The sequence below is a fragment of the Corallococcus sp. 4LFB genome (assembly GCF_046520365.1).
Taxonomy (GTDB): domain Bacteria; phylum Myxococcota; class Myxococcia; order Myxococcales; family Myxococcaceae; genus Corallococcus; species Corallococcus caeni.
This window is the reverse complement of record NZ_JBKGHJ010000016.1, coordinates 1-40,874: the sequence shown is the minus strand read 5'-3', so window position 1 is coordinate 40,874 and position 40,874 is coordinate 1. Positions and strand designations below refer to the sequence as shown.

Here is a 40,874-nt window from a genome sequence, read left to right as displayed (position 1 = left end):
CGCCGAGGGCTTCTGGCTCCGCGATTTGTTAGAGAACTTCTGGCGACCTACTTAGACCCGTGCGGCCCCGGAACGAATCCACGTCGGGCCGCATGGAGAACCCCATGTCTTCCCCCAAGAACGTGGCCCTGGTCGTCGGGGCCCAAGGAATCGCCGGCCTCAACCTCATCGAGCATCTGGAGGCGCTCGGAGGTTGGGAGATCATCGGGCTGTCGCGTCGCGGAGGCGCGCCCCGGGAGGGCGTTCGCTACATCCCGGTGGACCTGCTCGACGCGAACGACAGCCGCAAGAAGCTGGGCGAACTGACGCAGGTGACGCACATCTTCTACGCCGCCTTCCAGGACCGGCCGACGGCCGCGGAGCTGGTGGCGCCCAACGTGGCCATGCTCGTCAACGTGGTGGACGCGGTGGAACCCGTCGCCAGGAACCTCCAGCACATCAACCTGATGCAGGGCTACAAGGTCTACGGCGCTCACCTGGGCCCGTTCAAGACGCCCGCCCGGGAGACGGACGCGCCGCACATGCCTCCCGAATTCAACGTGGAGCAGCAGGACTTCCTGGAGCGGCGCCAGCAGGGCAAGGCGTGGACGTGGTCCGCGCTCCGCCCCTCCATCGTGGTCGGCTACGCGATGGGCACGCCGATGAACCTGGGGCTCGCCATCTCGGTGTACGCGTCCATGTCGAAGGAGCTGGGCATCCCGCTGCGCTTCCCCGGGCCGCCGTCCGCGTACGACATCCTCATGGATGTCACGGACGCGCGACTCCTGGCGCACGCCATGCTCTGGGCGGCGACGAGCCCGAAGGCCGCCAACCAGGCCTTCAACATCAACAACGGCGACCAGTTCCGCTGGAGCGACCTGTGGCCGAGGATCGCTCGCATGTTCGACCTGGAGGTCGCCCCTCCCCTGCCCATGTCACTGGTCGACGTCATGGCGGACAAGGCGCCGCTCTGGGACGCGATGGTCGCGAAACACGGGCTCGCTCCCACTCCGTACCAGGACATCAATCCCTGGCGTCATGCCCACGCGGTGTTCTCGACGAACTTCGATTTCCTCGCGGATCCGTCAAAGGCTCGCCGGCACGGGTTCCCGGGGCACATCGAGACGGAAGCGAATTTCCGCGAGGTCTTCGCGGACTACCGCCTCCGCAAGGTCATTCCCTGAGCGCTTCGACGACGAGCGAGCGGAAGTAGCGTGCCCCCGGGTCCGCATCCGTCCGGGTGTGCCAGATGAGCGACTTGGTCATGCGCGGTGAGGGAAACGGCATCTCCACCGTGCGCAGGGGCAGCATGTCGCAGAAGGCTCGGGCGACGCGGCGGGGCACGCCGGCCACCAGGTCGGAGCGGGCCGCCGCCAGCGCCGCCGCGAAGAAGTGCGGGACGGCGAGCCCCACCTCTCGCGTGAGCCCGTGCTCCTTGAGGATGCGGGCATGCTGCTGGGCACCAATGCCCGGGCGCCCCTCCGCGAGGTGCAGGTCGATGTGCTTCGACGTGTTGTAGAGCGCCTTCGTCAGCGTCTTGCCCCGGATGCGCGGATGGTCGCGGCGCACGAGCAGCACGGCGTCATCCGTGTACAGCGGTTCAGCGTGGCACCCCGGTCCCGTGGCCTCCGGTGGGCCCAGCGCCACGTCCACCGAGCCCGTGGTGAGGCCATCCCGCTCGACGAGGTAGTCGATGCTCACGACGCGCAGGAGCGCGGCGGGAAGACGCTTCGCGAACAGCGCCGCGAGCACCGGCACGTCGGAGACACCGTGGTGGTCCGCGCCCGCCAGGGTGAAGGTCCGCGTGCACGTCTCCGGCTTGAAGCCCTGGCCCCCCTCCAGCGCCAACTGGAGCTGGCCCACGGCGGACGCGATGAAGGGCCGCAGCTCTTCACACCGCGGCGTCGGCACCAGCCCTCGTCCGCTGCGCACCACCAGCGGGTCTCCCAGCACGTCGCGCAACCGGGCCAGCGCGTTGCTCACCGCCGACTGCGTGACGTGAAGCTCGCGCGCCGCACCGGTCGCGCTGCCGGACTCCAGCACTGCGTGCAGCACGAGGAACAGGTTGAGGTCGAGGGCGGAGAGATTCACGGCCGTGATTCTAACCATCATGGACCATCACTGGTGGAGATGGCCTTCAGGGCCGTAATCAGGGGACAGAAAGCGAGGTCCCCATGTCTTCAGCTACCGAAGCCGCCGCCATCCGGGAGCGCATGCAGCACCTATACGAATGTTGGAACCAGGGTGACGCCCAGGCCTACGCAGCCTGCTTCACGGAGGACGTGGACTACGTCGCCTTCGACGGCAGCCACCTCCAGGGACGGCAGGCCAACGCGGAGGCCCACCAGGCCCTCTTCGACGGTGTCCTGCGCGGCTCCACGCTCGACGGTGAGGTGAAGTCCCTGCGCTTCCTCGCGCCGGACGTGGCGCTCATCCACACCGAAGGCGTCGTCAAGCTGCGCTGGCAGCGCAAGGCCCCCAAGGGACGGCGCTCCATCCAGACCACCGTCGCCGTGAAGCGTGACGGCGTCTGGTCCTTCGCCGCATTCCAGAACACTCGCATCCAGCCGCCCAACGCCTTCGCGCGCCTGATGCTGCGGCTGATGACGCCGAAGCGCTCAGCCGCGCGGTGACACGAGCAGCAGGGACAGGATCTCCCCCGCCACCGCGCGCTTGCTGCCCTGCAGCACGCGGTCGGGACCCGTGCGCGAAATCACCGTCACGCGGTTCGTGTCCGTGCCGAACCCCGCGCCCTCGGCGGTGACGTCGTTGGCGACGATGGCGTCCAGCCCCTTGCGCTCCAGCTTCTCGCGCGCGTGCTCCACCACCCGCTCCGTCTCCGCCGCGAAGCCCACCAGCACCGGCCGCTTCACCCTACCCGCCACCTTGCGCGACGCCTCCAGCAGCACGTCCGGCGTGCGCACCAGCTTGAGGCTCTCCGGGCCCTCACCCTTCTTCACCTTCTGCGGGGCTCGCGTCTCCGGGCGCCAGTCGCTCACCGCCGCCGTGGCGATGAACGCGTCCGCGGACTCCACGCGCGACAGCACCTCGCGCGCCATGTCCTCCGCGCTCACCACGTCCACTACCTCCAGGCCCGTGCGGTCCACCGCGCCCACCGGGCCCAGCACCACCGTCACCTTCGCGCCCAGCGCTCGCGCCTCGTGCGCCAGCGCCAGGCCCATCTTCCCCGTGGACGGATTGGAGATGAACCGCACCGGATCCAGGTACTCGCGCGTGGGGCCCGCCGTGACCAGCACCGTCCTGCCCGTGAGCGGACCTCCGCCCACCCTGGCCGCCACCGCGGACACGATGGCGCCCACGTCCGCCAGCCGGCCCGAGCCCACGTCGCCGCACGCCAGCATCCCCGCGCCCGGCCCCACCGTGCTGAAGCGCGCCTCCGCCAGCAGCGACGCCACGTTCTCCTGCGTCCGGGCGTTCTCCCACATGGCCACGTTCATCGCGGGCGCCAGCACCACCGGCCCCTTGAAGGCGAGCAGCGACGTCGTCACCGCGTCACCGCCGAAGCCCGCGCGGATCTTCGCGATGAGGTCCGCCGTCGCGGGCGCCACCACGTAGGCTTCACCCCAGCGCGCCAGGTCCAGGTGGCCGAAGTTCCCCTCCTGCGCCGGGTCGAAGTAGTCCGTGAGCGGCGGGTGCCCCACGAGCGCCTGGAAGGTCAGCGGGGTGACGAACTGGCGCGCGGCCTCCGTCATGGCCACCCGCACGTCCGCGCCCGCGCGGCCCAGCTCACGCACCAGCTCGCAGGCCTTGTACGCCGCGATGCCGCCACCCACGCCGACGATGATGCGGCGACCCTTCAATGCCGATGCGTCCATGCGGCTTCCTTACGCGCCAGCCCGCCCGGTCGCAACACGACTACCGCAGGGACACCTCACCCTGGGAGGGAACGTCCACCGCGCGCACCACCGGGCCCGTCCCCGGCATCTCCGCGTGGAAGTAGCCCCACACCAGCGTGTAGCGGCCCGGCCGCAGGCCCTGCACCACCACCCGCTCCGACATGGGCTGGTACACGAGCTGCGCATAGCGCGAGCGCAACAGTTCCGTGGGCGGATTGCCCACCGCGCCCAGCTCTCCCGGCACCACCCACAGCGCCTTGCCCCGCTCCGGCTGGAGCAGCACCGTGACGGACCCCGTCCCCGGCACCGGCCCCAGGTCCAACGTCATGTCCGCGCCCGCCACCTGCACCACCACCGCCGGCTCGCCCACGCCGCCGCGAGGCCCCACCACGAAGCGGTAGCTGCCCGGCGCCAGGTCCGCGCTGTAGCGCCATCCGCGCCGGTGATGAGGGACACCGTCTCGCTGCGGTCCGCGTTGAGCCCCTCCACCTGCGCGCCCGCCGCGGGCTGGCCGTTCGCCAGGTACACCCGGCCCGTCAGGTGCGTCGCGGGCTTGAGGGTCAGCTCCACCTGCGCCGTGCTCCCGCGCGGCACCTCCTGCGTGCCGCTCACCTTGCCCTTGCGCGCGGACACCGTGAAGCGCGGCACGAAGGGAGGACTCGCCAGCGAGAAGGTGCCGTCCGGCCCCGACAGCACCGACCCGTCGCACACGTCGCACGTCACCACCGCGTCCGGCACCGGGCCGCCGGACGCGTCCCGCACGCGGCCGGACACCGACGGCGCCTTCACCAGCACGATGTCGCCCATGTCCGGCGGCGACGACGGGCGGTCCACCACCTGGGGCTCGTACCCCGACGCGTCCACCGCGACGATGAGCCGGTCTCCCGCCGTGGACAGCGGCAATTCGAAGCGTCCATCCGGGCTGTTCACGTCGTGCTCGTCCACGCGGAAGCGGCGCACCGGCTGGCCGGAGTCGTCCACCACGCGGCCCCGGAACGTGGAGCGCTTGCGCATCTTCACCCGCACCGGCGGCCCGCCCGGCTTGGCCATCGGACGTTCCATCACCTCGTAGCTCGCGTGGCGCGCCTCCACCGCGTAGGAGCGGTCCGGCCGCAGCGCGCGGAACTCGAAGTGGCCGCTGGAGTCCGACTGCGTCGGCTCCGTCACGCGCGGCGACACGCTCATCGCCGCGCCCACCACCGGCTGGCCGTCCTCGTCCACCACGTCGCCCGTGAGCTGCGCGCCGGGCTCCAGCTCCACCGTCACCTGCTGCCTCGTCCCGTCCTGCACCGTCACCGACCTGGGCCCGGACTGCAGGTACTCCGGATGCGACGCCATCAACTGGTACGTGCCCGGCGGCAACCCGCGCATGGGCACCACGCCGTCCGGCCCGGAGGGACGGTCGCTGCGGAAGATGTTCTCCGGATCCGCCCACATCACCACGTCCGCGCCCTCCACCCGCCGGCCGCCGCTGGACACCGTCACGTCCGCGCCCGCCTTCGCCTCCAGCGACAGCGTCACGTCCGTCGCGGGCGCCGTCGCCTGCACGCTGCCGCCGCCCCACTCGGAGTGGTGCGCGTGCAGCGTGTAGAGCCCGGGCATGGGCACCTGCGCCATGAAGCGCCCGTCCTCGCCCGCGTTCACCACCTCGCCGGTGGGCTGCACCAGGACGGACACGCCCGCCGCGGGCCGGCCGTACTCGTCGATGACCTGCCCGCGGATGACCGTGGCCTTCGCCAGCTCCAGCTCCAGCGGCGTCTCGCCCTGGGCCACGCGCGCGGGAAGCTGCGCCGCGGTGAAGCCCTCCGCCTGCCCCTCCAGCACGTACTCGCCCGGCGCCAGCGGCCCCAGCTCCGCCAGCGCCCCGGTGGGCACCGCGTCGCGGCGGATGAGGTCGCCCGCCACCGTGCGCAAGAGCAGCTGCGGGTTGGGCACCGGCTGGCCCTCCTCGTCCACCACCGTGACGAGCAGCCGGCCCGCCGCCTCCAGCACCAGCGTCACCTGCGTCACCCGCTGCGACAGCGTGAGCGTCCGGGGCGCGGAGCCGAAGCCCGGCGCCTCCGCCGTCACCACCACCTCGTCCGGGTACAGGCCGTTGAAGCGCACCGGCCCGCCCTGCGCCTCCGTGTGCACCTCGGCGCGTCAGGTGGTCGCCCCGCAGGCGCACCGTCGCCGCCGCGGGCGCCCCGTCGCGCGTCACGCGCACCTCCAGCGTGCGCGACGGCGTCAGCTTCAGGCGCAAGGGCCGCGAGTCCGCCTCCACCTGCTGCGCCACCGCGGGCTGGAAGCCCTCCGCGTCCGCGAGCACGTAGAAGGGCCCCTCTCCCAGGCCCGACAGCATGAAGGCCCCGCCCGCGCCCGCCACGGCCTCGAAGGGCAGCGGCACCTTGCGCGACACCGCCCGCACGCGCGCCCCGGGCCTTGGCTGGCCGGAGTCATCCACCACCGTGCCGGTGATGCTCCGCAGGGGCGGCAGGTACAGCTCCACCGGCTCTCCCGGCGCGGCCCGGGCCCTGAGCGCCACGCCCAGCCCCGCGGAGCGCGCCCAGACGGTGAAGGACACGCCCGACAGGTGCTCGAAGCGGAACCTGCCTTCCGCGTCCGTGCGCACCGTGGCGCGCGCCGTGAGGAAGCCCTGCTGCTGTTCGAAGAAGGCCCGCGTGTGCAGCGCCGTCTCATGCGCCGTGCAGGCCAGCAGCGCCAGGCCGCACTCGTCGCACCGCACGTCCGTCAGCGTCCGCTCCGCCGACGCCGCGAGCGACACCTCCGCGTCCGCCACCGGCCGGCCGTTGCCGTCCAGCACGCGCCCGGTGAGCGTCAGCCCCTGCTGCTCGCCGGACGACACCCCCACGGGGTTGAAGGCGGGCATCCCCTGGCGGATGGAGCTGGCGGAGACGGGCGACACGGGACGCGCGGCCGGAGCGCCCCACCGGGGCCCCAGGACGAGGGCGGTGATGGCCAGCACGGCGGCCACCGCGATGAAGACCCATTTGCGCATGTGTACGCGGCCGGGACCTTACTCGCCGGCCGGCCCCCCAACGACGGTTTCCCCCGGGAAATTCCAGAGCGTCCTGTTGAGGACGCCCCGGGGGCCGGTGGGGGCCCCCACTCAGTCTTCCGCGAACGGCTGGATGGCCTGCGCCACCGCCAGCTCCTGGCGGGCCTCGCTCAACTCCGAGTTGGTGGCGCGAAGCCGGTCGCTCAGCACCTGCACGAAGCTCCAGAGCATCTTCACCGCGAGGATGGCCTCGCGCTTCATCAGCCCCATCAAATCCGAGCGGGCGATGACCATGGTCCGGGTGGGCTCCGTGGCGCGCACGGTGGCCGAGCGGGGCGCGTTGTCGATGAGGCCCATCTCGCCGAAGTGCCCGCCCGAGCGCAGCTCCGCGATCTCCACGCCGTTCTTCTCGATGGCCACCCGGCCCCGGATGACGACGAAGAGCTCCTCGCCCGGCTGCCCCTCCACGACGATCTCCCGGCCCGCCGGGTAGGTGCGCGTGGTGGCGATGGACAGCACCGCCGTCTGCTCCTTGTAGGTGAGGTGGCGGAAGAGCGGGATCTTCCGCAGCGCCTCCATGCGCGACTGCGCCTCGCTCGTCTCCTCGCTGGCGAGCGCCGCGCTGTCACCGGCCACCTTCACCACCACGGCGGTGATGTTGTCCTTGCCGCCGCGCTCGTTGGCCATCTCCACGAGCTTGCGCGGCAGGTCCCCGGGCTGCAGCCCCGCGACCAGGGGCAAAATCTCCTCGTCCTCGATGTAGCCGTGCAGGCCGTCCGAACAGAGGAGGAACACGTCGCCGGGCATCAGGTCCACGATGAGCGTGTCGACCTGGACGGACTCCTGGATGCCCACCGCGCGGGTGATGACGTTGCGGTACTGCGAGGTGGCGGCCTGCTCCTTGGTGATGGTGCCGGCCTTGAGCTGGGCGGCGACGAGCGTGTGGTCCTCGGTGAGCCGGTGGCACTGCCCGTGCCGCACCAGGTACACGCGGCTGTCGCCCACGTGGCCGATGACGCCCTTGTTGCCGCCCACGGCCAGGCACACGAACGTCGTGCCCATGCCGCGCTTGGACGCGTCCGTCATCGCCGTGCGGTAGATGTCCGCGCACGCGCGCTGCACCGCCACCTCCACCAGCGCGGCGGCGGCGGAGCGGCTGTCCGCCGTGGGGTTCTGCGCCAGGTCCTTGAGCAGGTGCCGGTTGGCCGCGATGTGCTGCTTGACGACCTCCGTGGCCCGCGCGCTGGCGACTTCACCCGCGGCGTGTCCGCCCATGCCATCGGCGACCATGAACAGGCCGAGCGACGCGTCCACCATCATCGCGTCTTCGTTGTGTTGCCGTTTCCGGCCGACATCGGTCAGCCCGAAGGCTTCTGTGGTCAAGGCCACCGCGAACGCTCCATCCGTGCCTAGAGGGTGACTCCGCACGTTACGCAGGCCGCCGAAGACGTGGCAAGGCTTCAGGGATGCAGGCGCACCGCCAGCAGGCGTGCGAAGCCGCCCGCCGTGTAGAAGCTGACCTCCACCTGACCGAAGCGCAGCCGCACCCCGTCCTCCACCGGCGTGGGTTTGCGAGCCAACAACCGGCCCCCGGCCACGTACGAGCCGTTCTTCGAGCCCGCATCCGTCAGCAGAAACCCCGCATCCCCCGCGTCCCGCGAAAACCACGCGTGAAACCGGGACACACTGCCGTCATCCAGGACGACGTCGTTGTTGCTGGTGCGCCCCACGGTGATGCCCCGGCCGAAGGCGTTGCCCTGGGACTTGAGCAGCGGGAAGACGACGGGTTCGTCCTGGCCGAGCGTCGGCGGGCCGGCGTTGGTCACCGTGCGCAGCGGGTAGTCCTCCAGGTCGGCAGGGGGCACCCCGCCCAGGGGAGGCGTGAAGAGGAGGACCGCGGCGGGGAGTCCCCGTTCGAAGTCCTCGCGGTTGCGCAGGAAGCGCGCGACGTGGGCACTGAGCAGCTCGGCCATGGAACGTGAACGGGGACGCGGCGCCCGGCCCGCACCGGCAGGCGGGGCCGCCCTCGCTCACGGAGTGTACCGCGCCTCTACCGCCAATCCGCGAAAAATCCGAGGTTCACGCCACCCACGAAATCACGCGCGAAGCTGCGGTTCTTGAGGCCGAAGGGCTCCGAGTAGCCCAGGGCGAGCCCCACGCCCACGTCCCGCTCCAGCTGGTAGCCAAGCTGGAAGCGGCCCTGGACGGTGCCCGCGGTGCGGCGGTCCGGGGGCTGGGTGGTGAAGTGGGCGCCATAGAAGGTGGGGCCCGCCGTCACCTGGAAGCCCCAGTGGACCTTGCCCGGCAGGTGGTTGCGGTAGCCGAAGCCCGCCTGCACGGTGTGCTCGTAGTAGGAGGACACCGGGAGGAGGAAGCCCTCCAGCGCCGTGTCGGGCAGCGACGCCGCCCACCCCACTCCCCCCTCCAGGACGACGATCCACGCGTCCTTGCGGTCCTGGAAGAGGGTGAGCTCCCACAGCACGCGCACGTTGGGGATGACCGCGCCGTTGTTGAGCTGCGTGCCCAGGAACACGCCCCGGGGCAGCCATGCGGGCGTGGGCGACACGTGGCCCCGCAGGTCATTCTGCACGCGCGACTGCGCGCTGGCGGAGGTGGAGACCAGGGCAAGTGAAATAACCAGCAATGCGCGAGCGAGGTGGAGCATGGGACCCTATCCACCGTGGCAGCGCGCACTTGTCAACGAAGTGTTCCGTTGGCTATGACACGCGGGCCCTCCTGTCCGTCGCGGGGGGTCACCAGGAGCGGAACACCGAATGCCAGTCGTCACGGTCCGGGCCAGCAGCAAGCAGGGTCCGGCGCAGCTCGACACGCTGGTCCGCAAGGTCACGCAGAAGACGTCGGGGCTCCTGGAGGAGAACGACCGGGTGCTGGTCGTCTACGGCGAGGGGCAGGCCAGCCTCTACTACGAGGGCGCGCCCCGTCCCCGCGCAGTGACGCGCCCGGCCTGACGTTCCCGTTGCGCCTCAGTCGTCAGGCCCCAGCCTGCGCGCGCGCTGGAAGAGCGCCGGCGGGTCGCGGTCCACGGCGGCGATGAGGCGGCGTCCCAGCAGCTCGTAGGTCTCCGTCTCGATGGGGCCACGGCCCGGGGCCTCCAGCCCGTCGAAGTTGCCCACGCGGTAGCGCGCCGCGAAGACGAAGTGGAAGTCCGGCGGCGCGAAGAGGTGCTCGGGGTCCCCCGCCGGGTGGACGTCCATGGCCCAGCGCGGCTCGAACGACCGAGGGTGGATGCCGCGCTCCACCTGCTCCATGTGCTCGCGCGTGTAGAGCCCGGTCATCTCCTGGAGCGTCGCGCCGGCCTCGAAGCGGACGTGCGGGTAGAGGCGGTAGCAGGGGTGCCGCGGGTCCAGCGCGTAGAGCCAGCCGCCGGGCGGGGTGAGCACGCGGAACACGGCGAGCATCCGCTCCGCCAGGTCGCGGTAGAGCTCCAGACGGGCGTCGTGCTCCAGGCGGAAGAAGGCGTCGTCGACGACGAAGCGCACACAGTCCCGCTCGGATGACGGCCACGGATGGTCCAGCGCGTGGCGCTCCGCATCGCCCGACAGCGGCATCCAGGCTTCGGGTTCCGGCTTGAGTTGGAGCAAGACCGCGTCCCCCCTTTCCGCGAAACCCCGGGTATGCGCGCAACACGGGAATCGCGCAATCACCTGCCAGGAGGGGTCCGGGGCGCTGCATGGCATCCGACGCCGACCGCGACGGGGGACGGAGGGGGACGTTGGCGGAGGCCACACCGGGTGTCGCGCGGCGGACGGCGAGATTGCGCGGGAGCTCCGCGCGAGGCAGAGACGGTGGGCTGTTTCCGACCCGCCGCTGGAGCGCCGCGATGACCTGGTGGATGTATGCCCTGCTGTCCGCGGTGTTCGCGGCGTTGACCGCGGTGCTGGCGAAGGTGGGTGTGGAGGGAGTGCCCTCCACGCTCGCCACGGCGCTGCGCACCGTCGTGGTGCTCGTCTTCGCGTGGAGCATCGCGCTGGCACGGGGAGAGCAGCACGCCCTGCCCTCGCTCAGCCGCAGGACGCTGCTGTTCCTCACGCTGTCGGGGGTGGCGACGGGCCTGTCGTGGCTGGCCTACTTCCGGGCCCTGCAGCTGGGCCCGGCGTCACGCGTGGCGCCCATCGACAAGCTCAGCCTGGCGCTCACGGTGACGTTCGCGGTGCTCATCCTCAAGGAGCCGATGTCCTGGCGGCTGGGGTTGGGCGTGGCCCTCATCGTCGCGGGCACGCTCTTGACCCTCAAGTAGGACGAGGCCGCTCAAGGCTCACGGCACCTCGACCTCGTCGCCCAGGAACGAGTAGCCGAAGGAGCCCACGCGGGTGCCCTGGCCGGCGTTGACCTCTTCGTACGTGCCCCGCACCACCGTGCCCGAGTAGTCGATGGTGAGCTGGCTGTTCTGGACGCGGCCCTTGCCCAGGCGGAAGTCCAGCCAGAGGTTCTCTCCGAGCTCCGCGGGCACCGGGCATGCGTGGATTTGATCCGGGCGCACGTCGCGCAGGTCCTCGTACTCCACCTCGCCGCCTTCCGCGCCGGGCTCGGTGATGTTCGCGTAGGTGGCGGCGAGGGAGCACTGCAGCTTGTTCATCGTGATGAAGGCGTCATCGTCGTTGTAGACGTTGAAGCCCACATCCAGGTCGCCCTCCGACTGCTTCGCGCCGGTGTCGAGCTGGAGCTCCAGGGTGTACGTCCCCTGGTACTTGCGTTTGATGTCGTCCGCTCCGCAGCCGGTCAGCGCCGTCGCGGCGAGCAGCAGGCCCGCGATGATGGACTTCGGACGGTGGTTCTTGCGTGCGTGTGTCATGGGGTTCCTCTCCAAGGTGGGGTTCTGTTCACGAAGGGCCTTCCCGCCCTCCCCTGTTCCCTGGGTCTCCGAGGCCCATTGGATTGATCAAACAATCCACCCGGTCTGCCTTTCAGAACGGCGTGGGCGACGTGAATGACAGACGCTCACCCGTGCGAGGATGCACGAAGGCCAGCGCCTCGGCATGGAGCATCAGCCGCGCGTCCTCTCGTCCCAGGCGCGCATCCCCGACGATGGGAAGTCCCAGCCCCAGCGGATGCGCCGCATGGATACGCAACGCGTGGGGGAGCTGGGTCGTCGGCACGAACTCCACCCGGGTCCGGGAGGCCTCGCGACGGAGCACCTTCCAGGTGCTCAGGGTCCGCTTGCCGTGGCGTGCGTCCACGCAGCCCTCCAGTGATGCGTGGGCCGTTCCGCGTAGGGGCAGGTCGATGGTGCCGGCGTCTGCTTCCACCTGGCCGTCCAGCCAGGCGATGTGGCGGTGCTCCGCCTCGCGACGGGAGAACTGGCGCTGGAGCGAGGCCCGCGTCGCCGCGTCCCGCGCGATGACCCCGAGGCCGGAGGACTCGGGCTCCAGCTCGTGGAGGAAGCTGGCGGGGGTCAGCTCCGGGAACCGGGCCTGGAGCCGGACGAGCACCGAGTCGCGCGCGGGCCCATGCCGTCCGGGGAGCGTGGGCAGTCCCACGGGCTTGTCGACCACGAGGAGCCACGGATCCTCATGGAGCACGCGCGGCCCGGCGCTGACCGTCGCGGCGGGGGCCGGCAACTCCACCGCCAGGCCTTGCAACATGAACGGCAGCACCGTGCCGCATTTGTTGTCACACGCGGGGTAGTACGCGCCGGACTCCCGGCTGCCCCCCAGCGGCGGTGCGCCCCACCAGAACTCGGCGAGCTCCAGCGGCGTGAGCCCGTGGCGAAAGGCATACGCCAGCAGCTTGGGCGCCGCGCAGTCACCGGCGCCTCCGGGGGGAGGCTTGGGCGCGAACAGCGCGGCCAGGGTCTGGGTTTCGCCGCGGGCATTGGGAATGACATAGCCCTGCGTCACCTGCCGCCACAGGTCACGCGAAAGCTCGGCGCGCACGTGCTCCACTTCCGCCCGGCGCGCTTCCACCTCCCGGAGCGAATGGACGGGGCCCTGCGCTCGCAGGGCCTCGGCTTCCCGGGACAGCGCCGCATGCCGTTGCTCCAGCGCGGCCAGCTCCGCCTCGCCCGCGGGCCAGAACGCGTCGCGGGCCAGGGGCTCGAACAGCGGCGGCACGAAGCCCTCCACGGTCCACGCGCCGCCCAGCATCCCGGAGAACGCGCTCAGGAACCCGACCCGGCCGCCCGGCGCGGCGACCACCAGCACGCCGAACATCTTCCCGCTGTGGGGCCGCCACAAGGCTTCGCGGTACGCGGGGGCCTCCCGCAGCCGCTGCTGAAGGGCCTCCGCCGCCTGGAGTCCCCAGGGGCCGGGAGGCGCCGCGTGGAAGGGGTTCGCCAGCCGCGCGGGCAGGGCTTCAGGCCGTGGCCCCTCGAGGTACGTCAGGGTCCGGATGAGCTCCGCCGCGTCTGTTCGGGTCTTCATCCGGGCCCCATCATCCCCTGAATCCTCTGGCGAAGGGCGGCCTTCCGGGTGAAGCGGCCCCGGACAGAGGGCAAGCTGGAGGCACGGAGCCGGGGCACGGATGACGGGCGAGCAGCCCGGCGTTCACGCTCCGGAGCCAGGGAGGCGTTCATGACGGTCGACGTGGAGCGGGCGCTGGCGGAGGTGTTGCCGGCGGAGGCGGTCATCACGGATCCGGACGTGCTCGCGGCGCACCGGAACGACCAGGCGGAGTGGGCGCCCTCGGGCATGCCGCGTGTGTTGGTGCGGCCCGCGTCCACCGCCGAGGTCCAGGCCGCGCTCCGCGTGGCCACGGCGCTGCGCGTGCCGGTGGTGCCCCGGGGCGCGGGCTCCGGCCTGTCGGGCGGCGCGAACGCGAGCGACGGCTGCATCGTCCTGTCGCTCATGCGGATGAACCGCATCCTGGAGGTGGACCGGCGCGGCATGCTGGCCGTCGTGCAGCCCGGCGCGCTCAACGGCGCGGTGAAGGCCGCCGCAGCGGAACAGGGCCTCTGGTACGCGCCGGATCCCGCGAGCTGGGAGTTCTCCTCCATCGGCGGCAACCTGGCGACCAACGCGGGAGGCCTGTGCTGCGTGAAGTACGGCGTGACGGGTGATGCGGTGCTGGGCCTGGAGGCGGTGCTCGCGGACGGCACCGTGGTGCGCACCGGCGGACGCACGGTGAAGAACGTGGCGGGCTATGACCTGACGCGCCTCTTCGTCGGCTCCGAGGGCACGCTGGGCGTCCTCACCGAGGCGACACTGCGGCTGCGGCCCCGGCCGCCGAAGGCGACGACGCTGGTGGCCGCGTTCCCGACGCTCGTGAGCGCGGGCACCGCCGTCTGCGACCTCATGGAGCGCACGCGCCCTTCCCTGTTGGAGCTGATGGACCGCACCACCGTGCGCGCCGTGGAGGCCTGGAAGCCCATGGGCCTGGACGTCGCAGCCGCGGCCCTGCTCCTGGCGCGCTCCGACGCGGGAGGTCCGCAGGGAGAAGAGGAGCTGGCCCTGATGGTCGCGTCCTGTGAGCGGGCCGGCGCGACCTCCGTGATGAGCACCGCCGACGAAGTCGAGGGCGAGCTCCTCATGGGTGCCCGGCGCTTCGCCTTCCCCGCGCTGGAGCAGCGGGGCGCGACGCTGCTGGACGACGTGGGCGTGCCCGTCGTGCGCATCCCGGAGCTGCTTGCCGAAGTGGAGCGCATCGCGGAGCGGCATGGGGTGCTCATCGGGACGTTCGGGCACGCGGGCGACGGGAACATGCACCCCACCGTGGTCTTCGACCGGAAGGACGCGGCGGCCCTGGCGCGGGCGAAGGAAGCGTTCGACGACATCCTGCGCGCGGCGCTGGCCCTGGGAGGCACCATCACGGGCGAGCACGGGGTGGGTTCCCTCAAGCGCGGCTTCCTGGGCGCGCAGTTGGGGCCGGAGACGCTGCGCCTGCACCAGGCGATCAAGGGCGCGCTCGATCCACTGGGCCTCCTCAACCCCGGCAAGGTGCTGTGATTCCGGCGGGTTGGCGGAGGCGCGCGGGAAAATAAATCCGGTGTCGATCCCGCGGAGGCGCGTTCGTCGCGGTGATGAAGGCGACGTTCACCTCATCCTCTTTCCTCCCTCAGGAGACGCACCATGGGCAGCAAGATCTTCGTCAACCTCCCCGTCGAGTCGCTGGACCGCGCGGTCGGGTTCTTCACGAAGCTGGGCTACACGTTCAACCCCCAGTTCACCGACGCCAACGCCACGTGCATGGTCATCAGCGAGGACATCTACGTGATGTTGTTGGTGAAGCCCTTCTTCAAGACGTTCACCCAGAAGGAGGTCGCGGACGCCACGAAGACGACGGAGGTGCTCATTGCGCTGTCCCAGGAGAACCGCGCCGCCGTGGACGCGCTGATGGAGAAGGCGCTGGCGGCGGGCGCGAAGGAGACCAAGGAGAAGACGGACATGGGCTTCATGTACCAGCGCAGCTTCGCGGACCTGGATGGTCACCAGTGGGAGCCGTTCTGGATGGACTCCGCCGCCGTTCAGCCGCAGCAGTGATTCAGAGAGGGCGCTTCATGCCCTCGTGGCTCGCCACGAACCCCAGCCGCGCGTAGAAGCGCTGGGCTTCGAGGCGACGCTTGTCCGTGGTGAGCTGCATCAAGCCGCAGCCCCGGGCCCTGGCGCGCTCCATGGCGTCCACCATCAGCGCCTCACCGAGGCGCTGTCCCCGCAGGTCCGCGCGCACGCGCACCGCCTCCACCAGCGCCCGCCGCATCCCGCCCCGGCTCAGGCCCGGGATGTACGTGAGCTGGAGCGTGGCCACGACCTGGCCGTCCTGCTCGCCCACGATGAGCTCGTTGTTCGCGTCGGCGGTGATCTCCTGGAACGCAGCATGAACCGCGGGGCCGACCTCCTCGGCGTAGCCGCTGCGCGACTGCGCGATGGCATCGTCCGCGAGCAGCGTGAGGATGGTGGGCAGGTCCTTGGCAGTGGCGTGACGGAAGGTGATGGGGGGCATGCAAGGAGTCTAGCCGCCTTCACAACCGGTGGCCGTCCCGCGTCCTGGAGCATGCGCGCATCCCAGGCCCTCGCGCCGGGGCCCACCTCGCACATGCCGTCCCCGGGGGTTCAGTCACGCTGCCTGCGGTACTTCGTCGGCGTGGTGGCGTAGCGCAGCCGGAACAGCCGCGTGAAGTGGCTCGCATCCCGGAAGCCCCAGCGGGCCGCGACCTCGGCCGTCAGTGCGTCAGGGCAGGTTCGCAAATCGTAGGCGGCCCGCTCCAGGCGGCGCAGGCGGGTGTAGTCCGCCAGCGTCCGCCCGGTGGTTCGCCGCAGGAGGCTGTCGAGATAGCGCCGGCTGACGCCTTGCTCCCGGGAGATGTCGGCGGGCTGTAGCCCCGGGTCCCCGAGTCGCAGCTCGATGCTCGCGAGAGCCCGCTCGACTCTCGCCTGGGTGGCGTCGAGGGCCACGGAGCGGGGGCACAGGCCCACCACCTCCAGAAGGGTGTTGACCGCGGCGGCACACTCCGGGGCGGACAACGCGTGCCCCTCGTGTGCGACCCCCTGGAGTAGCTGCGCGACGATGCGCTCTCCGGCATGGTCCCGCCCGCGCGACACCGCCGTCCGGAGGTCCACCTGGGGGTGGCGCCCTCGCACATGCTCGGCGGGCATCCTGAGGAGAAGCCGGCGGCCGCGCGTCATCGTCAGCTCGAACGGGGCGTCTGAATGAAGCCACGTGAAGGTCCCTGGCTCCAGAACGCATTGACGGCCGACCTGCCGAACCGTCCCGCTGCCTTCCAGCGCCACGAGGAGCTTGAGCGCGCCTTGCTTGCGCTCCGGCTCGCAGCGCACCGCGAAGGGTTCGGGCCGTAGCCAGAGGAGCTCGCTTTCCGCGAGCCTGACGGAACGCTCGATGAGCGCCTCGGGCGGCGCCGCGACCGTGACGTGTTCCATCACAGGCCAGCCGCCGCGTCGGAATGGAACAGGTGCCCGCGCCTCGGCGCGTCAGCTTGGGAGCACTCATTTCGCCGCCCCAGGGAGAAGAAAGAGACATGCAGGCTCCGCGAATCATTCGAGTTCCCATCCTACCGCTCGGCATCATCAACGCCCATCTGGTCGAGGGCGCCGCGGGCTGCGTGCTCGTCGATGCCGGACTTCCGGGTTCGGAGGGCAAGGTTGCACGAGCGCTGGCGAGGATCGGCCGCAGTTGGAAGGACCTCAAGTTGATTGTCGTCACGCACGCCCACGTGGACCACGCAGGGGGTGCCGCCGCGCTGCGCGAGCGCTCCGGTGCTCCCATCGTTGCCCACGCGGCCGAGCGGGCGCATCTGATCGGGCAGGCTCCGATGACCTTCTGCCCGACCGGATGGTTCGGCCGCTTGTTCGTGAAGACGCCGCTCATCCACGAACCCTATACGCCCGCCGACCCGGACATCCTACTCTCGGGTGACGAGACGCTAGACCTGACGCCGTTCGGCGTGGAGGGAATCGTGAAGCACACCGCGGGACACACGGCGGGCTCGCTCTCGGTACAGCTCACCTCGCGCGAGGCGCTGGTGGGAGATCTCCTCGCGTCGGGAGTCCTCCTGGGCGGCATCCTCCGGACACGTCACGCCATCCGGCCCCCTTTCGAGGAGTCACCCGAGGCCGTGGGGGCCGAGCTCGAGCGCCTGGTGGAAGCGGGCATGCAGACCTTCCACATCGGCCACGGCGGCCCGCTTGATGCTCGCGAAGTCCTGCGCCACGCTCACATCTTGCGCCATCTCCAACCCGGCCCAGCGCATCCACAGCGAGCCGCGTAAAGGCGGAGGCGCGCGGAAAAATAGATCCGGTGGCGATCGTGCAGCCGCGGCAGTCATTCAAAGAGAGCGCTTCATGCCCTCATGGCTCGCCATGAATCCCAGACGCGCATGGAAGCGCTGGGCTGTGAGCTGGAGCGTGGCCACGACCTGGCCGTCCTGCTCGCCCACGATGAGCTCGTTGTTCGGGTCGGCGGTGACGACCTCCTCGGCGTAGTCGGTGCGCGACTGCGCGATGGCGTCGTCCGCGAGCAGTTTGAGGATGGTGGGCAGGTCCGTGGCCTGGGTGTGGAGGAGCCGAACCCGGTTGGGCCGTCCTCCTGGCCCTGCCCCTCGAACAGCGCCCCAGTCCGTCTATCGTCAGCTCGCCGTTGCCCGTGACGCGCTGGCGCTGCCCGCGGCCTCCTCGAGCGCCGCTTCCAGCTCGCGCCGGTGCTCGGTGTAGAGCTCCTTCCAGCGGAAGCCCTCGGGCAGCGCTCCCCCATGGCCGACGAAGAGATACACGAACAGGTCCAGCAAGAGTCGCTGGGCTGGCGCGGCGCAATACCTGTGCAGGGCGTGGTGCGCCAGCCCTTCAGCCGACAACAGCTCCCGAGCCACGCGGTTGAGCTCCTCCGCCGTACGACGGACCGCGGAGGGGGCCGCGAGCTTGGGTCTCTCGATGATTTCGGCGGCCATCGAGTCAGGCAACACCTTGCGGGCCGCTGCGCGCAGGAGCGCCTTGTAGGTCCGCCCCCGGATGCGCTGCTCCCAAGGTAGCGAGAGCGCCAGGTCGCGGATCTCCCTGTCCAGGTAGGGCACCCGCACCTCCAGGCCACTCGCCATGGAGCCGAGATCCCACACGCGCAAGTGCCCGTCCGTGAGCTGCCCTTCCAGGAAGAACCGGTAGAAGGCCTCGCACGCGGCGTCGGACTGAGGGGTGACCAGCTTGCGGAGCGTCGCCTTGGTGGAGGCACACTCGTCCGCGGGCACCTCGCCCGTCCGGATCATCCGGTTGTAGTTCTCCGCGCAGGCCTTCACCCAGGGGCCCGGCGTGGCGTGGGTCATGTAGCCCGCGAAGAGCTCGTCGGCCCCATCTCCACACAGCACCGCCTTGACGTGGTGACGGATGTGCGGCGCGGCGGACTCGACGATGGTGGGCTCGGCGGGCCCCTCCAGCGCGCAGATGGAGCGAGGCAAGGTCTCGAGCAGCTCGGCGGCACTGAAGACATACTCGTGATGGGTGGTGCCCAAACGCTCAGCGAGCCGCCTGCTCACATCAAGATCCAGGTGCTCCGCATCATCCGCCAGGCTGAACGTGTGAAGCCGCTGCACGCCCTCTCGCGCCAGCAGCGCGGACAACACGGAGCTGTCCACCCCACCGGAGAGAAAAAGGCCCACCGGGTGATCCGCCACGTGCTGCTGCCGCACCGAGCTTGTCAGCCGCTCTACCAACAGGGCCACCCGCTCCTCCTCGCGCGTGGGCAGGGTGAGCGGGCGTGGCGCGCTGTGGTGGCCAGCGCGCAGCTCGAGCATGCCATCCGGTCGGAGTGAGACCTCGAGCGTGCCTCCGGGCGGGACCTGTCGCACGCTCTTGAAGAGGGTGCGCTCCCCGAGGAGGAAGCGGAAGGTGGCCCACTCGAAGAGGGCGGCACGGTCCAGCTCTCGTGGCAGCGCCGGGTCCACCAGCAGGGCCTTGAGCTCCGAGGCGAACAGGAGCCGGCGGCCCCCATCCACGAGCGCGTAGTACAGCGGCTTGATGCCAAAGGCGTCACGCGCGAGGGTGAGTCGCTCGCCGTCCGACACCGCGAAGGCGAACATGCCCTCGAGGTCCTCCAGGCAGGCCAGCCCCCGCCGCTCCAGGGCGTGGAGAAGCACCTCGGTGTCGCCGCGCGTCCGGAAGGGCTGGCCTTCACGCTCCAGGCCGCGGCGCACCTGCTCGTGATTGTAGAGCTCGCCGTTGAAGACGAGCGTCAGCCCGCCCTCGCCGGACATGGGCTGCGCTCCACCCGCGAAGTCGAGCAAACTCAGCCGCGTGCTGCCCAGGCCCGCATGCCCGACCAGGCAGGTGCCCTGCCCGTCCGGACCCCGGTGCTTGATCCGCTGGGTCATGCGCTCGAGCAGCGCACGATCCGGCCTACCGAAGATGCCAGCAATCCCACACACAGGAGGCTCCTCTTCACGCCTCCGCGTGCGCGGCCGGTCTCTTCTCGGTGAAGATCACGAGGCCCTCGCGATGGAACCTTTCGAGTGCCTCCAGCACGGCGCGTTCCACCTGATCCGCGGAGCGCTCGTGCCGTCGCCGGTAGCCTTCAATCAGCTCCCCCACCGTGCGCTCCCCGTCACATTGCGAGACCAGCTCCGCGGTGAAGGGATTGACCCGGAAGTGGTGCCCGTAGAGGTTGGGCCGCTTGTGGAAGAGCACCGTCGCCTCGCCCCCTGAGCCCTGCCCCGCGCCGAGCACCCCGGGCGGCAAGGCGCTGAAGCGCTCCATCCGCACCCATCTGCTGCGCAGCGGAACCAGGGCCCGAAGCCGCTCGGCGGGGACCTCTGCCTTCATCGACTCCCAGAGGTCCGGGACGTCGAACGGCGGCTGCGCCCCATCCTCGGGGCTGAAGTGGCCCATCCACGCGATCAGCCCCGCCCAGCGGGCAGCCTCCGCCAGGGACGGCTCCACGCCCTGAGCCGAGCCGATCCACCGGCAGAACGCGACCGCGTCGACGAAGGGGTTGGCGTGCACCTCCGGGTGGGCCTCCAGGAAGGCCTGGAGCATCGCGTCGGCACGCTCCCCCAGGACCTCGAGCAGCACGGGCACGGTGCGCCGCAGGGCCTCGGTGCGGTCCGCGGGCACGCCGCGCTCGGCCGCGGTCATGTTCCGCGGCTGCCCCCGGTGCCGGGCGAGGACGTCCTCGAAGAGGCGCGTGTACTCGGCGGCGAGATCCCTCTGCGGCAGCCCCTCCAGCAGCTCCAGGCCGCGCAGGCCGATGGCTCGCGCGCCGGCCGGATCCTCGATGGCCCGGCGCAGCGCCGCCGCCAGGTCGCCATGCACCTTCGGGTCGGGCACCAGGAGCACGTTCTGCCCGGAGACCAGGCGCTCGCGGAACGGCTGCTTGGCGGCGACCTCTCCCGACAGCACCAGGCAGGTGCCGCAGGCGAGCACCTCCTTGGGCACCGTGGGCGCATGGAAGGTGATTGGAAAATCGCGCTCCAGGAAGCACACCGCGCGGCAGGCGCGAATGAAGCGCGCCACCTTCCAGTGGGCGACGAAGGGCAACACCCAGGACTGCTCCGCCAGGCCCTGCTCCTCGATGGCCTTGTGCAAGGGCAGTGTCCTGCGGCCGCGAGTCAGGACCACCAGGTTGAAGCGCAACCCCTCCTTGCGCAGCAGGCCCAGCGCGCTCAGCAAGTCATACGTCCCCTTGACGACGCCCACCTTGCCGTAGATGCCAATCACTGGCAGCGACGGATCCATCGGGCGCGGGTTGTTCACCAGGTGGGGGTGATCACGGACCAGCTCGCTGAGATAGCCATTGAGGTCCAGCGGCTCGACGTCGGGGCTGAAGCACTTGCGGATGAGATCCGGGGGCACGCCGCGGTAGATGTTGTCGGGGTGCACCCCCATGCCCATGAACATCAGGGGGTTGCCGACACAGACGCCCTGCGCGTGCCGGAGGACCTCATGGTACGTGGTGCCCAGGCCGGGCCGGTTCATCAGCCGGCCCAGGTCGCTGCCGGCGTTGCGCACCAGGTACGGCACGCCCGTCCAGGACGAGGCCAGGTGCGCCGCGACGCCATAGGGCTCCAGGTAGTAGCTGAAGATGACCTCGCAGCCGTGGCGGCGGATGACCTCCGTGGCCAGCCCGGCGAGCTTGCCGAGGAACGGATTGCTCTGGGGCACGTGCAGGAAGGCCGGAGAGTGCGCCTCGGTCCGGTGGACGCGCACCCGTCCCTGGCCAAAGGTCGGCTCCAACCAGGAGCGATCATCGGCCGTGAGCATGAGCCGGTAGTCGTCCTCGACCTCGTCCGCGTTGGTCACCACATGGACTTCATGGCCCGCCTCGGCCAGCGCACGGCACATCCAATACGACTGGGCGCTCACGCCCCCCTGGATGGGGGGATACTTCACGATGGCACAGATGCGCACGAGGCTCTCCAGGTGGCGCGCGGGAGCGGATCAGCTCGCCGCCGCGGCGAAGGTGAGGGCATTCAGCTCGTAGAGACGGCGGAGGGCCTCGACGAAGGGCAGCGCCCCCGTCGCGGGCGACAGCAGCGAGGCGAGCTCCGCCGTGGTGCGGGTCCCATCGCACAGCTCCAGCAGGCGTCGTGTCCGCTCGTTGATGGCCAGGTGGCGCACGTTGCGGAAGCCCGGCGCCTTGGTGAAGAGCACCACCGTGGGCTTGCCCGGGGACGCGTCTTCCACGGCCTGGCCCTCGTTGATGCGCCGCACGAGCCCGGTGACGTCACACTCGAAGCGCTCCACCCGGATGTGGGGCCCGGTGACGGGCCGCGCGGCCAGCACCTCCTCGAGGCTCGGAGCGGGACGGCTCTCGTAGGCACGACGGAAGTCCAGCGCGCTCTGGACGGAAACGGCCTTCGACGACAGCTCAAGCTGGACGCGCTCGAAGCGAACGATGTCGGCCAGGGGTGCCCGCAGCTCGGGACGCTGCTCCGCCGTCCGTTCGAGCAGCTGGAGGAACCAGAAGGCATCCCGCACCGTGCGGTTCACGAACTCGGGGGAGTGACGCGGGGCGTACTCGTCCACGAACCGGTGCGCGAGCTCATGCCATAGCTTCCTGGCCTGCAACCACCGGCAGCTCGCTGGCGCCATCTTGCCCACGAGCATGAGCCGCTTGCTCGCCAGATCATGGGCAAACGTGGTGAGCGCCTCCGCCCCCACCGCGACGAGCGCCTCCGTCTGCTCCGGCTGGAGGCCCAGCTCCTCGCCCACGGCCTGGGGGTTGGCCACCAACCGCCGCCCGAGCCCCGCCTCCACCAGCACCCGGGCCAGCGCGGACTGGAACTCCGGCGCGTCCACGGGCAGGGCCTCGGTGGGGCGCTCGGGCCATGCCGGGGCCGCGTCCCTCACCGGCCTGCGGACAGGGACATGGTGGGCGCGGTGGAGGATCTCCTGGGCCCGCTGGAGGTCCTGGAGCATCTCCTGGAACTCTTCGGGGAAGTTCTGGTCGCGCTCGATCAGGATGGCCCGCACCCGCGTGCGTTGCACCAGGTACTCCAGCAGGCTCCAGACTTCGGGGTGCGCGTCCACGCGCTGGCTATGGCTGTCAATCCACTGCCCGGCGCGCCGCTCGCCCCCCGCCAGATGCACCTGGATGACGCGCTCGAGCGGCAGCGCATCCAGGAAGGCATAGGGGTCGTAGCGGTGGTTCTGGGAGTTGATGAAGAGGTTGGCCAGATCCAGCAGCAGCCCACAGTCCGCGTCCGTCACCACCCGGGTGATGAACTCCGCCTCGCCCATGGGGCTCCGGAAGGCGAAGGGATAGGTGATGTTCTCGAGCAGGAACGGGAGGCCGACGATCTCCTGCACCTGCCGCGTCTTGGCGGCACACCGCCGGACACCGGCCTCGGTGAAGGGCAGCGGCGTCAGCTGCCCCAGCTCCATGCCCCCCGCCTGCGTCAGGCACAGGTGATCGCTGGTGAAGGGCGCACGGACGAGCCGGGTGAGCTCGGCCACCTCCTCGCAGTACCCGACGTCCAGCGGCCCCGCGGTGCCAATGGACATCTCCAGCGCATGCGGCACCAGCGGATGCGTGTCCAGCATCGGCAACGCGCGCTCGAAGCTCTCGGGCACGGAGCGCACATACCGGTCGGCGATCAGCTCGAACCAGTCGATGCGATCCATGAACTTCAATTGCTGATCACGCAGCTCGGGGCGGTAGCCAATCCCCACCCCGAGCACGGGCACATCATCCAGCCTGGACAAGGACTCTCCCGGGTGCGCGCACACAGGAAGAGCTTCGCGCCCCTAGCGTGGCGTGCTGTTCACCGCACGGACACCGTGCCTGCTCGCGACTCAGGCGTTCGACGGGGTGCCGCAGAGGCAGGAGCCACACACGCAGCTGAAGCACACGCTGCCGGTGTCCTGAAAGGCATAGGCAGGACCACAGTCCAGCATCTCCAGCTTGAATTCCTCGGTCTCAACCTGCACCTGCGTCTGCGTGTCCTGCATGAGGGCGGCGGCGTTTTCCATGGAGTTCCCCAGCGAGCCAGATTTTGTAGGGTGCTCACGGTATCCAGGCTTCACTGCGAGTGTCAACCCTGACGCACTCCACGGCCCGTGAGGGCTGCCACGGCCGTGTCCACGCCGCTGCGGGAGTTCAGGGTCGCCGCGAGCCTTTGGGCCTGCTCGCGCAGGCGGCCGTCGGTGAGCGCCTGTTGCAGCGCGGAGGCCAGCTGGTGCGCGTCCACGCCGCGCGCGGGCACTGGCGCCGGTGCGATGCCCAGCCGGTGCGCCCGCTCTGCCCAGAAGGGCTGATCAAACGCATGCGGGACCACCACCTGGGGGACTCCGGCGCGCGCGGCGGCCGCCAGCGTGCCCGCGCCGCCGTGATGCACCACGGCCCTGACACGCGCGAAGAGCGGACCATGCGCGGTGTGGCCAATCGCGAGCACCCGTCCGAAAGGCTCCCGCTGAGGGGGGACGGCCTTGCCGGTGAAGTACAAGACACGGCACCCCACGGCCGCGGCGACCTCGTGGACGAGTCGCTCGGTAAGGGCAGGCTGGCTCCCCGAGAGGCTGCCAAAGCCAACATAGACAGGCGGCTCACCGGCCGCGAGGAACGCCTCCACCTCGGCGCTGAGCGGACGCGGGTCCTCGAGCAGCAGCGCGCCTGGCGGCGGCGTCCAGAGCTTCACCCCGTCCAGAGGACCCACGAGCTCGGCATCGGCGGCGAGCAGCACGCGCTCGGGCGCGAAGGCGTAGGCGAGCAGCTCCTCCACGGCCGGCAGTCCATGCCTGGCGTGGAAGCTCCGCAGGGTCTGGAGCAGCACGTCAGGCATGGCGATGGAGCGGCGCCCCCCTGTCAGAAAGACCCCGGGTGCATAGGCGACGGCGAGGTAGGGCACGCCCACGGACTCCGCGGCCGAGCGGATGGCGAAGGACATCCCCGCGCCCACGACGAGGTCCACCCCCCGCGAGAGCGCGGGGAGACGCTCGAGGTGGGTCAGGAACTCCTGCTCGAGGAACGCCTGGACCCCGGATGGCGACGTGCGTCCGGGGGCTCCTGCTGGCTGGCTCCGGAGAAACGCGTCGATGTCCTGGCCAAGAGGCTCGAAGGGCACCGAGAAGGCGGCGGCGTCCGGGGCGTAGAGGGGCCGCGCTGCGAGCAGGGCCTCGTGCCCCGCCGCGCGCAGTCCCAGGGCCAGGGCCAGCATGGGCTGGAAGTCCCCGCGAGAGCCCGGGGCAGCGAGCAGCACGCGCATCTCACGCTCCTTCCGGCTAGAGGGAGAACCTCACGCCCACCCGCTCATGCAGCAGGTGAACGTTCCTGCCGAGCAGCCGCACGTAGGTGTAGGCCGCTCCCAGGTTGAGCGCGAACCATCGGTTGGGGTGCCACTCCACCCCGGCCCAGACTTCCGGGAAGGCGCCCAGGCGCGACTCGAAGTTGGGATCCGACTCGCTGTCGCCGTCGTCATCGAAGTCGAGGTCGAGCGATTGCACGGTGGTGACGAGCGGGAGCCCCAGCAGCTCCCTGCCCGCTCCCGCGGCTCCGAGCTTCAGCCCGGCGCCGAGGTACGGGACCCATCGCTGGCCTGCATCGTCGCGCCAGCGGTAGAGCAGCCCCGGGGTGACGGCCACCTCGGAGAAGGTGGCATCCCCGGAGCCGCCGACGCCCACCTCCAGCGGCAGGCGGAACGCCCACCGGGAACCGAGATCCACCTGGAGCGAGGCCTGGAGGCTGAGGCCCACCGCCGTCCGGCCGCCCGAGAACGCCTGCATGGGCCCCAGCGCGAGGGGCTCCAGGTTGATTCCCGCACCGAAATAGCCCGAGCGCGGCACGTCACCCGCGGTCGCTGTCGAGGCGAGGACGACGACAAGAAGCGGTACGAACGTCATTTCATCTCCAGAAGGACAGAGCGCGCGGCGGTGGGCCGCGATGATGCGATCTCCTGGCCGCGCAGGGAATCTCCTTCATCGATGACCGCCCCCTTCGTCCCGGCTCGTCGATGCACTCCGGGTATGACGGCTTCATCAGGGCCGTGACTTGTTATCGTGCGCGCCCATGAATGAGCCCACGGCCGTTTCGGATCCCCGCATCGGCTCGGTGTTGCAGGAGCGCTACCGCATCATCGAGCGGCTCGCCGCCGGTGGCATGGGCATGGTGTACCGGGGCGAGCGGCTGGAGGTGGGCAAGCCCGTCGCCATCAAGTTCCTCCACGCCTGGGCCGCCGGGGACGAGGAGTTCCGCAGGCGCTTCCAGGTGGAGGCGCGCGCCACGAGCCGCCTCACCCATCCCTGCTGCGTGTCGGTCATCGACTTCGGCGTGGACCAGGGCTCGCCATTCATGGTGATGGACTTCGTCACCGGGGAGACCCTGCGGAGCCTCTTGCGAGACGGTCCGCTGCTCCCGGCGCGGGCCCTGGGCACCGTACGGCAGGTGCTCGCGGGCCTCGCCCATGCCCACGCACAGGGCATCATCCACCGCGACATCAAGCCCGAGAACATCATCGTCACCCACGCGGAGGGGCTCGGGGAGCAGGTGCGCATCCTCGACTTCGGGCTGGCCAAGCTGCGCGACGAGGTGACGGGCCTCACCTCGGGGATGATGCTCGGGACGCCGTCCTACATGGCCCCGGAGCAGATCCACGGTGAGCCGGTGGGCCCGCCCACGGACCTGTACGCCACCGGCGTGCTGCTCTACGAGCTGCTCACCGGGAAGAAGCCCTTCAACGCCACCAGCAACGCGGAGCTGCTGCGCATGCAGCGCGAGGTGACGCCGCCCCGGTTGCGCGACGCCGCCCCTGACGCGGGCTTCTCCGCGGAGCTCGAAGCGACGCTGGCGAAGGCGATGGAGAAGGCCCCGGGGGATCGCTTCCAGTCCGCCACGGAGTTCCTGGCCGCGCTCGAAGGGGCCGGGGCAGGTCCGGCGGTGTCGCCCGTGGCGCCCGTGGCAGGCGATGCTCCGGTGGCGCCGCGCTCCTCCTCGCCCACGCCGTCACGTCCCAGGGAGGAGGTGCTCGCCACCCGGAACGTCCGCGCGCAGCCCCGCGCGACGCCGGTGGGCCTTCAGGCCGAAGCCCGCGCCCCCGGAGCCCCAGCCGGTGGCTCCGACGGAGGCCGTGGCCACGAAGGAGGAGTCCGAGGCCACGGTCCGGTCTGGCCCCCTCACACCCCCGCCCGCCCGGAGCCGCTCGCGCCGGGTGGTGGGCGGGGCGGCGGTGCTCTCCCTGGCCGCGGTGGGCCTTGGCTGGTGGGCGGTGGCGTCAAGGTCCGTGGGCCCGGCGCCCATGTCCTCGGAGCGCCCGTCGCCCAAGGCCCCGGCGGGTGAGGAAGCACGGGTGGAGGCTCCCACGAGCGCCACCGCCTGGCAGCCCGTCGTGGAGCAGCTCCCGGGCATCGACGAGGCCCAGCGGTTGATCAAGGCGCGGCGGCGGGACGCGGCCCTGGCGGCGCTGAAGAAGCTGGCGGCGAAGCACCCGACGAGCGCCTACGTCCGCTACCTGGAGGGGAACGTCGACTTCGACAACCTCCGCTGGGTGGATGGCGTGGCGGCCTACCGGGCGGCGCTGCGCAATGACGCCGCGTACCGCAACGCGCCGGTCGTCATCCAGGACGCCATCCGCTGCCTCGTCAGCGACCGGTTCCACGGCACCTGCGAGGACTTCCTGCGCAAGGACCTGGGTGAGGCCGCGGTGCCCGCGCTGGAGGAGGCGGCCCGCGAGCACCCCATGGCCAGCGTCCGCACCCGGGCCGCGGCGCTGCTCCGCCAGCGTGACCGCGATTCCAAGGAGGGCTCACGCTGAGCCTCCCTGCGACGCGCGAGCCGCTGGAGTCGCCCGCTGAAACAGCCGTCGCAGGCAGTTTGTTTTTATTGATGTGTCCACAGCTTGACGGGAATTGGACGACCTGAGTCTATTCAGGGGATGGCCACTCTTCACGACTTCAAGACGGTCCTGACCGAGCTGCGCGCTGCCCGGAACGCGCTTCCCCCGGAGACGGCGAAGAACTTCCTGGGGTTTGGCGGAAGCAAGATCTACAAGCGCGACGTCGCGAGGGCGCTGGGGCAGGACCTCATTGATATCTGTGCCGACTGCGTGAACGCCCTCGAGGATCGCTCGACGGCCCGGTTCAACTTCAATGACGAGGTCGCCGTCATTGACGCCCTGTTGAACATCCGGATGGTCACCAAGCCGAAGGCCCAGGTTCAACGCCTGCATGCGGCGGCGCTCGTGTTGCGGGGCCATTGCCAGACAACGGCGACCATCAACAGGCCGGATGCGGTTTCGACCCTGAACGACTGGAATGGCGCGAAGGCCATCGATGTCGTCATGGCCGAGCTCAATGGAAACCGGGGGCTGCTGACCGACAGGCAGCTCGCGGGGCGGGCGCAGTTGATCATCAACAACGCCGGCGACCCCGCCAACATCGAGGACGGTGATGGGTGGAACTCCAGCAGGCAGGCGGTCGTCGCGAATCCGCTGGAGCGGGTCCCCGAGGGGAGCCGGGACCTCCTGGCGTTCGCGAAGGAGGCGTCGCTCGACGATGCCCAGATGGGCGCCCTGGCCATCTGCCACGCCACGGCGGCCGGGATGATCAACATCCTGGGCCGCAAGCACGCCACCTACAAGGCGGGAGGCAGGGGCCCCGTCCTTCGCGAGCAAGCACGGGCCCTCGCCGTGCAATTGCTGTCGGATCACAACAAGCTCTATCTCTTGCACTTCCGGTGCACCGCCCAGGCGGATGGGCACTCGTTCATGCTGTGCATGAACCATGACGGCACGGTGACGCTCTCCGAGTCCTGGGCCAACCCGGCGGGCAACGGCCTGTTCCTGGAGCTTCAGGCAGACAAGGTGCACAGGGGCAGGGCGGAGATCTCCAACGCCAACGCCATCGGCGCCGTCAACCGGATCTTCGACGCAGCTCCCGCCGTCCGCACCCAGGGCTATGGCCGGCTCTCACAAGCCTATGGAGACAGTGTGCTCTACGAGTTGCGCGCCCATGACGAGCATGCGGCGGGGCACCATTGCGGTGACGCCTGCCGGGCCAACGACGCCGACATCTCCATCGTGGTCCGCGCCCGGCAGCTCACGAAGCCGGCGACGGTGAGGAATCGGCTCACGGAGCTTCGAGGCGTCTACGACGCCATCGCTTAGGGGGCTCGCGGTTCAATCCCCTCTCATCGGGCGCCAGGGGCCCCTGGCCGTTGCATTCTGCTCACGCAGGAGGGACCTGCCTCCGAGTCCAGCACCTATCGCCCCCACTTGCCTTCGTTCAGGCACTCTCGGAGCACCCAGGTCAGGTGCTCGTCGAAGTCGAAGGTGCAGGCGGAGACGTCGGGGGACTCGGCCAGCAGCCAGGGCGCGAGGTCGAAGTCGTCATGGTACGCCTGGAAGATGAGCAGCCCCTCGGCGCGGCGCAGCCCCATGTCGAAGCAGTAGAAGTCGCTCACGTCGTAGGAGACGTACTGAAAGGGAATGAGTCTCGCCCGCACCGCTGCCTCGCGGCGGGCGGCTTCGAGCTCCTCCTCTTCGTCTCCGAACGAGCCTTCCTCCACGAACTGCTTCTGCCACGCGTGGCGCTCGAGCACCTCCGCGGGGCTCAGCATCCTCGCGAGCTCGCAGCCACGCGCATCCGTCGCCGAGAACAACCCGTGCCGGGTGATGAACTGGAGATACGACCCGGGCAGCACCTTGCCCAGGGCGCTCTCCAGGAGGTGAAGCTCCTTCGCGTCGACAGGCGTCAACCGCACCGTCTGGAGGGGGAGTCCCTTCTCGCGACCGAGACGTTCCTTCAAGGCTTCAATGGCATCCATGGCACGGGGCACGCTTCGGGCTCCTCTTCATCGGGACGACGACTGCTGCGGTCTCCATCCCCAGACGCGATGCTACGCGGCTTCCGGACCCTTTCGAGGTGACGACCGAAAAGCTCGCGTCACTCACGGCAACCCACACTCGGCGTAAAGTCGCGGCCCTCACTGGAACCCGAGCTGGGAGCCACACCATGAAGCTGATGTCGAGCAGTGCCATCGTGACGGGAGCAGGACAGGGCATCGGTCTGGGAATCGCCGCGCGCCTCATGCGGGACGGCGCCAACGTCCTGCTGTTCGGGCGGACACCGGAGAAGCTGGAGGCGGCCGCCGCGGAGCTCAACCGGGCGGCGGAGGGGCGCACCCGGGCCGTGCCCTTCGCGGGAGACGTGGTTCGCGCGGAGGACGTGGCGCGAGCGCTCGAAGTCGCCACGCGTGAGTTCGGCCTCCCGGGCATCCTGGTGAACAACGCCGGAACGGCCACCATCCGCACGGTGCTCGATTTGCCCGAGGCGGAGTTCGACCAGGTCCTGGCCATCAACCTGAAGGGGCCCTTCCTGTTCACCCAGGCTCTCGCGAAGGCGCTCGTCGCCGCGAAGCAGCCGGGTTCCATCGTCAACATCTCCTCACTGAACCAGACGGCGGTGACGGACGGGCTGTCCCACTACTGCGCATCCAAGGCGGGGCTCGCGAACTTCTCGAAGGTCGCGGCTTCGGAGCTGGGGCGTTACGGCATCCGGGTGAATGTCGTGGCCCCGGGCGCCATCCGCACCCCCCTGGCGGAGATGGCCGGCCTGGGGACTGGCGCCATGGCGCAGGGCTTCCTCGCCCACACGCCGCTCGGGAAGGCGTGGGGTGAGCCGGAGGACGTGGCGAAGGTGGTGTCGTTCCTCTGCAGCGACCTCGCGTCCTGGATGACCGGAGACACCCTCGCCGTGGACGGCGGCAATCACATCCGCGGGCTGCACAGCTACGCGGACGCGCTGGGCCTCACCCGGACCGTCGAAGGCTGAGGCGTGGGGGGCGCCTGCGCGGCTTCAGTCCGCGCGCAGCAGCGGCAGCCCCGCGCCTGCCTCGCGGACGCAATGACAGAACGATGACCAAGGCATGGACGCGGGCCCACCCTCGCGTCCATGCGCCTGCGTACCTTGGACACCGTTCCCGTTGCCCGCCGTTCCCTCATGGAGCCACGCCGTGGCTCACGCGCACGGAGGCGCGTCTCGTTCCCGCCATGACCTTCACATTCGCGGATCTGTGGACCCACATGGGTCCGGTCGCACAGCTCATCGTCCTCGTCATGGGCGTGATGTCGATGGTGTCCCTCCTCATCCTCGCCGAGCGCACGATCGTCTTCCGCGCTTCCCGCAGCCACTCGCGCAGGTACGCCGCGCAGCTGGACGCCGTGCTCGCCAGTGGCGACTTCGACGCCGCCGCCGAGGTGAAGACAGAGAAGGATGTGGGCTACCTGGGGAGGACCATCCGCGCGGGACTGACGGCCTACCGCATCTCCGCCACCGACAGCCGCGAGGAGGTCATGGAGACGGTGGCGCGCAGCCTGGAGCGGCAGGCGCAGCGCGAGGTCCAGAGCCTCAAGCGCGGCCTGGGCCACCTCGCGACCGTGGGCTCCACCGCGCCCTTCGTGGGCCTGCTGGGCACCACCATCGGCATCGTGACGGCATTCCAGGAGATGGGCGCCGCGAACTCGGGCGGCATCGGGACCATCTCGACGGGCATCTCCGAGGCGCTCGTCACCACGGCCTTCGGCCTGCTCGTCGCCATCCCCGCGGTCATGGGCTACAACTCCCTGCAGGGCTGGGTGGACGCCCGCGCGGTGGACCTCTCCGAGGCGAGCAACGAGTTCCTCGACGCCGCGTCCCGCGCCCTCAAGCGCACGCGCGGCACCGTGCGGTGAGCCGCGCGACCTACGGCGGGCTATGCGGTTGGCCTTGCCTTCGCGCAGCGCCCACCCCGGGGCGCGGGGTGTTGACACCCCGGCTCCTGGAGCCCTGTCGCCCAGGCGGGCAGCCGGCCCAGGGGCGGAAGGGGGCGGGTGAACCCTCCCGCGGCCCGGTCAGAAGGGGCCTGGGAGCCCCGTCCGAAGTTCTTGCGGTCACGGCCGTGGCCCGGTATACGGGCGGGGCTTCACGGCCAGGTAGCTCACCTGGTTAGAGCGGCGGTCTCATAATCCGCAGGTAGTCAGTTCAAGTCTGACCCTGGCCATCAAGCAGCCCCGGAGTCACTTTCCCAAGTGATTCCGGGGCTTTTTCTTTGGGCCCGCGGCCCCCACGTCCACGTCCGAAAACGGCCAGACATCCCAGGCCCGCCGTGGGACGTTTGCCTCATGAACGGCCTGGACCCCGCCGCCTGCTACCGCGCCCTGACGACGCGGGACTCCCGCTTCGACGGGCGGTTCTTCACCGCCGTGAAGACGACGCGCATCTACTGCCGCCCCATCTGCCCGGCCCGCGCACCCCGCTTCGAGAACTGCACCTTCTACCCCACCGCCGCCGCCGCCCAGGAGGCCGGCTTCCGGCCGTGCCTCCGCTGCCGGCCGGAGACCTCCCCTTCCCTGGCGCCCTGGCGCGGCACCTCCGTCACCGTCTCGCGCGCCCTGGCCCTCATCGCGGACGGCCTGCTCGACGCCGAGGACGCCAGCGTGGACGTCCTGGCGGGCCGGCTGGGCGTCGGAGACCGGCAGCTGCGGCGGCTGTTCCAGCAGCACCTGGGCGCCTCCCCGGTCGCGGTGGCCCAGACGCGCCGCGTGCTCTTCGCCCGCCAGCTCATCCACGAATCCTCCCTCTCCATGGCGGAGGTCGCCCTCGCGTCCGGCTTCGGCAGCGTGCGGCGCTTCAACGCCGTCTTCCAGTCGCTCTACGGCCGTCCCCCGGGCGTCATGCGCCGGACCCGGACGGCACCCGTGGCGTCCGCCGTTCCCACGGTGACGCTCCTCATTCCCTACCGGCCTCCCTACGACTGGGACGCGATGGTGGCCTGGCTGGCGGCCCGCGCGCTTACCGGCCTGGAGCACGTCGAGCCGGGCCGCTACCTGCGTGCCTTCACCAATGCCTGGGGCCAGGGCTCCGTGGAAGTGTCCCCCGCTTCGGGGCACGACGGCCTGCGGGCCACCCTGCGCGTCAGTGACGTGCGGATGCTGCCCTCCGTCGTCGCCCAGGTCCGGCGCGTCTTCGACGTGGGCGCGGACGTGGAGGCCATCCGCGCGCACCTGTCGGCGGATGCCCTGCTCGCGCCCCTGCTCGCCGCTCGGCCCGGCCTTCGCGCTCCGGGCGGCTGGGACGGCTTCGAGCTGGCGGTCCGCGCCATCCTGGGCCAGCAGGTGACGACCGCCGCCGCGCGGCAGCTGGGGCAGCGGCTCCTGGACACGCAGGGGGAAAGCCTGGACCCAGCGCTCACCGGCGATGCCCGCCTCCTGCGCGCCTTCCCCCGTCCCGAAGCCCTCGCCACGGCGGACCTCACCGGCCTGGGCATGCCGGCCGCTCGGGCCCGGGCGCTCTCCCAGCTCGCCGCGGCGGTCGTGGCGGACCCCACGCTGTTCCAGCCCGGCCCGTCGCTCGCGGACACCGTGGCCCGCTTCACGCGCCTGCCCGGCATCGGCGAATGGACCGCCCAGTACATCGCCCTCCGCGCCGTGCGCGAGACGGATGCCTTTCCCGCCTCCGACGTCGCCCTGCTTCGCGCCGCCACGGAACCCGGGCGTCCGCGTCCCACGCCCGAAGCGCTCCTGCAACGCGCCGAAGCCTGGAGCCCTTGGCGCGCGTACGCCGCTCAGCACCTCTGGACCTCGGTGGCCCTCCAGGCCCGTGAGCCCAGGCGGGACGCGCCTGCTCCGACCCGAACGCGGGCACGGTCCTCACGCACCGACGCGCGCCCCTCCACCGCGCCTTCCCGCCGGAACGCCCATGCCTGACCGCCTGCGCTTCTTCATGGATTCGACGCCCACCCCCACCGGCGTGGCGCTCCTTGTCTGTGATGAGGAGGGCCGCCTGCGCGCGCTGGACTGGGAGGGCTACGAGGCCCGCATGCACCGGCTGCTGCGCCTGCACTACGGCGAGGGCGGCTGCGTCCTGGAGCCCGCGCGCGACCCGTCCGGCCGGACCTCCGCGCTCCAGGCCTACCTGCGCGGAGACCTGTCCGCCATCGCCTCGCTCCCCGTGGAGACCGCCGGCACGCCCTTCCAGCGCGAGGTCTGGCGCGCCCTCCGGGAAATTCCCGCCGGAACGACGACCACCTATGGCCGGCTCGCGGAACGCATCGGGCGCCCCAAGGCCATTCGCGCCGTGGGCATGGCCAACGGCGCCAATCCCGTGGGCATCGTCGTCCCCTGCCACCGCGTCGTCGGCTCCAATGCCTCCCTCACCGGCTATGCCGGAGGGCTGGAGCGCAAACGCTGGCTGCTGAATCATGAGCAGACCCACGCCTGAATCCCTCTCAACCCCTCCACGGAGCACCCTCGCATGACCTCCCGTCCAGACACCGCCGCCGCCTTCCGCGCGCTGCACCAGGGACCTGAGCTGCTGCTCCTCCCGAATGCCTGGGACGCCGGCAGCGCGCGCCTCTTCGAGAGCCTGGGCGCCCGCGCCATCGCCACCACCAGCGCGGGCGTCGCCTGGGCCCTGGGCTTCCCGGACGGCAACGCGCTGCCCGTGGACGTGCTCGTCGCCACGGTGCGCGCCATCGCCAGCGTCATCCGCGTGCCCCTCACCGTGGACGCAGAAGGCGGCTACTCCGACGACCCGGCCACCGCCGGTGAGAACGTGGCCCGCCTCCTGTCCGAGGGCGCCGTGGGCTGCAACCTGGAGGACGGCAACGGGCCTCCGGAGCTGCTCGCCGCGAAGATCGAGCGCGTGAAGCAGGCCGGCGCGCGCCTGGGTGTCGACGTCTTCGTCAACGCGCGCACGGACGTCTACCTGCGCAAGCTCGTGCCGCCCGAGCGCCGCGTGGAGGAGACGCTGGCCCGCGCCGCCCGCTACCAGCAGGCCGGCGCGGATGGCCTCTTCGTCGCGGGCATCTCGGACGCGGCCGACATCCAGGCCATCACCCGGGGCACCCCGCTGCCCGTGAACGTGCTCGCGCGGCCGGACCTGCCCGCTCCGGCGGAGCTGCAACGGCTGGGCGTGAAGCGCCTCAGCGCCGGCTCCGCCATCGCGGAGTCCCTCTTCGGTCGGGCGGGAGCGCTGGCCTCCACGTTCCTCCGCGAGGGACACTCCGCGAGCCTGTTCGAAGCCGCAGCCAGCTATCCGTCCCTCAACGGGCTGATGAGCCGGAAGTAGACACACCGCCCCGGAGGGAACCGAGCCATGTCCCAGGAGGATCGTCAGCGCTGGAACGACCGCTACCAGCAGGCCTCCGCCCCGCAGGAGCCATCCGACTTCCTCCGCTCGCTCGCGGACCGGCTGCCCCGGGAAGGCCGGGCGCTCGACCTGGCCGGCGGTCCGGGGCACGACGCGTGCTGGCTCGCGCGACGCGGGCTGGACGTGACCCTGGTGGACATCTCCGACGTGGCGCTGGCACAGGCGGAAAGCCTCGCGCGCGACGCGGGCGTCTCCCTCACGCGCCTGGACCTGGACCTGGAGGCCGGAGCGCTGCCGCCCGGTCCGTTCGACCTCGTCGTGTGCTTGAACTACCTCTGGCGGCCGCTCTTCGCCGCCGTGCCGCGGCTGCTCGCACCCGGTGGGCTGTTCGTCTTCGCCCAGCCCACCCGGAGCAACCTGCAACGCCATCCGCACCCGTCCGCGCGCTTCCTCCTGGATGACGGGGAGCTGCCCACCCTGCTCCAGGGGCTCCAATCCCTCTCATTCACCGAGGGCTGGACGGACACCGGCCGTCACGAGGCGCGCATGCTCGCGCGGCGCCCCGTCAATGACAGCCAGGGCTGAACGCATCAGGCGGAGTCCCGGCGCTTGTACTGGATTTCAATGGCCTTCTGCGGCGCCGCTCCGGGCTCGATGTTGAAGTGCGTGACGACCAGCGAATCCGGGCCGGTCACCTGGATGTCCACGCGCCAGCCCCAGCGGGGGGAGTCGTCGCCCGTGCGGTAGCTGCCGAGCACGGAGAAGCGGTCGCTCACCCCGGCCTCTCCCTGCAGCGTCATGATGTCCGTGCCGACGTGGAAGGTGTCCACCCACGACATGGTGAAGTGCTGCCCGTCCAGGTGGTAGCCCAGCGTCGCGATCCCGGACAGCGGCTTGCCCCCCATCTCGGACGTGTACTGGTGCACCACGAAGCGCCCGTCGAGCACGCTCTGGAAGCTGCCGGTGCTGGGCGACGTGTCCGCCACCTTGTCGGGCTCGAACCACGTGCGCGCCGTGCCCTCCCATGCGCCAACGAGCTGGGAGAGGAGGTGATGGGGACCGGCGGACAGGGATTGCTGCAGGCGTTCCTGGCTCATGGGCGGGGAGTCTCCCGGACGTGCCCCAGGCCGGTCCACCCCTTTGCATTCCTCCGGCATGGAAGCCCGTGCGTCATGAGATTGCCGCCTCGCCTCCGGCCCGTCCGGAAGCCCTCCCGCTTCGTCATCGATACGGCGAGCCTGAAGAAGTAACCCGCTCGCGAAGCCCCGGCGTCCCCGCGCGCCGGGGCCTGCTTCGCTCCGTCAGCCGCGCCAGGCCGTCCAGAGCGACACGAAGCCGAACAGGAAGAAGAGCGCGGCGGTCCCCCAGCGCACGTACTTCATGTTCACCCGCCCGGACAGCCGGTCGCCCAGGAACACCGCGAGGCCGTCCGACACCAGCATCCCCGCGGTGGTGCCCAGCGTCACCAGCACCGGGGCCTGGTAGCGCGCGGCCACCGCCATGGTGGCCAGCTGCGTCTTGTCCCCCATCTCCGCCATGAAGAAGAGCACCACCGTGGTGAGGAAGGCGCCGAAGCGCGGGGGCTTGCCGCCGTCCTCGTCCAGCGTGTCCGGCTTGAGCGTCCACAGGCCGAAGCCCAGGAAGAGCAGCGCCAGGACCAGCGCCATCACCCGCGCGGGGACGTGCGTGGACACCCACGTGCCCACCGACGACGCGAGCGCGTGGTTGGCCACGGTGGCCACGAAGATGCCGCCCAGCACCACCCACGGCTTGCGGAACTTGGACGCCAGCGAGAACGCCAGCAGCTGCGTCTTGTCGCCCATCTCACTGGCGGCGACGAGGACGAATGAACCCACGATGGCTTCCAACGACACGATGACACCCCATCCCAGTCCTGGCACGGAGGGCGTCGGGGGGAAGCGCGTCAGGGAGGAGCGCGCACGACGGACCTCGGCCAGGGAGCATTGAATCCCTGTCCGAAGGTCTCGTTCGTCCCGCGCTTCGCGAGATGGGGGCCCGGGCTGTCACCAGCCAGTGTGTCGAGCGCCCCTCCGCCCATCGCTACCGGGCGGGAACTACTCCCCTTACGTGGATGCGCGAGTAACAGCGCACCGGGTGACAAGTCAACCCGGCGCGTCGCGTGTTCCTTTTTTTGACGACACGAGAGGCCGGCCCCCTAATGCCCACGCCAGGTCGGTAGCGGCCTGTAGCAGCATTCCTGGAGGAAGCCCGATGCAGGATGGAAGCGCCAGCCCGCTGAGCCCCGACGCTCCGTCGTCCCCGTCCGCGGTGGAGCCCGGTGAGGTCCGAAGCCCCGAGGCCGACATCGTCTCCACCCACGTCCTCGTCCCCGAGGAGCAGGTGCACAAGCTGCGCGAGCTGGCGCGGCGCACCCGCATCCACCAGAGCGAGTACCTGCGCGAGGCCGTGGAGGACCTGCTGTCGAAGTACGGCCGCATGCCCGCCAAGACGGAAGGCGAGTCGTGAGCGGCCTCCTGCCCCGTCGCCGTGCGCTGTCGCTGCGTGAGCGGCTGCGGCGCTGGCTGGAGCAGGAACTGTAGTCCTCTCCCCGCTGCCTCCAGGGCCTCCCTGGAGCCGCCGCGGGGGAACACGCTAGGGTCGCACGCCTCCCCTCTTCCGGAGCCGCGCCCTGATGCGTTCCGCACTGCTGACCGCCCTCCTCGCGCTGGCCGCCACCGGCTGCGCCACCCCCGGCTTCGAGAAGCTCTACCCCGGCATGACGGCCGCCCAGGTGGCGGACACCATGGGCAAGGGGCCGGCGCGGGCCCAGGAGTTCCCGGACGGCTCGTCGGCCTGGTACTTCGACGAGGACCACTGCGTGCTCATGCGCGACCAGGTGCTCGTGGCCAAGTCCACCACCGAGACGCGCACCGCGGTGCACACGCCCGTGGCGTCCCTCAAGCAACAGGACAAGGCCTGGTGCGGCCCGCCGGGCACCGACGGGCGGCACGAGCAGCGCATCGAGACGCCCTTCGGCACCTTCAAGGGCAGCGTGGACCCCGCCGACGTCACCGAACAGGTGCGCAAGGGCGTCCGCCCGCAGCAGGCCCCGCAGGCTGCCGACGGGGGGCAGCCCACCCCGTAGCGACGGCAGGCCTCAGGCCGCCGAGCGGGTGGCCGAGGTGTCGTCGCCCTTCTTCATGTTTCCCGCCAGCTCGCGGAAGGACATGTGGCTGATGGACAGCAGGATGAGGCCGAAGGCGATCTGCTGCACCGTCTGGCACAGCCACAGCACGTTCGCGTACGCGAGCCCGTGCGCGTTCACCATCGCGGCGGGCAGGAACAGCCCCAGGCCCACCTTGGTCGCGGCCTGGAAGGTGCCCATCATCCCGGGCGCGGCGGGGATCATGATGCCCACCACCAGCACGCACATCACGATGTAGGACTGGAACAGCGACAGGTTCATGGGCTCGCAGGCGACGCCCGGCGCCGCGCCGGAGCAGTCGAACGCGCGCGCGAGCAGCGCCATGCCCAGGCCGTTCAGCCCCCAGTAGACGAACGTGTAGAGGAAGAAGAGGGCAATGTGCTTGCGGTCGGGGAGCTGGCGCATGGCCCCCACGAAGGTGTCCACGATGTCCGCCACCTTGTCCGCGACGCCCGGGGAGAAGCGGCCCACGGTGGCGCGCACCAGCCGCACGGTGCGCTCCTGCTGCCACAGGCCCAGCAGCAGGAACACCAGGCCGCCGCCGAACACGGCGAACATCAGCCACGAGCCCAGCTTCACGTACCGGACCTCGGGGGTCTCCGTCGGGACGAAGAAGAGCAGCACGCGGAACAGGGCCGCGACGAAGAGGCCGTCCGTGATGCGCTCCAGCACCACGGACGTCATGGCCGCGCTGCGCCGGATGGAGCTGCGCTGGGCGATGAGGAATGGCCGGGCGAACTCACCCAGGCGGAACGGCAGCACCAGCAGCATCATGAAGCCGATGCCGGACGCCTCGTTCAGCTTGCGGAACGGGACGTGCTCCAGGCCCGACAGCAACGACCCCCAGCGCAGCGTGCGGAAGACGTGGATGCCGGCGAGGCACAGGAAGTACGGCAGGAGCCACGCGTAGTTGGCCGCCTTGAGGCTGGCGATCTGCGTGGACACGTCCGTGTCCCTGAAGGCCCACCACATGAAGGCAACGGTGACGAGCAGGCTGGCGATGAGGTTGACGGCGCGTTTCACGGCAAGCGGGTATAGCGTCACTCTTTGCGCGACTCCAGCGGCACGCCTGCCCCCTGCCCTCCGGGGCGCATGGGCGCGGGCCCTCCAGCGGCCCGCTCCCCTGCCCTGTCGCCCGAGCGGGCCGGGAAGCCTCCGGCACCGGACGCTGGCTCAGGCGTCGTGGCGGCGCGTCTCACCGTCGGAGGGCAGCTCGTCCTCCTGCTGCTCGGCCTGACGGTCGGGCACGCGGTACTCCTCGCCCAGCCAGCGGCCCAGGTCCACGGCGCGGCAGCGGCGGGAGCAGAAGGGTTGGGAGGTGTTTTCCGGGCGCGGCGGCACGGGCTTCTGACAGATGGGACACGGCGCGAGTGGCATGGTGGATGGACTCCTAGATAAGCCTTGACGCTCCGGCGGGCCAGGACGTTTCGTGCCCCGGCACGTGCAGACCCCCTCGGACACCGCTCACACGCTGCTGCAGGGCGACCGGCTGTCCCGGGACTTCACCGCCGTGGGCGTGGAGGACACGGCCGCCCAGGCGCTGGAGAAGCTGCGCGCCCACCCCGGCACCGGGGAGATCTTCTACTGCTACGCGTGCGACCCGGACGGCCGCCTGGTGGGCGTGGTGCCCATCCGCAAGCTGATCCGCGCGGGGCCCGACGAGCGCATCGCGTCGCTGATGTTCACGCGGGTGGTGAAGCTGCCGGTGGACGCGTCCGACGCGGTGGTGGAGGACTTCTTCGTCACCTACCGCTTCCTGGCGTTCCCGGTGGTGGACGCGGACGGGCGCATCGTGGGCGTGGTGGAGATGAACCAGTTCGTGGACGCGTTCTCCGACACGCTCTTCGACGAGGTGGAGGGCCGCGTGCGCGACGAGGTCTACCGCTTCGTGGGCCTCCCCCAGGGCGAGGAGCGGGAGACGCGTCCGGGGCGCATGGCGCTCAAGCGCTTCCCGTGGCTGCTCGTGAACATCGCCGGCGGGTTCCTGGCGGCCACGACGACGCGGCTGTTCGAGCGCACGGTGGCGGAGCTGGTGGTGGTGAGCGCCTTCATCCCCATGGTGCTGGTGCTGTCGGAGAGCCTGGGCGTGCAGACGACGGCGGTCGCGGTGTCGATGGTCGCCCACGGCGAGGTGGACAGGAAGGTGATGGCGCGCGAGGTGCTGGCCGCGAGCCTGGCCGGGCTGATGGCGGCGACGGTGGTGGCGCTCCTGGGGCGCTTCTATTCGCCGGGGTTCGGCTTCCCCCTGGCGCTGTTCGTGGCGGTGACGGTGTCCGCCGCGCTGGCGTCGTGCCTGGGCGGGGTGCTGCCGTTCCTCTTCAAGCGGCTGAAGGTGGATCCGCACCTGGCGTCGGCGCCGCTGGTGCTGGCGGTGTCCGACAACGTGACGCTGCTGGCGTACTTCGGATTGGTGACGCGGTTGCTGTTGTAGCGGTGATGGGTTTCCTCGCTGAAGGGGGCAGGGTCATGAAGGTCGTGCGCATCACGAAGCCGGGCGGTCCGGAGGTCCTCGCGTTCGACGAGCGGCCGGAGCCGCTGCCGGGGCCGTACGACGTGCAGGTGCGGGTGCGGGCCAGCGCGCTCAACCGGGCGGACCTGCTCCAGGTGCGCGGCGCCTATCCGCCGCCGCCGGATGCCCCCCAGGACGTGCCGGGCCTGGAGTACGCGGGGGAGGTGGTGGCGGTGGGCGCGCGTGCGCGCAAGTTCCAGCCGGGCGACCGGGTGATGGGCTCGTCGGCGGGGCGCGTGGAGCGAGGTGCTCACGACGCATGAGCGCGAGGTGCTGCGCATGCCGGAGGGCCTGGACTTCGCGGACGCGGCGGCGCTGCCGGAGGCGTACCTCACGGCGTACGACGCGCTGGTGCTCCAGGCGGACCTGCGGCCCGGGGAGGCGGTGCTGGTGCACGCGGTGGCGAGCGGCGTGGGCT

General features: G+C 70.8%; 42 protein-coding genes, 1 tRNA gene and 2 pseudogenes. 21 read left to right on the top strand and 24 right to left on the bottom strand.

All coding sequences use genetic code 11. The features are described 5' to 3' along the window. Nucleotides 1-104 precede the first annotated feature (104 nt). Nucleotides 105-1,163, top strand: a complete 1,059-nt coding sequence (locus ACLEQD_RS03510) for an SDR family oxidoreductase (RefSeq protein ID WP_410381794.1) — start codon at nt 105-107, stop codon at nt 1,161-1,163. Here the strand turns inward: ACLEQD_RS03510 and ACLEQD_RS03505 are convergent. Further along, nucleotides 1,153-2,070, bottom strand: coding sequence for a LysR family transcriptional regulator (locus tag ACLEQD_RS03505; protein WP_410381792.1), 918 nt, complete (start codon nt 2,068-2,070; stop codon nt 1,153-1,155). The genes ACLEQD_RS03510 and ACLEQD_RS03505 overlap by 11 nt on opposite strands. 83 nt (nt 2,071-2,153) lie before the next feature. On the opposite strand from ACLEQD_RS03505, the gene ACLEQD_RS03500 reads away from it, so the two are divergent. Continuing rightward, the gene (locus tag ACLEQD_RS03500) at nt 2,154-2,612 is read left to right on the top strand and encodes an SgcJ/EcaC family oxidoreductase (protein WP_410381790.1); all 459 of its coding nucleotides are present in this window, start codon (nt 2,154-2,156) and stop codon (nt 2,610-2,612) included. On the opposite strand, the gene coaBC is transcribed toward ACLEQD_RS03500, so the two are convergent. The 7 genes and pseudogenes from coaBC to ACLEQD_RS03465 form a co-directional block, all read right to left on the bottom strand. Beyond that, nucleotides 2,598-3,815 (bottom strand): bifunctional phosphopantothenoylcysteine decarboxylase/phosphopantothenate--cysteine ligase CoaBC, encoded by a 1,218-nt coding sequence (coaBC, locus tag ACLEQD_RS03495; RefSeq protein ID WP_410381788.1) that lies wholly within the window; start codon nt 3,813-3,815, stop codon nt 2,598-2,600. The genes ACLEQD_RS03500 and coaBC overlap by 15 nt on opposite strands. Before the next feature lie 40 nt (nt 3,816-3,855). Beyond that, entirely contained in the window at nt 3,856-4,206 is a 351-nt protein-coding gene (locus tag ACLEQD_RS03490) for a hypothetical protein (RefSeq protein ID WP_410381798.1), read from the bottom strand. Further along, entirely contained in the window at nt 4,161-5,969 is a 1,809-nt protein-coding gene (locus ACLEQD_RS03485) for a carboxypeptidase regulatory-like domain-containing protein (protein WP_410381786.1), read from the bottom strand. Before ACLEQD_RS03485 ends, ACLEQD_RS03490 begins: the two co-directional genes overlap by 46 nt. A 130-nt stretch (nt 5,970-6,099) precedes the next feature. Beyond that, nucleotides 6,100-6,705 (bottom strand): annotated as a pseudogene (locus ACLEQD_RS03480) (carboxypeptidase regulatory-like domain-containing protein); the annotation flags it as partial. A gap of 240 nt (nt 6,706-6,945) precedes the next feature. Beyond that, a complete protein-coding gene (locus ACLEQD_RS03475) occupies nt 6,946-8,223 on the bottom strand; it encodes a Stp1/IreP family PP2C-type Ser/Thr phosphatase (protein WP_043323281.1) in 1,278 nt (425 codons plus the stop codon). Between the two features lie 71 nt (nt 8,224-8,294). Then, a complete protein-coding gene (locus tag ACLEQD_RS03470; protein WP_410381784.1) occupies nt 8,295-8,807 on the bottom strand; it encodes an FHA domain-containing protein in 513 nt (170 codons plus the stop codon). Nucleotides 8,808-8,884: 77 nt separating this feature from the next. After that, nucleotides 8,885-9,499 (bottom strand): hypothetical protein, encoded by a 615-nt coding sequence (locus ACLEQD_RS03465; protein WP_410381782.1) that lies wholly within the window; start codon nt 9,497-9,499, stop codon nt 8,885-8,887. Nucleotides 9,500-9,608: 109 nt separating this feature from the next. On the opposite strand from ACLEQD_RS03465, the gene ACLEQD_RS03460 reads away from it, so the two are divergent. Further along, nucleotides 9,609-9,803: a hypothetical protein gene (locus ACLEQD_RS03460; protein WP_120530191.1), complete on the top strand. Its 195-nt coding sequence runs from the start codon at nt 9,609-9,611 to the stop codon at nt 9,801-9,803. Nucleotides 9,804-9,818: 15 nt separating this feature from the next. On the opposite strand, the gene ACLEQD_RS03455 is transcribed toward ACLEQD_RS03460, so the two are convergent. Further along, nucleotides 9,819-10,436 carry a DUF2716 domain-containing protein gene (locus tag ACLEQD_RS03455; protein WP_410381780.1) on the bottom strand — a complete coding sequence of 206 codons (618 nt, stop codon included), beginning with the start codon at nt 10,434-10,436 and terminating at the stop codon, nt 9,819-9,821. A gap of 239 nt (nt 10,437-10,675) precedes the next feature. Between ACLEQD_RS03455 and ACLEQD_RS03450 the strand changes: the two genes are divergently transcribed. Continuing rightward, entirely contained in the window at nt 10,676-11,092 is a 417-nt protein-coding gene (locus ACLEQD_RS03450) for an EamA family transporter (RefSeq protein ID WP_171419266.1), read from the top strand. A gap of 18 nt (nt 11,093-11,110) precedes the next feature. Here the strand turns inward: ACLEQD_RS03450 and ACLEQD_RS03445 are convergent, their stop codons facing one another. Continuing rightward, the gene (locus tag ACLEQD_RS03445; protein WP_410381778.1) at nt 11,111-11,647 is read right to left on the bottom strand and encodes a hypothetical protein; all 537 of its coding nucleotides are present in this window, start codon (nt 11,645-11,647) and stop codon (nt 11,111-11,113) included. A 112-nt stretch (nt 11,648-11,759) separates the two neighbouring features. Continuing rightward, nucleotides 11,760-13,214 (bottom strand): RluA family pseudouridine synthase, encoded by a 1,455-nt coding sequence (locus tag ACLEQD_RS03440; protein ID WP_410381776.1) that lies wholly within the window; start codon nt 13,212-13,214, stop codon nt 11,760-11,762. Nucleotides 13,215-13,364: 150 nt separating this feature from the next. Between ACLEQD_RS03440 and ACLEQD_RS03435 the strand changes: the two genes are divergently transcribed. Next, nucleotides 13,365-14,735, top strand: a complete 1,371-nt coding sequence (locus ACLEQD_RS03435) for an FAD-binding oxidoreductase (protein ID WP_410381774.1) — start codon at nt 13,365-13,367, stop codon at nt 14,733-14,735. A 123-nt stretch (nt 14,736-14,858) separates the two neighbouring features. Next, nucleotides 14,859-15,269 carry a VOC family protein gene (locus tag ACLEQD_RS03430; RefSeq protein WP_410381772.1) on the top strand — a complete coding sequence of 137 codons (411 nt, stop codon included), beginning with the start codon at nt 14,859-14,861 and terminating at the stop codon, nt 15,267-15,269. A gap of 1 nt (nt 15,270) precedes the next feature. Here ACLEQD_RS03430 and ACLEQD_RS03425 read toward each other — a convergent pair whose 3' ends face one another. Both ACLEQD_RS03425 and ACLEQD_RS03420 read right to left on the bottom strand, forming a co-directional pair. Next, nucleotides 15,271-15,729, bottom strand: coding sequence for a GNAT family N-acetyltransferase (locus ACLEQD_RS03425; RefSeq protein ID WP_410381770.1), 459 nt, complete (start codon nt 15,727-15,729; stop codon nt 15,271-15,273). A gap of 110 nt (nt 15,730-15,839) precedes the next feature. Then, entirely contained in the window at nt 15,840-16,664 is an 825-nt protein-coding gene (locus ACLEQD_RS03420; RefSeq protein WP_410381768.1) for a helix-turn-helix domain-containing protein, read from the bottom strand. A 98-nt stretch (nt 16,665-16,762) separates the two neighbouring features. Here ACLEQD_RS03420 and ACLEQD_RS03415 point away from each other — a divergent pair, with 98 nt between their 5' ends. Beyond that, nucleotides 16,763-17,512: an MBL fold metallo-hydrolase gene (locus ACLEQD_RS03415; RefSeq protein ID WP_410381766.1), complete on the top strand. Its 750-nt coding sequence runs from the start codon at nt 16,763-16,765 to the stop codon at nt 17,510-17,512. 357 nt (nt 17,513-17,869) lie between these two features. On the opposite strand, the gene asnB is transcribed toward ACLEQD_RS03415, so the two are convergent. The 6 genes from asnB to ACLEQD_RS03385 form a co-directional block, all read right to left on the bottom strand. Continuing rightward, nucleotides 17,870-19,654 (bottom strand): asparagine synthase (glutamine-hydrolyzing), encoded by a 1,785-nt coding sequence (gene asnB / locus ACLEQD_RS03410; RefSeq protein ID WP_410381764.1) that lies wholly within the window; start codon nt 19,652-19,654, stop codon nt 17,870-17,872. Between the two features lie 13 nt (nt 19,655-19,667). Next, the gene (locus ACLEQD_RS03405; RefSeq protein WP_410381762.1) at nt 19,668-21,632 is read right to left on the bottom strand and encodes a PqqD family peptide modification chaperone; all 1,965 of its coding nucleotides are present in this window, start codon (nt 21,630-21,632) and stop codon (nt 19,668-19,670) included. Between the two features lie 30 nt (nt 21,633-21,662). Beyond that, nucleotides 21,663-23,429 carry a DUF692 family multinuclear iron-containing protein gene (locus tag ACLEQD_RS03400; RefSeq protein WP_410381760.1) on the bottom strand — a complete coding sequence of 589 codons (1,767 nt, stop codon included), beginning with the start codon at nt 23,427-23,429 and terminating at the stop codon, nt 21,663-21,665. Between the two features lie 90 nt (nt 23,430-23,519). Beyond that, nucleotides 23,520-23,696, bottom strand: coding sequence for a hypothetical protein (locus ACLEQD_RS03395; protein WP_410381758.1), 177 nt, complete (start codon nt 23,694-23,696; stop codon nt 23,520-23,522). Between the two features lie 62 nt (nt 23,697-23,758). Continuing rightward, complete coding sequence (locus ACLEQD_RS03390; RefSeq protein WP_410381756.1) at nt 23,759-24,928, bottom strand: glycosyltransferase; 1,170 nt, start codon at nt 24,926-24,928, stop codon at nt 23,759-23,761. Nucleotides 24,929-24,944: 16 nt separating this feature from the next. Next, complete coding sequence (locus tag ACLEQD_RS03385; protein ID WP_410381754.1) at nt 24,945-25,562, bottom strand: hypothetical protein; 618 nt, start codon at nt 25,560-25,562, stop codon at nt 24,945-24,947. 166 nt (nt 25,563-25,728) lie between these two features. On the opposite strand from ACLEQD_RS03385, the gene ACLEQD_RS03380 reads away from it, so the two are divergent. From ACLEQD_RS03380 to ACLEQD_RS03370, 3 genes are all read left to right on the top strand, one after another. Next, nucleotides 25,729-26,994: a protein kinase domain-containing protein gene (locus ACLEQD_RS03380; protein WP_410381752.1), complete on the top strand. Its 1,266-nt coding sequence runs from the start codon at nt 25,729-25,731 to the stop codon at nt 26,992-26,994. 10 nt (nt 26,995-27,004) lie between these two features. Beyond that, nucleotides 27,005-27,469 (top strand): hypothetical protein, encoded by a 465-nt coding sequence (locus ACLEQD_RS03375; RefSeq protein ID WP_410381750.1) that lies wholly within the window; start codon nt 27,005-27,007, stop codon nt 27,467-27,469. Between the two features lie 120 nt (nt 27,470-27,589). After that, a complete protein-coding gene (locus ACLEQD_RS03370; RefSeq protein WP_410381748.1) occupies nt 27,590-28,819 on the top strand; it encodes a hypothetical protein in 1,230 nt (409 codons plus the stop codon). Between the two features lie 95 nt (nt 28,820-28,914). On the opposite strand, the gene ACLEQD_RS03365 is transcribed toward ACLEQD_RS03370, so the two are convergent. Beyond that, nucleotides 28,915-29,460 (bottom strand): SMI1/KNR4 family protein, encoded by a 546-nt coding sequence (locus ACLEQD_RS03365; protein ID WP_410381746.1) that lies wholly within the window; start codon nt 29,458-29,460, stop codon nt 28,915-28,917. Between the two features lie 206 nt (nt 29,461-29,666). Between ACLEQD_RS03365 and ACLEQD_RS03360 the strand changes: the two genes are divergently transcribed. The 7 genes from ACLEQD_RS03360 to ACLEQD_RS03330 all read left to right on the top strand — a co-directional run bounded on the left by ACLEQD_RS03360 (nt 29,667) and on the right by ACLEQD_RS03330 (nt 35,366). Continuing rightward, on the top strand, nt 29,667-30,485 hold the full coding sequence (locus tag ACLEQD_RS03360; protein WP_410381744.1) for an SDR family NAD(P)-dependent oxidoreductase: 819 nt from the start codon (nt 29,667-29,669) through the stop codon (nt 30,483-30,485). Nucleotides 30,486-30,703: 218 nt separating this feature from the next. Continuing rightward, nucleotides 30,704-31,384, top strand: a complete 681-nt coding sequence (locus ACLEQD_RS03355) for a MotA/TolQ/ExbB proton channel family protein (RefSeq protein WP_410381742.1) — start codon at nt 30,704-30,706, stop codon at nt 31,382-31,384. A gap of 234 nt (nt 31,385-31,618) precedes the next feature. Then, nucleotides 31,619-31,692, top strand: a tRNA-Ile gene (locus tag ACLEQD_RS03350). 121 nt (nt 31,693-31,813) lie between these two features. Next, entirely contained in the window at nt 31,814-33,397 is a 1,584-nt protein-coding gene (locus ACLEQD_RS03345) for an AlkA N-terminal domain-containing protein (protein WP_410381740.1), read from the top strand. After that, nucleotides 33,390-33,911 carry a methylated-DNA--[protein]-cysteine S-methyltransferase gene (gene ogt / locus ACLEQD_RS03340; RefSeq protein ID WP_410381738.1) on the top strand — a complete coding sequence of 174 codons (522 nt, stop codon included), beginning with the start codon at nt 33,390-33,392 and terminating at the stop codon, nt 33,909-33,911. The genes ACLEQD_RS03345 and ogt overlap by 8 nt, the downstream gene beginning before the upstream one ends. A gap of 33 nt (nt 33,912-33,944) precedes the next feature. Beyond that, nucleotides 33,945-34,760, top strand: a complete 816-nt coding sequence (locus ACLEQD_RS03335; RefSeq protein WP_410381736.1) for an isocitrate lyase/phosphoenolpyruvate mutase family protein — start codon at nt 33,945-33,947, stop codon at nt 34,758-34,760. A 27-nt stretch (nt 34,761-34,787) separates the two neighbouring features. Beyond that, nucleotides 34,788-35,366 carry a class I SAM-dependent methyltransferase gene (locus ACLEQD_RS03330; protein WP_410381734.1) on the top strand — a complete coding sequence of 193 codons (579 nt, stop codon included), beginning with the start codon at nt 34,788-34,790 and terminating at the stop codon, nt 35,364-35,366. Between the two features lie 5 nt (nt 35,367-35,371). Here ACLEQD_RS03330 and ACLEQD_RS03325 read toward each other — a convergent pair whose 3' ends face one another. Continuing rightward, entirely contained in the window at nt 35,372-35,878 is a 507-nt protein-coding gene (locus ACLEQD_RS03325) for a DUF1579 domain-containing protein (RefSeq protein ID WP_410381732.1), read from the bottom strand. Nucleotides 35,879-36,082: 204 nt separating this feature from the next. Then, nucleotides 36,083-36,649: a TMEM165/GDT1 family protein gene (locus ACLEQD_RS03320; protein WP_410381796.1), complete on the bottom strand. Its 567-nt coding sequence runs from the start codon at nt 36,647-36,649 to the stop codon at nt 36,083-36,085. A gap of 364 nt (nt 36,650-37,013) precedes the next feature. On the opposite strand from ACLEQD_RS03320, the gene ACLEQD_RS03315 reads away from it, so the two are divergent. Further along, the gene (locus ACLEQD_RS03315) at nt 37,014-37,268 is read left to right on the top strand and encodes a ribbon-helix-helix domain-containing protein (protein ID WP_014396286.1); all 255 of its coding nucleotides are present in this window, start codon (nt 37,014-37,016) and stop codon (nt 37,266-37,268) included. A 166-nt stretch (nt 37,269-37,434) separates the two neighbouring features. Next, complete coding sequence (locus tag ACLEQD_RS03310; protein WP_410381729.1) at nt 37,435-37,887, top strand: hypothetical protein; 453 nt, start codon at nt 37,435-37,437, stop codon at nt 37,885-37,887. 12 nt (nt 37,888-37,899) lie between these two features. On the opposite strand, the gene ACLEQD_RS03305 is transcribed toward ACLEQD_RS03310, so the two are convergent. Continuing rightward, the gene (locus ACLEQD_RS03305) at nt 37,900-38,970 is read right to left on the bottom strand and encodes a lysylphosphatidylglycerol synthase transmembrane domain-containing protein (protein ID WP_410381727.1); all 1,071 of its coding nucleotides are present in this window, start codon (nt 38,968-38,970) and stop codon (nt 37,900-37,902) included. A gap of 150 nt (nt 38,971-39,120) precedes the next feature. Continuing rightward, a complete protein-coding gene (locus ACLEQD_RS03300) occupies nt 39,121-39,324 on the bottom strand; it encodes a DNA gyrase inhibitor YacG (protein WP_120526005.1) in 204 nt (67 codons plus the stop codon). Between the two features lie 64 nt (nt 39,325-39,388). Here ACLEQD_RS03300 and ACLEQD_RS03295 point away from each other — a divergent pair, with 64 nt between their 5' ends. Both ACLEQD_RS03295 and ACLEQD_RS03290 read left to right on the top strand, forming a co-directional pair. After that, nucleotides 39,389-40,378: a magnesium transporter gene (locus tag ACLEQD_RS03295; protein WP_410381725.1), complete on the top strand. Its 990-nt coding sequence runs from the start codon at nt 39,389-39,391 to the stop codon at nt 40,376-40,378. Nucleotides 40,379-40,413: 35 nt separating this feature from the next. Beyond that, nucleotides 40,414-40,874: pseudogene (locus tag ACLEQD_RS03290) on the top strand (alcohol dehydrogenase catalytic domain-containing protein); the annotation flags it as partial.

What these genes read in the sequence shown, in the direction of transcription:
- ACLEQD_RS03450 (WP_171419266.1), top strand. Translation starts at nt 10,676, where the DNA reads ATGACCTGGTGGATGTATGCCCTGCTGTCCGCGGTGTTCGCGGCGTTG.
- ACLEQD_RS03385 (WP_410381754.1), bottom strand. Translation starts at nt 25,562, where the DNA reads ATGACGTTCGTACCGCTTCTTGTCGTCGTCCTCGCCTCGACAGCGACC.
- ogt (WP_410381738.1), top strand. Translation starts at nt 33,390, where the DNA reads ATGCCTGACCGCCTGCGCTTCTTCATGGATTCGACGCCCACCCCCACC.
- ACLEQD_RS03420 (WP_410381768.1), bottom strand. Translation starts at nt 16,664, where the DNA reads ATGGAACACGTCACGGTCGCGGCGCCGCCCGAGGCGCTCATCGAGCGT.
- ACLEQD_RS03300 (WP_120526005.1), bottom strand. Translation starts at nt 39,324, where the DNA reads ATGCCACTCGCGCCGTGTCCCATCTGTCAGAAGCCCGTGCCGCCGCGC.
- ACLEQD_RS03330 (WP_410381734.1), top strand. Translation starts at nt 34,788, where the DNA reads ATGTCCCAGGAGGATCGTCAGCGCTGGAACGACCGCTACCAGCAGGCC.
- coaBC (WP_410381788.1), bottom strand. Translation starts at nt 3,815, where the DNA reads ATGGACGCATCGGCATTGAAGGGTCGCCGCATCATCGTCGGCGTGGGT.
- ACLEQD_RS03460 (WP_120530191.1), top strand. Translation starts at nt 9,609, where the DNA reads ATGCCAGTCGTCACGGTCCGGGCCAGCAGCAAGCAGGGTCCGGCGCAG.
- ACLEQD_RS03510 (WP_410381794.1), top strand. Translation starts at nt 105, where the DNA reads ATGTCTTCCCCCAAGAACGTGGCCCTGGTCGTCGGGGCCCAAGGAATC.
- ACLEQD_RS03310 (WP_410381729.1), top strand. Translation starts at nt 37,435, where the DNA reads ATGCGTTCCGCACTGCTGACCGCCCTCCTCGCGCTGGCCGCCACCGGC.
- ACLEQD_RS03325 (WP_410381732.1), bottom strand. Translation starts at nt 35,878, where the DNA reads ATGAGCCAGGAACGCCTGCAGCAATCCCTGTCCGCCGGTCCCCATCAC.
- ACLEQD_RS03360 (WP_410381744.1), top strand. Translation starts at nt 29,667, where the DNA reads ATGAAGCTGATGTCGAGCAGTGCCATCGTGACGGGAGCAGGACAGGGC.
- ACLEQD_RS03500 (WP_410381790.1), top strand. Translation starts at nt 2,154, where the DNA reads ATGTCTTCAGCTACCGAAGCCGCCGCCATCCGGGAGCGCATGCAGCAC.
- ACLEQD_RS03415 (WP_410381766.1), top strand. Translation starts at nt 16,763, where the DNA reads ATGCAGGCTCCGCGAATCATTCGAGTTCCCATCCTACCGCTCGGCATC.
- ACLEQD_RS03345 (WP_410381740.1), top strand. Translation starts at nt 31,814, where the DNA reads ATGAACGGCCTGGACCCCGCCGCCTGCTACCGCGCCCTGACGACGCGG.
- ACLEQD_RS03425 (WP_410381770.1), bottom strand. Translation starts at nt 15,729, where the DNA reads ATGCCCCCCATCACCTTCCGTCACGCCACTGCCAAGGACCTGCCCACC.
- ACLEQD_RS03435 (WP_410381774.1), top strand. Translation starts at nt 13,365, where the DNA reads ATGACGGTCGACGTGGAGCGGGCGCTGGCGGAGGTGTTGCCGGCGGAG.
- ACLEQD_RS03355 (WP_410381742.1), top strand. Translation starts at nt 30,704, where the DNA reads ATGACCTTCACATTCGCGGATCTGTGGACCCACATGGGTCCGGTCGCA.
- ACLEQD_RS03470 (WP_410381784.1), bottom strand. Translation starts at nt 8,807, where the DNA reads ATGGCCGAGCTGCTCAGTGCCCACGTCGCGCGCTTCCTGCGCAACCGC.
- ACLEQD_RS03465 (WP_410381782.1), bottom strand. Translation starts at nt 9,499, where the DNA reads ATGCTCCACCTCGCTCGCGCATTGCTGGTTATTTCACTTGCCCTGGTC.
- ACLEQD_RS03445 (WP_410381778.1), bottom strand. Translation starts at nt 11,647, where the DNA reads ATGACACACGCACGCAAGAACCACCGTCCGAAGTCCATCATCGCGGGC.
- ACLEQD_RS03370 (WP_410381748.1), top strand. Translation starts at nt 27,590, where the DNA reads ATGGCCACTCTTCACGACTTCAAGACGGTCCTGACCGAGCTGCGCGCT.
- ACLEQD_RS03335 (WP_410381736.1), top strand. Translation starts at nt 33,945, where the DNA reads ATGACCTCCCGTCCAGACACCGCCGCCGCCTTCCGCGCGCTGCACCAG.
- ACLEQD_RS03380 (WP_410381752.1), top strand. Translation starts at nt 25,729, where the DNA reads ATGAATGAGCCCACGGCCGTTTCGGATCCCCGCATCGGCTCGGTGTTG.
- ACLEQD_RS03315 (WP_014396286.1), top strand. Translation starts at nt 37,014, where the DNA reads ATGCAGGATGGAAGCGCCAGCCCGCTGAGCCCCGACGCTCCGTCGTCC.
- ACLEQD_RS03430 (WP_410381772.1), top strand. Translation starts at nt 14,859, where the DNA reads ATGGGCAGCAAGATCTTCGTCAACCTCCCCGTCGAGTCGCTGGACCGC.
- ACLEQD_RS03395 (WP_410381758.1), bottom strand. Translation starts at nt 23,696, where the DNA reads ATGGAAAACGCCGCCGCCCTCATGCAGGACACGCAGACGCAGGTGCAG.
- ACLEQD_RS03390 (WP_410381756.1), bottom strand. Translation starts at nt 24,928, where the DNA reads ATGCGCGTGCTGCTCGCTGCCCCGGGCTCTCGCGGGGACTTCCAGCCC.
- ACLEQD_RS03440 (WP_410381776.1), bottom strand. Translation starts at nt 13,214, where the DNA reads ATGAAGACCCGAACAGACGCGGCGGAGCTCATCCGGACCCTGACGTAC.